Annotated in this window: 50 protein-coding genes (1 of these 50 running past the window's edge); 22 read left to right on the forward strand and 28 right to left on the reverse strand. The window is 37.3% G+C overall.

Annotated elements, in window-relative coordinates; all coding sequences use genetic code 11:
* From ccoN to DCS32_RS15795, 4 genes are all read right to left on the reverse strand, one after another.
* Positions 1-1,063, reverse strand: partial view of a cytochrome-c oxidase, cbb3-type subunit I gene (gene ccoN, locus DCS32_RS15780; protein ID WP_108879164.1) — the 5' end (the start) only. 1,142 nt of this gene lie to the left of the window's left edge; 1,063 of the gene's 2,205 nt are visible here — the first part of the coding sequence; the start codon lies at positions 1,061-1,063; the stop codon falls past the left edge of the window.
* 11 nt (positions 1,064-1,074) lie between these two features.
* On the reverse strand, positions 1,075-1,281 hold the full coding sequence (gene ccoS, locus DCS32_RS15785) for a cbb3-type cytochrome oxidase assembly protein CcoS (RefSeq protein ID WP_108879165.1): 207 nt from the start codon (positions 1,279-1,281) through the stop codon (positions 1,075-1,077).
* A 176-nt stretch (positions 1,282-1,457) separates the two neighbouring features.
* Positions 1,458-1,847: a hypothetical protein gene (locus tag DCS32_RS15790; protein ID WP_108879166.1), complete on the reverse strand. Its 390-nt coding sequence runs from the start codon at positions 1,845-1,847 to the stop codon at positions 1,458-1,460.
* A 1-nt stretch (position 1,848) separates the two neighbouring features.
* Positions 1,849-4,269 carry a heavy metal translocating P-type ATPase gene (locus tag DCS32_RS15795; protein WP_108879167.1) on the reverse strand — a complete coding sequence of 807 codons (2,421 nt, stop codon included), beginning with the start codon at positions 4,267-4,269 and terminating at the stop codon, positions 1,849-1,851.
* 230 nt (positions 4,270-4,499) lie between these two features.
* On the opposite strand from DCS32_RS15795, the gene DCS32_RS15800 reads away from it, so the two are divergent.
* Positions 4,500-4,919 (forward strand): CBS domain-containing protein, encoded by a 420-nt coding sequence (locus DCS32_RS15800; protein WP_108879168.1) that lies wholly within the window; start codon positions 4,500-4,502, stop codon positions 4,917-4,919.
* A gap of 113 nt (positions 4,920-5,032) precedes the next feature.
* Entirely contained in the window at positions 5,033-5,257 is a 225-nt protein-coding gene (locus DCS32_RS15805) for a hypothetical protein (RefSeq protein WP_204161790.1), read from the forward strand.
* Between the two features lie 82 nt (positions 5,258-5,339).
* On the opposite strand, the gene DCS32_RS15810 is transcribed toward DCS32_RS15805, so the two are convergent.
* From DCS32_RS15810 to DCS32_RS15865, 12 genes are all read right to left on the reverse strand, one after another.
* A complete protein-coding gene (locus DCS32_RS15810) occupies positions 5,340-5,990 on the reverse strand; it encodes a hypothetical protein (protein ID WP_108879169.1) in 651 nt (216 codons plus the stop codon).
* Positions 5,991-6,000: 10 nt separating this feature from the next.
* A complete protein-coding gene (locus tag DCS32_RS15815) occupies positions 6,001-6,450 on the reverse strand; it encodes a hypothetical protein (RefSeq protein WP_108879170.1) in 450 nt (149 codons plus the stop codon).
* A 132-nt stretch (positions 6,451-6,582) separates the two neighbouring features.
* Positions 6,583-6,993 carry a hypothetical protein gene (locus DCS32_RS15820; RefSeq protein WP_108879171.1) on the reverse strand — a complete coding sequence of 137 codons (411 nt, stop codon included), beginning with the start codon at positions 6,991-6,993 and terminating at the stop codon, positions 6,583-6,585.
* Positions 6,994-7,077: 84 nt separating this feature from the next.
* Entirely contained in the window at positions 7,078-7,917 is an 840-nt protein-coding gene (locus DCS32_RS15825) for a restriction endonuclease (protein WP_108879172.1), read from the reverse strand.
* 97 nt (positions 7,918-8,014) lie between these two features.
* A complete protein-coding gene (locus tag DCS32_RS15830) occupies positions 8,015-8,866 on the reverse strand; it encodes a universal stress protein (RefSeq protein WP_108879173.1) in 852 nt (283 codons plus the stop codon).
* A gap of 63 nt (positions 8,867-8,929) precedes the next feature.
* Positions 8,930-9,778 (reverse strand): universal stress protein, encoded by an 849-nt coding sequence (locus DCS32_RS15835; RefSeq protein ID WP_108879174.1) that lies wholly within the window; start codon positions 9,776-9,778, stop codon positions 8,930-8,932.
* Between the two features lie 58 nt (positions 9,779-9,836).
* Positions 9,837-10,682, reverse strand: a complete 846-nt coding sequence (locus DCS32_RS15840; RefSeq protein WP_108879175.1) for a universal stress protein — start codon at positions 10,680-10,682, stop codon at positions 9,837-9,839.
* Entirely contained in the window at positions 10,682-11,539 is an 858-nt protein-coding gene (locus tag DCS32_RS15845) for a universal stress protein (RefSeq protein WP_108879176.1), read from the reverse strand. The genes DCS32_RS15840 and DCS32_RS15845 overlap by 1 nt, the downstream gene beginning before the upstream one ends.
* A gap of 11 nt (positions 11,540-11,550) precedes the next feature.
* Positions 11,551-12,396: a universal stress protein gene (locus tag DCS32_RS15850; protein ID WP_108879177.1), complete on the reverse strand. Its 846-nt coding sequence runs from the start codon at positions 12,394-12,396 to the stop codon at positions 11,551-11,553.
* 75 nt (positions 12,397-12,471) lie between these two features.
* Positions 12,472-13,278: a universal stress protein gene (locus tag DCS32_RS15855; protein WP_108879178.1), complete on the reverse strand. Its 807-nt coding sequence runs from the start codon at positions 13,276-13,278 to the stop codon at positions 12,472-12,474.
* A 74-nt stretch (positions 13,279-13,352) separates the two neighbouring features.
* Positions 13,353-14,399, reverse strand: a complete 1,047-nt coding sequence (locus DCS32_RS15860) for a response regulator (RefSeq protein WP_108879179.1) — start codon at positions 14,397-14,399, stop codon at positions 13,353-13,355.
* A 3-nt stretch (positions 14,400-14,402) separates the two neighbouring features.
* Entirely contained in the window at positions 14,403-15,908 is a 1,506-nt protein-coding gene (locus DCS32_RS15865) for a PAS domain-containing sensor histidine kinase (RefSeq protein WP_108879320.1), read from the reverse strand.
* Between the two features lie 279 nt (positions 15,909-16,187).
* On the opposite strand from DCS32_RS15865, the gene DCS32_RS15870 reads away from it, so the two are divergent.
* A complete protein-coding gene (locus tag DCS32_RS15870; RefSeq protein ID WP_108879180.1) occupies positions 16,188-17,087 on the forward strand; it encodes an RsiV family protein in 900 nt (299 codons plus the stop codon).
* Between the two features lie 71 nt (positions 17,088-17,158).
* Here the strand turns inward: DCS32_RS15870 and DCS32_RS15875 are convergent, their stop codons facing one another.
* From DCS32_RS15875 to DCS32_RS15885, 3 genes are all read right to left on the reverse strand, one after another.
* Complete coding sequence (locus DCS32_RS15875; RefSeq protein ID WP_108879181.1) at positions 17,159-17,995, reverse strand: universal stress protein; 837 nt, start codon at positions 17,993-17,995, stop codon at positions 17,159-17,161.
* A 28-nt stretch (positions 17,996-18,023) separates the two neighbouring features.
* On the reverse strand, positions 18,024-18,305 hold the full coding sequence (locus DCS32_RS15880) for an HPF/RaiA family ribosome-associated protein (protein WP_108879182.1): 282 nt from the start codon (positions 18,303-18,305) through the stop codon (positions 18,024-18,026).
* 98 nt (positions 18,306-18,403) lie between these two features.
* Positions 18,404-18,973 carry a hypothetical protein gene (locus DCS32_RS15885; RefSeq protein WP_108879183.1) on the reverse strand — a complete coding sequence of 190 codons (570 nt, stop codon included), beginning with the start codon at positions 18,971-18,973 and terminating at the stop codon, positions 18,404-18,406.
* 158 nt (positions 18,974-19,131) lie between these two features.
* On the opposite strand from DCS32_RS15885, the gene DCS32_RS15890 reads away from it, so the two are divergent.
* Genes DCS32_RS15890 through DCS32_RS15900 form a run of 3 tightly spaced genes read left to right on the forward strand, consistent with a single transcriptional unit; the run spans position 19,132 to position 21,149 of the window.
* On the forward strand, positions 19,132-19,632 hold the full coding sequence (locus DCS32_RS15890) for a GTP-binding protein (protein WP_108879184.1): 501 nt from the start codon (positions 19,132-19,134) through the stop codon (positions 19,630-19,632).
* A 42-nt stretch (positions 19,633-19,674) separates the two neighbouring features.
* Positions 19,675-20,328 carry a uracil phosphoribosyltransferase gene (gene upp / locus DCS32_RS15895; protein ID WP_108879185.1) on the forward strand — a complete coding sequence of 218 codons (654 nt, stop codon included), beginning with the start codon at positions 19,675-19,677 and terminating at the stop codon, positions 20,326-20,328.
* 59 nt (positions 20,329-20,387) lie between these two features.
* Positions 20,388-21,149, forward strand: coding sequence for a patatin-like phospholipase family protein (locus tag DCS32_RS15900; protein WP_108879186.1), 762 nt, complete (start codon positions 20,388-20,390; stop codon positions 21,147-21,149).
* Between the two features lie 68 nt (positions 21,150-21,217).
* Here the strand turns inward: DCS32_RS15900 and DCS32_RS15905 are convergent, their stop codons facing one another.
* The 5 genes from DCS32_RS15905 to DCS32_RS15925 all read right to left on the reverse strand — a co-directional run bounded on the left by DCS32_RS15905 (position 21,218) and on the right by DCS32_RS15925 (position 25,219).
* Positions 21,218-21,742, reverse strand: coding sequence for a DUF421 domain-containing protein (locus DCS32_RS15905; RefSeq protein ID WP_108879187.1), 525 nt, complete (start codon positions 21,740-21,742; stop codon positions 21,218-21,220).
* A 65-nt stretch (positions 21,743-21,807) separates the two neighbouring features.
* Positions 21,808-22,206 (reverse strand): VOC family protein, encoded by a 399-nt coding sequence (locus DCS32_RS15910; protein WP_108879188.1) that lies wholly within the window; start codon positions 22,204-22,206, stop codon positions 21,808-21,810.
* Positions 22,207-22,379: 173 nt separating this feature from the next.
* Positions 22,380-22,748 carry a BLUF domain-containing protein gene (locus tag DCS32_RS15915; protein WP_162533680.1) on the reverse strand — a complete coding sequence of 123 codons (369 nt, stop codon included), beginning with the start codon at positions 22,746-22,748 and terminating at the stop codon, positions 22,380-22,382.
* A 151-nt stretch (positions 22,749-22,899) separates the two neighbouring features.
* The gene (locus tag DCS32_RS15920) at positions 22,900-23,376 is read right to left on the reverse strand and encodes a ferritin-like domain-containing protein (RefSeq protein ID WP_108879190.1); all 477 of its coding nucleotides are present in this window, start codon (positions 23,374-23,376) and stop codon (positions 22,900-22,902) included.
* A gap of 481 nt (positions 23,377-23,857) precedes the next feature.
* Positions 23,858-25,219 carry a GIY-YIG nuclease family protein gene (locus tag DCS32_RS15925; RefSeq protein WP_108879191.1) on the reverse strand — a complete coding sequence of 454 codons (1,362 nt, stop codon included), beginning with the start codon at positions 25,217-25,219 and terminating at the stop codon, positions 23,858-23,860.
* A gap of 78 nt (positions 25,220-25,297) precedes the next feature.
* On the opposite strand from DCS32_RS15925, the gene DCS32_RS15930 reads away from it, so the two are divergent.
* The 6 genes from DCS32_RS15930 (at position 25,298) to DCS32_RS15955 (ending at position 34,452) form a co-directional block, all read left to right on the forward strand.
* On the forward strand, positions 25,298-27,307 hold the full coding sequence (locus tag DCS32_RS15930) for an ATP-dependent helicase (protein WP_239057594.1): 2,010 nt from the start codon (positions 25,298-25,300) through the stop codon (positions 27,305-27,307).
* Between the two features lie 295 nt (positions 27,308-27,602).
* Positions 27,603-28,106, forward strand: a complete 504-nt coding sequence (locus DCS32_RS15935) for a GbsR/MarR family transcriptional regulator (RefSeq protein WP_108879193.1) — start codon at positions 27,603-27,605, stop codon at positions 28,104-28,106.
* 6 nt (positions 28,107-28,112) lie between these two features.
* On the forward strand, positions 28,113-29,249 hold the full coding sequence (locus DCS32_RS15940; protein ID WP_108879194.1) for an efflux RND transporter periplasmic adaptor subunit: 1,137 nt from the start codon (positions 28,113-28,115) through the stop codon (positions 29,247-29,249).
* A gap of 23 nt (positions 29,250-29,272) precedes the next feature.
* Positions 29,273-32,416 carry an efflux RND transporter permease subunit gene (locus tag DCS32_RS15945; protein ID WP_108879195.1) on the forward strand — a complete coding sequence of 1,048 codons (3,144 nt, stop codon included), beginning with the start codon at positions 29,273-29,275 and terminating at the stop codon, positions 32,414-32,416.
* Positions 32,416-33,837: an efflux transporter outer membrane subunit gene (locus DCS32_RS15950; protein WP_108879196.1), complete on the forward strand. Its 1,422-nt coding sequence runs from the start codon at positions 32,416-32,418 to the stop codon at positions 33,835-33,837. Before DCS32_RS15945 ends, DCS32_RS15950 begins: the two co-directional genes overlap by 1 nt.
* 9 nt (positions 33,838-33,846) lie before the next feature.
* A complete protein-coding gene (locus DCS32_RS15955; RefSeq protein ID WP_108876435.1) occupies positions 33,847-34,452 on the forward strand; it encodes a TetR/AcrR family transcriptional regulator in 606 nt (201 codons plus the stop codon).
* Positions 34,453-34,574: 122 nt separating this feature from the next.
* Here the strand turns inward: DCS32_RS15955 and DCS32_RS15960 are convergent, their stop codons facing one another.
* The 4 genes from DCS32_RS15960 to DCS32_RS15975 all read right to left on the reverse strand — a co-directional run bounded on the left by DCS32_RS15960 (position 34,575) and on the right by DCS32_RS15975 (position 38,339).
* The gene (locus DCS32_RS15960; protein WP_108879197.1) at positions 34,575-36,488 is read right to left on the reverse strand and encodes a monovalent cation:proton antiporter-2 (CPA2) family protein; all 1,914 of its coding nucleotides are present in this window, start codon (positions 36,486-36,488) and stop codon (positions 34,575-34,577) included.
* A 3-nt stretch (positions 36,489-36,491) separates the two neighbouring features.
* Positions 36,492-37,088 (reverse strand): NAD(P)H-dependent oxidoreductase, encoded by a 597-nt coding sequence (locus DCS32_RS15965; RefSeq protein WP_108876436.1) that lies wholly within the window; start codon positions 37,086-37,088, stop codon positions 36,492-36,494.
* A gap of 98 nt (positions 37,089-37,186) precedes the next feature.
* Positions 37,187-37,570 (reverse strand): DUF3037 domain-containing protein, encoded by a 384-nt coding sequence (locus DCS32_RS15970; protein WP_108879198.1) that lies wholly within the window; start codon positions 37,568-37,570, stop codon positions 37,187-37,189.
* Positions 37,560-38,339, reverse strand: coding sequence for a HipA family kinase (locus DCS32_RS15975; protein ID WP_108879199.1), 780 nt, complete (start codon positions 38,337-38,339; stop codon positions 37,560-37,562). The genes DCS32_RS15970 and DCS32_RS15975 overlap by 11 nt, the downstream gene beginning before the upstream one ends.
* Positions 38,340-38,912: 573 nt before the next feature.
* On the opposite strand from DCS32_RS15975, the gene DCS32_RS15980 reads away from it, so the two are divergent.
* The 10 genes from DCS32_RS15980 to DCS32_RS16010 all read left to right on the forward strand — a co-directional run bounded on the left by DCS32_RS15980 (position 38,913) and on the right by DCS32_RS16010 (position 50,557).
* Complete coding sequence (locus DCS32_RS15980) at positions 38,913-42,530, forward strand: Ig-like domain-containing protein (RefSeq protein WP_108879200.1); 3,618 nt, start codon at positions 38,913-38,915, stop codon at positions 42,528-42,530.
* Positions 42,531-42,556: 26 nt separating this feature from the next.
* The gene (locus DCS32_RS15985; protein ID WP_162533681.1) at positions 42,557-43,402 is read left to right on the forward strand and encodes an Ig-like domain-containing protein; all 846 of its coding nucleotides are present in this window, start codon (positions 42,557-42,559) and stop codon (positions 43,400-43,402) included.
* A gap of 240 nt (positions 43,403-43,642) precedes the next feature.
* Entirely contained in the window at positions 43,643-43,813 is a 171-nt protein-coding gene (locus DCS32_RS16375) for a hypothetical protein (RefSeq protein ID WP_410492549.1), read from the forward strand.
* Between the two features lie 112 nt (positions 43,814-43,925).
* Entirely contained in the window at positions 43,926-45,602 is a 1,677-nt protein-coding gene (locus tag DCS32_RS15990; protein WP_410492550.1) for an Ig-like domain-containing protein, read from the forward strand.
* A gap of 83 nt (positions 45,603-45,685) precedes the next feature.
* Positions 45,686-47,293 (forward strand): Ig-like domain-containing protein, encoded by a 1,608-nt coding sequence (locus tag DCS32_RS15995; protein WP_108879203.1) that lies wholly within the window; start codon positions 45,686-45,688, stop codon positions 47,291-47,293.
* Positions 47,294-47,346: 53 nt separating this feature from the next.
* Complete coding sequence (locus DCS32_RS16000; protein ID WP_108879204.1) at positions 47,347-47,682, forward strand: gliding motility-associated C-terminal domain-containing protein; 336 nt, start codon at positions 47,347-47,349, stop codon at positions 47,680-47,682.
* 61 nt (positions 47,683-47,743) lie between these two features.
* A complete protein-coding gene (locus DCS32_RS16235; protein ID WP_239057533.1) occupies positions 47,744-48,283 on the forward strand; it encodes a PorP/SprF family type IX secretion system membrane protein in 540 nt (179 codons plus the stop codon).
* Entirely contained in the window at positions 48,258-48,515 is a 258-nt protein-coding gene (locus DCS32_RS16240) for a type IX secretion system membrane protein PorP/SprF (protein WP_239057534.1), read from the forward strand. The genes DCS32_RS16235 and DCS32_RS16240 overlap by 26 nt, the downstream gene beginning before the upstream one ends.
* The gene (locus tag DCS32_RS16320; protein ID WP_262497448.1) at positions 48,463-48,624 is read left to right on the forward strand and encodes a type IX secretion system membrane protein PorP/SprF; all 162 of its coding nucleotides are present in this window, start codon (positions 48,463-48,465) and stop codon (positions 48,622-48,624) included. The genes DCS32_RS16240 and DCS32_RS16320 overlap by 53 nt, the downstream gene beginning before the upstream one ends.
* 37 nt (positions 48,625-48,661) lie before the next feature.
* Positions 48,662-50,557, forward strand: coding sequence for an OmpA family protein (locus DCS32_RS16010; protein ID WP_108879205.1), 1,896 nt, complete (start codon positions 48,662-48,664; stop codon positions 50,555-50,557).
* Positions 50,558-51,065 lie beyond the last annotated feature (508 nt).

Genomic DNA, 51,065 nt, shown 5'->3' on the forward strand with positions numbered 1-51,065 from the left:
AACCGTTCCAGGCAAGTGCTCCTACGTGTACGTGAGCAATAATCCAATCACTAAAGTGAGCGATTGCATTTACATTTTTAAGCGAGAGCATAGGCCCTTCAAAGGTTGCCATACCATAACCAGTAATCGCAACAACCATAAATTTAAGAACAGGATCTGTACGTACTTTATCCCACGCTCCACGGAGTGTAAGTAGTCCGTTTATCATTCCTCCCCATGAAGGTGCAAGAAGCATGATGGAGAATGCTACACCAAGATTCTGTGCCCAGTCTGGCAATGCAGAATATAATAAGTGGTGAGGCCCCGCCCAGATATAGATAAATATAAGTGACCAGAAGTGTACAATAGAAAGTCTGTAAGAATACACAGGTCTATTTGCCGCCTTAGGTACAAAGTAGTACATCAACCCTAAGAAAGGAGTGGTTAAGAAAAATGCAACCGCATTGTGACCGTACCACCATTGTACTAGCGCATCTTGCACTCCAGCATATATAGAGTAACTTTTAAGAGCACTCACTGGCAGCTCCATACTGTTTACAATATGCAATACCGCTACGGTTACAAAGGTTGCTAGATAAAACCAGATAGCAACATACAAGTGACGCTGTCTTCTTTTAAGGATTGTACCTATCAAGTTGGCTCCAAAAGCTACCCATATAAGAGCAATCGCAATATCAAATGGCCATTCTAGCTCTGCATATTCTTTTGATGTGGTAAACCCTAGCGGAAGTGTAATTGCAGCTCCCACAATGATAGCTTGCCATCCCCAGAAGTTTACATTACTCAGCCAGTCTTTCCACATACGAGCCTTAAGCAAACGCTGCGAAGAATAATATACCCCTGCAAAAATAGCATTACCTACAAAGGCAAAGATGACTGCATTAGTGTGTAACGGACGTAAACGCCCAAAACTCAACCACGAGATGCCGTCTGTTACATTAGGGAATAAAAACATAAAGGCTAGAAGTAGCCCTATACTCATTCCCACAATGCCCCAAAACATCGTAGCCACTATAAATTTTCGTACGATTTTATTATCGTAATAGAATTGTTGTACTTCCATAGTTTGATTAGTTACTCTTTTATTTGGATGGATTTTTCAATTGGCTCAGGAGTTGTTGGAGCACTTTTTTCTTTTACTAACTCATCGTCAAAAAGCATACGCACAGATGGCGTATAGGTGTCATCATATTGCCCTTTTCTTACAGACACAATAAATGCGGCAAAAAAGACGAGAGCAACAACAACGCTGATTGCGAGAAGCATATAAATAATACTCATACCTACCTGAATTATGATGTAAAATTAAGATTGAAGTTGTTTTTGAATTATGACAATTGTCAGTTTTAGATAAATTGTTTTGGATATGCTTACGCGAAAAACTGCTACTCTTCTACCGTATCCGTTTCTTTAAAAAGCAATTATTATATATCGACTTGTCATCATGAGCGCGGCACTTACACTTCCACATATAACAATGCCACCTGCGCACTTTGTGATATTTTTTTAAGCCTATTAAGTATAGGACTTGCACTAGTGGCGGCGCATGGACAACTCATCATGAACTGTTGTTCAAAACGAGTAATTACTCTTATATACATATGTAGCCTAGCAGCAATAGTCAGACTTACCGTACTACAAGCGGAAGATGCCCCTTTAGAGTCATTCTGTAAACTGTAGATTCGTTTTTCAGTATCTCGCACCCAAGTATCAAAAACCGTTTGGTCTGCCTTTTTATGTGCAGATTTATGAAACAGCCCCATAAGATCACGCTCGGTGTAAGATGGTTTTTCAAATGCTATTTGAGCTAGTTGATATGTATCCTGTATACTAATAACACTGTTCATATTAATGTTTTTTTGAAGTGAGATTTCCTCCCATAAAATGGGTGGCAATGGTTGTAAATAAGACAATACTGATAGAGCTAAGCGGCATCAAAATAGCTGCCACTACAGGAGCAAGATTACCTGTAACAGCAAATCCCAAGCCTATGAGATTATAAAATAATGAGAATATAAAAGCATACTTGATGATGCGCACTCCTTTGTGTGAGAGTCTTAAAAAAGTAGCTATATCTGTAAATCTTGAAGCGTCTAGAATCCCATCACAAGCTGGCGAAAAAACATTTACATTCTCTGAGATAGAAATCCCTACATGACTCTGCGCTAGCGCACCAGCGTCATTAAGTCCATCACCCACCATTAAGACATTCTTTCCTTGCTCTTGCAAGCCTTTTATAAAGTCTAATTTATCTCCAGGTTTCTGGTTGAAAAGTAGTGTCGCATTCTCTGGCAGTATCTGTGATAGAAAAATACGTTCTCCAGCATTATCTCCAGAAAGAATAATAATCTCGTAGTTACTTTTTAATTCACTAAAAAGTGACTGTACACCTTCCCTGTACTCATTATAAAAAAGGTAGCATCCTTTATACTCATTATCTGTACTTATGTGAACAGCAGTACGCCCTGCCCCTGCCGAAGAAAGAGATCCTTGTGTAGTTGCTACAAACCCGTAAGAACCTACTTTAATCGTATGATTATTATGCGTTCCTATAATGCCTTGTCCTATCTCTTCGGTAAAGGAGTCAAGTGTTTTTATATCATGAGATTCTAGTAAGTCATAAAGCGATCTACTCAAGGGATGGTTTGAAGCTCTCAGTGTGCTAGTTAATAGCGATTCTTCTTCTGGTGTAAGCGCTACACCTTCATAAGAGATTACACTTTTTGCACTCGTGGTAAGTGTTCCCGTTTTATCAAAGACTATCGTATCTATGTGAGCAAGCTGCTCAATAACACCGCTGTTTTTTAGATACAGTTTATGTCTCCCAAAAATGCGTAGTATATTTCCTAAGGTGAATGGTGCTGCTAGCGCGATAGCGCAAGGGCAAGCCACAATGAGAACTGCAGTAAATACTTGCAGCGCCTTTGATGCATCTATAAATAGCCAGTAAGCCGTTGCAATGGCAGCAATAATGAGCAAACTCACTGTAAAACGCCTACTTATACTATCTGTGAGGGTTTCAAAAACAGTCTGTCTTCCTTTTGAGAATATTTCGTTAGACCATAATTGTGTGAGGTAACTTTGCGCCACTGGCTTCAACACTTCTACTTCTATGGATCCTGCTTGTTGTCTCCCTCCAGCAAATAACTGATCACCAGATTTTTTGGCTACTGGTTCTGCTTCTCCTGTGACAAAGCTGTAATCTATAAGTGCATTTCCAGTAATTAAAACGCCATCTACGGGTAATAATTCGCTGTTCCGTATTAAAATTCGGTCACCTTTCTTGAGATCATATACTTGTGTTTGCTCTTCTTTTCTTGAAGGTTGCGCTTTCGCGAAAGCGTTATCATCCTTATATAATCGTGTTACAGCAATAGGAAAATACGACTTATAGTCGCGCTCAAAAGAGAGGTATGCATAGGTCTTTTGCTGAAAGTACTTGCCCAGCAATAAGAAGAATACAAGTCCCGCCATACTGTCAAAAAATCCCGAACCCCAATCCATCAAAACCTCTACGGTAGATCTTATAAATAGTACAGAAATACCAATGGCGATAGGCACATCGATATTAAGTATATTAGACCGCAAGCCTTTATATGCAGACACAAAATAGTCACGGCCAGAATAAAAGGCAACCGGAATGGCAAACAAGAGCATTAACCCTCTAAAAACATATTTATACTTATCTAGCCAAAACTCACTTACCTCAAAATACTCAGGAAATGATAAAAACATAATATTTCCAAAAGCAAACCCAGCCACGCCTAGCTTATACGTCAAGCTCCTATCTACCGTCTTTTTCTTCTTTGTGGTATCATCTAGTGAAATGTAAGGCTCGTAGCCTATCCTTGCCAGAAGGATCACCAGATTTTGTAGTGACAACTCCTGAGATGAGTATGTGATTCTTATGGTTTTCTTAGGGAAGTCTACTTGTGCGGTTTTGACCGCAGGATTCAATTTGTTTAGATTTTCTAGTACCCAAATGCAAGAGCTACAGTGTATGGTAGGAATTAATAAGGATACAACTTGTGTTCCTTGCTCATCAAACTCTAAAAGTTTGGCAACGACCTGTTCATTTTCTAAAAAGTCAAATTTACCTTCTTGAAGTAGCGGAGAGGTACCTGGCGTATTCTCAAGGTCGTAATAATACGACATATCGTTATCGCTCAAGATATCATACACCGTCTTGCAACCGTGACAACAAAAGGATTTTTCTTGATGGTGTATCACCGTTGTACAGGGATCACCACAATGGAAACAATTATCCATAATTTTAATTTGCTCAGACTTATAAAAAGTCCATTATACCTACAGCAAATTTGAGATTATGTTGGTTTTTAAATTATGATAAATATCAGCTTTAGGTAAATTTTTAAGTGAACGCTTGTGTTTGTATAAGCTTTGAAATTGATTCTTCCATTTATGTGCAAAGCTGATTTATATCATCTTTTACACATCAAGATTCGGTTATTTTTGAGCTATAATTAAACTAAACAACAATGAAAAAGCGCACTCCTATTTCTAGCATAATGACCACAAATCTGGTTACTTTAAAAACAACAGATTCCTTAGAGCATGCAGAGCAACTCTTTAAGGAACATCAAATAAGACACATTCCCGTAGTAGAAGGAAATCATATCATTGGGATGTTAAGCTATACAGATCTACTAAGAATAAGCTTTGCAGATGCAATAAATGAAGATGAGCAAGAGGTAGATACTGTAGTTTATAATATGTTTACCGTAGAGCAAGTAATGGCAAAAAAACTTGTAAGTGTTGCTCCAGAAACTACAATCAAAGAAGTAGCACAAATTCTAGCAAATAAAGAATTTCACGCGCTTCCTGTTCTTCAGGAAGGTACGCTAGTAGGTATCGTAACTACTACAGATTTAATTCAGTTTTTACTCGAGCAATTTTAGAACATAGCTCTATAAAATCAAAAAGAGGATATTGCTGTGTGCGATTATCCTCTTTTTCTGTGCTCACTTTTAAATAGTTACAAAAATTATTATCTTTAGTAGAAAAGATAATTATGAAAATTACAGCGATGCATTGGGTAGCGATCACTACCCTACTTTTGATTACAGTCACCATTTTTGCCACAATGAATCTAGCTTTTAACTGGGTGTTTTATATCACCATGCTAGGTCAAGCGTCTGTGGTTGTAATAGTTTACAAAGTTCTTAAAGACAATTATGTTACAGATAAAACCTTTGAGGATAGATATGAAGACTTCCCGCAACGAGGACGCTCTTAAAATTTAATAGTTTTATAAAAATTACGCTAGCATCTTGTGGTATTAAGATCACAGGTTGCTAGCGTTCTGTATTATACTCTTACTAATCTACAGGTCCTATTATTAATAATTCTTGCTCTTCAAGCGCCCATACTAACATGCTTATATAATCTTTGATTGCCTTGCGATCATTATCTGGCTCTGTAACATCTATAGATCCTTTCCAGATTACCTCTCGTTCTTTTGTAGGACAAATACAATATAGTGCGCTCTCAGCGTGATATACAGTATATTTTTGCATTTCCTCATCCTCTACATATAGCTCTTGACTTGCGTAATAATCATCTTCAAAACCATTGAAACTCTTATCCCAACTACGATACGACTGTACTAGTGTTACTTTATCCTCTGCCCCTAACACTTTTGAAATTAAAATGGCGTCAAATCCTTCTGAGAGCATTGCTCTTTCTAGATCTCCTAGCTCTTCTTCTGTGCGTGGACGGGATGTAAATTCTGGATTAAAAAAAGTTTCACTATTTACAGCATTAACTCCTTTTTCTTGAAGCTGGTCTACGAGTCTTTTTTCAAAAAGCTTTCGGTTTTTTATATCGCTGGTCATTGCGAGCACAAGCACTTTTTCTGCTTGAAAAACATCGATTTCAGGATTTTTCCAGTTTTCAATAAGTTCAGAACTATTACAACTTTGTAATAAGCTTATTAGACAAATACTTACACATAGTACTAGGGTTCTCATAATCTTTATTTTAGTTGATTTGTTGGTGTTTACTCTTTGCAAAAACAGTTTTCATTGTCGTAAACACTTCTTCCTTGAGAAGATTATATTTATCTACATAGCTCTCAATTTTCATTTCAAGTAATAGGTGTGCATCTTGAAATGTACGCTCTGCTTGAAAATCATCTTTCCCATCAGTAAGTACTTTGATCTCGTTGAGATGTGTGGAAATTCGATCTTGTAGTTTAACTATTTCTTTTTCTAAGTTATCAAGTGCTACAGCAAGGTGCTTTGCATGTTCATACCCAGTTTCGGCAAGTAAAGTGAGTGTATGTTCTGTAAGTAATTCTCCAAGGAATGCTTGTTCAACATGTATGAATTCGATTTGTGATTTCCACTGTAAAGTTACCTCGTGAATCACTTGAGCATCATTCCACTCAAGATATTTGAACTTATATTGGTTAAAGAATGAATGTTTCATAATAGGCTGGGATTTTAGTAAAAGAGAAAATACGCTTTCGCGAAAGCGTAAAAAAACCACTCCTGATTCCCCTCTAACCAGGAGATGGCTCTTCAAAACAATCCTCATTCATAATGAGGATTTATTTTATTGTTACGTTATTTCTTTTTTTGTCTTAAGAATATTACCGCAATAGTTAAAAATCTCACTCTTAGTTTTATTATAAGAATCAATAAATTGTCTGTATTGTTCTTTGATTGTCAAGTGCTTTTCTTGAAAAAAAACATCACAAGAAACGGTATCGCACTCTAGCATCCCGCTTAACTCTGCATCATGTTTTACAAGTAGAACATCAATACTCTTGAGTAATACTTTAATCTTAGAAACCTCTGTTTTATAATGCTCTAAACGCTCAAAGAGATTAGGTGTACTAGGCTCAAAAATGTAAGAATGTGTTAGATTTTCTATAAATTGAATTTCGTCGCTTGCAAGTGCAACATTAGATTTCCAGACTTTTACATCTTGATGAAACTGGTCTATTGTGAGTGGCAGTGTCGTTTCCATACTTAAAGAGTTTTACGTGTTAACTAGTTTAAAAGTAGCGCACTACAGCTACTTAAACTATGACATTTATCAGCTATAAAGCTGTTACTCATTTACATTACACAGAAACTGTATGTCTTTCAATATTTTTGACTTTCTAGTTTCTGAAATGCCTAAATGGTCGAGGTAAAAACTATCTCCTAGTAATTGTTTACAGAGCACAATATCTCTACCAAGTAAAAAGTTTTTTTCTCGCTTTGTAAGAAGTGTAGAAACGGTGATAGGATATAACCCTAAAGTGTCTATGCGATCCTTAAGCCCGTTATTTTTAGGGTAATCCCAGCTCAATAAAGTAAGACCTGCGCAGGTTCCATAATCTATAGCATCTTTTGTAAACCTGGTATTTGTCACTACCCATCCTTCGGTACTTATGCTTGTACTATTTTTTAATGTGTCTATAATATCATTATATCTAGCATGTATGTACAGTAGGATTTTTACATTGCAATTATTTCCTTCTTCACCGTGAAATTTACACTCTACGTAAAGCGTTCGGTTGTCTTTACTCGCCACAACATCCACTTCATGCTGTACACATTTTCCATCCACAAGAACTCCTACTTCGGTATCATAGCCGCTATGCTTTAACACCTGCCCTATAAATTTTTCAAATGGAAAGCCTGTAGGTCCAAATTCATAAATGGCTTTCTTTAATTTATATTTTGAGGCAAAAACAGATTTCTTCTTTTTGAGCAATGCAAAGGCTTTATTGTAAATTTCTTTAGTAGATATGCCTTGATAAAGCTCATCGCGAACTATATTAAGAATGTGACTTACGTCATTTTCTCCAGCACCGCTGCGATGTAATGAAGCTTTTAGTTTATCTAGTGAAAAATCTACTTTTTCACCAGAGGACTTCTTAACTTGGATAGACTTTTTAATCACGAGTAAAGCTGGGTTTATGTTATCAATTTATTTTGCAGCGACTTAGATTTTTTAAATAGTGCAATTACGCTTTCGCGAAAGCGTAACAATCACATCATTAATTGCGTAAATCATGCATCACTAATAATGGCACTTTGCTGAACATACCGAGCTCCTTGATCATGGGTGTGGTAAACACACTTCCAAAGAAAGCGTGCTTTCTATTAATAATTGCAACCATATCACTGTCACGGCTTTCTACAAAGTTTCTCACACCAATAGTAGCATCTACTCCACTCAGATGATGAAAACTAAACGATGCATCCTCAAGACACTCTGCAAGCAACTCTTTATTTGCTTCTTGCTGTTTACTCAGATTTTCATCTGGATTTACATAAAGTACACAGATATTTGCCTCTTGCAGATTTGCAATAGCAGTGAGATTACTAAGCTCTTTACGCTTATAATGAGTTTTATATCCTGTAGGCATTACAATCTCTTTGAGACTGGCTACTCGTACATCTAGAGGTACTCCCATCACAGGGCAATTGCGTAGTTTTTCCATCGCGAGAATGGTACTTGTACCAAAAAGAGCTCCCCTACTATTACTTGCTCCTTTAGTACCCATCACCACTAACTCTATGTCTCGTTGCTCAATTATAGCTTCCATCACCTCCATAAGACCACCAAACTTTGTGATGATTTCATACTCATGCTTAGGGTTAGTATCCCTAAATTCTATCATACTCACCAGCTTATCCATGTGCTTCTCTGATGATGTTTTTGCACTCTCATAAGACGGTGTTCCAGGTTCTGGAACCATCAAATCACCTAAGTTGTAACCCTTAGTTCTATAAGTATTGAGAACAATGAAAGAACACTCTTCATGCTTAAAAAGATCTGCTGCATAGGTGAGCGCGTTCCAAGCATTTTTTGAGAAATCTGTAGGTATTAGAATCTTCTTTTTCATCTTGTAAGTGTTTGATTATTAATTAAAAATACAGGAGTACAACTTTAAAAACTATGATATATATCAGAATGATTCTGGTAATATAAGTAAGGGTATTTCTGAGTGAAAACTAACCTTATCTACAAATGATTTATTAAAGAGTTTCTTTAAAAACCCGCTTTTATGATACATCAATACTAGTAAATTGATATCATGTTCCTTAATAAAAACGCCTAGTGCATCTTCCATCTTAGTCGTACTAGACAACCAGTGCGTAGTGTAAGAAACGTCTTCTAGTTTGTGCTTAAGTTTTCTATAGTTAGTCTCTACAGTCTCTCCAGGACTCATTTGATTATAAATATGAGTGATGTAAAGATTGGATTTATGAAGTCTTACTAATTCCTTAATGATTTCTAGTGGATACTGAGCATAGTCAATTTTGAGATCTGTAGCATAAGCTATATCTGTAGGCGTAGCGTAAGTTGCATATTGTGGCACAACCACTACTGGAATAGGTTTTACCTTATTTATAAGCTTTACAGTTTGTGTACCCAAGAAAACTTCTTTTACTCCAGAAGTACCTTTTGTACCCATTACAACTACATTTATAGTATCATTTATGATACATTTATTTACCATTTTGTATAATGGTTGTGCTCCAGTCATCAGGTTTACAACGAGCGATATACCATCGCTATCTAAGATGATTTTATTTTTTAAAGTGTCAAGCTTCTTTAGACTATCGGCTTCTAGTTCGTTGTATAATTGCTCATTTCTACCTATATCTATACGACTCGTATTTGTAGAAAATAGGTGTTCAAATGAGTGTAAGAGTGTTATTATGCATTCCTCATTAGGATACAATCTAGTTGCATAAAATAATGCGTTGTAAGCGTTTTCAGAAAAATCTGTTGGTACGAGTATATGTGCCATAGTATTAGTTTTATAGGTCTAAACTAATACCGAAATTGCTCTTATTCTATGATAAAAATCAGTTTTGGGCTGGCAATATTAAAAACGGTAAAGTGGTATGAAAAGACATTTTCTTTATTATGGGCTCACGCATCAAACTATCAAAAAATGTTTTAGGATAATCAATCATCACCAGTAAATCAATGTCTAATTCGTTATCAAATACATTAATGCAGTTTTCAAGTGATGAGAATTCTGGGACTACGTGAAATCTATAATCTACCTCAGCTAGTAAATCTTCTAGATCTTGTAAATGTTCTTTTTTATTAGCAGACAGTACATCTTTTTTATACACCTCCACCATTCGTATGGTAGCCTTCCATAGCTTAGTTAATGTTATAAGTGGCTGTAACTCTTCTTTACTATAGCCTCTCTTAAAATCTGTAGCAAACCCAATACTTCCTGGATTTACAAAAGCAGCTTGCTCTGGAATTATGAGTAAAGGTATTCTTTGTCTCATGGAAACAATATCATACGTAGTACTTCCCATAAAAATCTCCTTGAAACCGGTAGCTCCTTTTGTACCCATCACTATAAAATCATAAGCTTGACTATCAAGAGATGCAATACCTTCCTTAAGGTGCCCCGAGTAGCTTATGGTTTTATAATAGAACGTTGTACTCTTATCTCTACTTAAAATCTCTGACCGAAATACCGATAATCGCCCTTCAGAGTCGTCTTTTAAATCCCTGTAAATTTTAGAAAGTGCCAGCGGACTTTTATTACCTAACAATTGTAAAGCAGAAGGCTCGTAGCTATTAAATAATGTAAACGTTGTTTCTTCTCCCTTAAATAAATACTGTGCGTACGTAAGAGCATTAAGTGCGTTATCTGAAAAATCTGTAGGTATTAAGATATGTCGCATTATAGTGTAGTTTTAAAAGGAGGTAAAATCATAAAAGGCACAGAGGCATGGTGCACAATATTGCGCACGACTGGTGTAAACAAGAGATTTTCAAAAAAGCTATGCTTATTGTGCACCAGCACTAGTAAATCTATGTTGTGTTTAGACTGAAAGTCTGCTACAGCTTCCAGTACATCCATTCCATCTGCAACTTCGTTAAGGTGTGCATCTCTCTCAAAGTACTCATCGAGCAACGCTTTATTTTCTAGTTGCTCATGATCTAATTCAATTCCGTAGTAGGCATTTAAAAAGATGAGTCTAGATATATGCTTTCTACACAATCCTTCTAGTAGTGAGAGTCCTACTTGATTAGTTCCCGTGCGATAGTCTGTTGTAAATAAAACATCTTTAAGAGCCCTAAATCTATAGGTATCTGGTACTCCTATCACGGGTACTTTTGCATCCTTGACAACCTGCATAGTTTGAGATCCTACAAAAACTTCTTTGAGACCAGACGCTCCGCTAGTTCCCATAATAATAGCATCTATCTCTGAGGTGGCAACTATCTCATTTAATTCTAATGTGAGTACGTTATAACTTGAAATGGCCGTAAATGTGTGCTTACTATTAGGGTATGCATCTGTTACTCTTAAAATAATCTTATTAAGATTCTCAAGAGATGCTTTTTTATAAATCTCTCCTAAATCCATATTAAGAACTGTATGACTATCATAAATGGTAGTCGTATATAATGCTACAGGCGTATACGTGTTTAACACATAAAAAGTACAAGGTTCATTTATAAATAACTGCACCGCATACTCAAGTGCATTATAGGATGCTTCAGAGAAATCTGTTGGTATAAGGATACGTTTCATAAGTCGAAAGTTTAGCGTGATAAATTCTGTAAGATTAAAAATGGAATTTTAGTATTAAGACCTACTTTATTAATAGTAGATGTATGTAATAATGTTTCCATATAAGTATGCTTTGAGTTTACTAGCACCACCATGTCAATCTTGTTGCTACTTATGTGCTCATTTATAATTTGAGCTATATCTCCTTCGTCATGGCGTGTGTAGGTTTGTTCGCTTTCGCGAAAGCGGTATTCCCAACCACTCTTTACATCTTCTTGTCTAAGGGATAATCTATCAAAGTTTGATATGTATAGTAAGTGCAACTCAGAACGAAAACTCTTTGCCATACAGCTTACGAGCTTTAACTCTCTATTTTTATAAGGAATCAATAATTCTGAAGGAAACAAAATACGCTCTGGTCGCTCATAATTGTACCCTAACGGAATCCCTAGCACGGGGCATTTGACATATTTTACTACTTGAAGGGTGTTACTGCCGTACGTGATATTACGATTTGCCGTCTTGCCTTGAGAACCCATTATGACTAGATCTGCATTTTCACTATTTACAAGACTATTGACCTCATCTACTAAGGTTCCAAATATCGCAAGTGATTCCACCTCATGTCTAGGATTAGGCTCTAAAGCCATAGCTTGTTCTAAAACTAAGGCAAGAGATACTTCTGTCTCCTTATGTTTAACTGCCTTATATTCTTCTAGAATATCTCTTGAGAGAACCTCTTTATTCTCATAAACTTCATCTGCATACGTATGAACTAAAATGAATTTACTTTTTTCATATTTAAAATACTGTTGCGCACAACAAAGTGCATTAAAAGCATTTTTTGAAAAATCTGTAGGTACGATAATAACTCTCATAGTAGTAAGTGTTTATTGATACTCAAAACTAGAAACTTAACACTCCGTAAACTATGACTTTTATCAGCTCACTAGTTACTCGTGTACTATTAGAAACGGAATATTTTTGTGATAATCTTTCTCTTCTGAAAGGGCTGGAGAAAAAAGTACATTCTCAGAAAGATTTATATTTTTTGCAAATAAAACCACTAAGTCTACCTGCTGTACATCTACAAAAAATTGCAAAGCTTCATCCATTGTTCTTTCCATTATAAAATGAAAACTATGTGGTATGTTGTGAAAAGAAGTCTGTAGGAAGGTTTTATTAGTTTGCTGTGTTTCACTAAGCGCATTACCTGTTTTCGATAATTGTAGAATATTGAGGTGTGCACTTGTGCGCTTTATAAAATTATTAATCACAGAAGTGGGCTCTGCCCTATGATTAAAGTTATAATCTGTAATTAAAACTACCTGCTCTGGACTTTTACAATGAAACTCTCTGGGAACAATAAGTACAGGGCATTTTAAACGCGTGATTACTTCTCGCACATGACTTCCTTTGAGTACATCGCAAAATATATTTGGGTAGCTAGTACTCATCACAATGAGATCTATGTGATTATCTGCAACTGCTTTACGCATACCACCTATAAAATCACTTTTCCATCTGAGCGGTTCAATAGTTTGTCCTCCAGCTATTACTTTGTCTAATTTCTTTATCCAAGAAGTAAGTTGCTGTGTGGGAGGTTCGCAAATAGTTGCCTCTCTATCTGTGCTGTAATCAAGCTCTTCAGAAAAGAAAAGATAAAAGCGAACCCTCGGACTTTTATATAAGTTTATTGCACATAAGGCTGTGTTCCATGACTGGCTTGAAAAATCTACAGGTATAAGAATATGCTTCATGAGTACTATATATAATAGCACAAATGTATTTTACTCTTGAGCCATAAAATATGACAAAAGTCAGTTTACACGATTTAGTCTATCATCTCAAGTCCTTCTACATCAATCAACCTGATGTTGCGACCTTCTATTTCAATAAGACCTTCTTTTTTAAAACCAGATAGTGTTCTTATTAAACTCTCTGTAGCGATACCAGCAACACTAGCAAGATCATTGCGAGCTATTCTTATTCCTTCTTCTGGTTTTTTATTAAGAATGGCAGCAAATTGCAAGATAGTTTGTGCTGTCTTTTTACGCACAGAGCTGTATGCCATTTGTAATAATTGCCCCTTTATCTCTGCAAGGTTGTCTGTAAGAAGTTCCATTAACTCTAAGGATACATTCTTACTTTTCTCAAGTACTTCTTTTAGTTCGTTTTTACTCACTCCCACAACAATGGTATCGTCTATAGCCGTAGCAGACTCGAGGTAAGCTATATTTTCAATAAATGAGGTAAAACCAAGAAAATCATCTGCTTTTAAAAGACCGGTGATAAGCTCCTTTCCACTTTCATCCATCTTATGAGTTTTTACCACACCTTTGAGGATGAGGTAAATCATGTTAGAATGTTCTCCTTCCTTATAGATTAATGCACCTTTATTAAAGCTTAACTCTCCACCCTCGTCATCAAAAAAGTTTTTAAGCTCATTGAGACTCCGCAGTGAGTCTTCCTCCTTTACTGTTGGTTCTTCTTTTAATATGTTATTAAGTATGGTTGCCTTTGCGATTCTACTTTCTATGGCACTTATAAGTTCTTCTTCTTCAAAAGGTTTTGTGAGATAATCATCTGCTCCCATATCCATTCCTTTTCTAATTTCCTTATGCTCTGTCTTAGCAGAAAGAAAAATAAATGGAATATGGCTCGTGCTTGAGTTACTAGATAGTGCTTCTAGTACTCCATAACCGTCTACCTCAGGCATCATGATATCACAAACTACTATTTGTGGTGGATTTGCTATAGCCAGATCAATACCTATACGACCATTAGGAGCCGTCGTAACTTCATAGTTAGAAAGCTCTAAGAGTTCTGCAGTATTCTCACGCAGCGCCATATCATCCTCTATTAAAAGTACTTTTTTCATAATTTATGAGATTGGTATTAGTACTGTAAATGTAGAACCTTTATCTAACTCGCTTATAAAACTAATGGAAGCTCCTAGATTTTCTAAGTGAGTTTTTACAATATTAAGTCCTATACCTGTACCTGCATTTAAGAGCGCATTTTCTGCTCTAAAATATCGATTAAAGATAAATTTTTGCTCGTGTTCTGGTATCCCTATTCCTTGATCAATGATCTTAATCTCGAGACCGCTAGATTGCTTTGTGAGTTGTATATCTACAATAGTTCCTTCAGATGAGTATTTGATGGCGTTATATAATAAATTACTAAGCACAAGTTCCATGATTTTTTCATCAAAATTTATGATGTACTCATCTGCATCTGTTGGGTACTTAATATGCTGTCCATCCTTGAGATGCATATTTGCATCATAAATCACCTCATTAAGCACTTTACTCAGAGGGAAAGTTGTGTATGAATAATTAGTCTTTCCAGTCTCAAGTCTTTCTATAGAAAGAAAATCATCTATAATCGTATTTAAGTATTTTACTTTGTTCTGTATGGTCGTTAAGTGTTTTACTCTTTTCTCTTGTTGATCTTCCTTAGTATATTTTCCAGCTAGCGTTGCAGATGTTAAGATACCACTCAATGGTGTTTTAAACTCATGAGAGACAAGAGACAAAAACTTTGTTTTGAGTTCGTTGAGTTCTTTTTCTGTTTGTAAAGCTTCCTCAAGCTGGTGTGTACGTTCTATTACAGTTCTTTCTAGCTTGTCGGTATAATTTACGCGTTCTGTTATGTCAAGAATAATAGCGACAAGTGTATTTGTATCATCAGCATTAGATGGTTGCAAGTGTATTTCTACTGGATAATGACTACCATCCTTGCGTTCATGTTTTGTTTTAAATATCAACTTCTTTTCATCTCCCTTAAGTAGTGGAGCGATATACTCACGAAACTGTGTTTCTGTAAATTCTGGTTTAATATCTACTGGAGTCATTGATGTGAGCTCATCGAGTGTATATCCTATATTTTCTTGAGCTCCTACATTTGCATTGATAAAGCGCAGGCTAGTTGCATCAAATATAAAAATCTCATTAAGTGACTCGTTAAAAATATTTGCCCACTGTCTAAGTTCTTTTTCAGCATTTTTACGCACAGTAATATCTGTTACAAGTGCCATTACATAGTGCTTATTATGTAATACAAAAGGATTAAGACCCGCTTCTACAGGGACCTGCCTTCCATCTTTGCACTGGCCATATAAATCACGCCCCATTCCCATCTCACGCTTGTCACTATGATTCATAAATTTATCAAAGTGCCCTTCATGCTTTTTATGAAAACGCATAGGTATTAAGGTATCTAAAGGCTTGCCTTCTAATTCCTTTTTATCGTACCCAAAAATGTCCCGTGCAGACTGATTTGTAGCCACAATCATTTGTGCTGCGTTTACCACTACGATACCTTCCGACGCTCCTTCAAAGAGAATCATAAAAGCTTCTTCAATACTTTCTTCAAAAAATTCCATACCCATAAAAGTACAAGAATAATGAAGTATGAAGTAATGAAACTAAAAATTAATAAGTACCAATTAAAAAGTTTGATTTACGGACTATTAAGAAACTTGCACACGCCCTTTTAAAAGCACTTTCGTTGATTACTCAAAGAGCTCCTTTATGATTTTTACGCTTTCGCGAAAGCGTACCAGAAATATTTCCAGATATACTATTCTTTCAAATTAGAAAACTGATGAATATCATAGTAAACCAAGGATGCCAAAACTACATTTACTTCATAAAAAAAACATATGAAAATATACCTCGTTGTCATAACACTCTTATTTATTTCGGGTTGCAAAGAACCTACAGATAAACTGAAGAAAACACCATTAAATACCGAATCTCAAAAGGAAGCCGGATTACTCGATCCAGACTCTGCAGATTCTCTCTATCTCACAGATAAAGACATTATGGAAATACAGGCTAAAAGTCAGCTTTCAAAAAAAGAAGCGTTGATTAAAATACCAGATGATCGCACGATTTTAAAAGCCGTTGTAGAGTCAAAAAAACTATATAAAGAGGCAGACGATTATCTTCTAGATTACACCTATCCTTATCTTAACGAGACTGTAAACCCTAAATACAAGGCGTTTAATGAGTATATGGCAGAGAGCTACTCAAATGTAGAGCGCACTGTAAATGAGATTCTTGAAGACAAAGAACTACTATGCGACACTTTAAGTATTAAACGTTTTAGAGATAAGCGCATTATAGATTTTAAGCTACATGCAAATGAGAGAAATCTTGTAAGCATACTGCTCTATAAAGAAAATTATTACTCAGGAATGTTGCACTCTACTTACATGTTTGATTGTCTTAATTACAATGTAGATAAAGAGGAATTCATTTATTTTGACGACTTTTTTATCGCTGGAGCAGAGAAGAAAGTATTTGATTTAATTAATCAAACCATTTACGATCAAATTCACTCTGGCGAAATGTTTTATGACTGCTGGGAAATATCTGATACCGATTTTAAGGCTTATAAAAATAACTTTGTAATTAACGATAACGCTATTGAGTTTTACTTTGATGACTGCATCATTTGCCCTTCATACACCGGCCAGTATAGCGTTGTAATACCGCTTATAGAAATTATGCATCTTATAGAACGCTATCAACAACCTTTGTTGCTAGCTTCAAGATAATCCATCTTAAAGCCAAGCATAAAAAAGGGTGAGTTTCTCAAGAAACTCACCCTTTTTTATTGGAAGTTGTGTTACATTTTGAAAGTAAACACTGGTAGTGTTGAGTGATTTGCTATATTCTCTGCGACGCTCCCAGCAAAGAAATGTGCTAGACCTTTACGACCATGCGTAGGCATTGCAAGTGCATCTGCTCTTACTTTTTCCGCATATTCATAAAGTCCGCTTTCTATGGTATAACCGTTTACAATCACAAGATCTTCTTGATGTAATTCTGTCCCAAACTCTGCAGCACGCATAAAGGCTGCCATAGTTTCTTCTATCTCCTTTGAGCTTTTAAAACGATCTGTAGGGAGATTCACATATACAAGATGGATACGAGCCTCCATTTCTTCAAATAGCGGAATAGCATCTCTATATGCCTTGATATTTTCTAATTTAAAGTCACAAGCAATAACAACATTCTTAGGTATAAAAGAGGTCATTTTTTCTTTAACTACTAGCACGGGAATTGTAGAACTACGTACCACTTTCTCAGTATTTGACCCTACAAACTCTTCGCGCATTCCTTTTACTCCGTGAGATCCCATAATTATAAGGTCTACTTCCTGCTTAGATGCCAGCTCGTTAATATCCTGAAAAATGGTATGATTTTGCACTTCTTCAGTGACTGTGATTCCTTTCATATAAGGTTTGTCTCTAAACTCTTTAAACTGCTTTTCGGCAAGTTTCATATGGAAGACAGCTTGGTTTACTCCTTCGCTTTCATCCCTAGGAAGAAGACTATCTGATAAGCCTAACATATGGAGCAATATAATCTCTGCGTTGTGCGCTTTCGCGAAAGCGGAAGCCGTCTCAAGTGCATATTCTGAATGTGTCGAAAAGTCTACAGGTACTAATATCTTTTTCATAACAATTGGTTTAGTGTGTGTTTAATATTCATTTGCGCTTACTGAGTTGTTTATCTAGGTCTGAGATGGTTTCTTTCATGGCCGTTTCAAAATGTACTGCTGTTGTAGTGGCAAATAATCTAGGCCCAGGAGCACTTATTTCTATCTCACATATTTGATGCGCAGCTGCAGAAGTATTCTCCACTTTAAAGTATACCTGAGCTTTTATAAGTTGTGGATACTTTTTATTGAGTTTATTGAGATGCTCTACCGTAGCAGCACTTAATGTATCACTCTCTTGAATTTTTATGTATTGAAATGTAATTGTCATAATATGTAGTGTTTACAGTAAATCTAGAAAGAAAGAGCAATGCATACTATGATAATTATCAGCTACTGTATACTTACTTTTTATCATCATTAATCCTATTAAAAACTTCTTCTCAATGCTGCTGTAATTGAGATATTACCAAAGGATACATATCGATATTCTCCTGCTTCTTGAAATCTATGTGAAGAGTTTCCATAGCGCACCTCTGGAAGCACATGCCAGTTCCCTAAACTTATAATTTTCATCCCTAGACCTAGATGAGTACCAATTGCGGGATCTGTTTTAATAATAAAATTTCCTTCTGTACGCTCTGTATCTACCGTCATAAGCGTTAACCCTGCTCGTACATAAAAAGGATTTCTCTGTGTTTCTATAATTGAAAATGACACCATTCCTCCAAAGAGGAAGCCTTTTTGTATAAATTCTATATCAGATTCTTCAAAACCTTCATCCGTGTCAAAACGATTCCAGATAAGACCGCCGTATACATCTGTACGCTTACCTATAGATAATACTCCTGTTACTTCTAGTCCATTCCCTATACGTAACGGTTGATTCAATACTTCCCGAGTAGGAATATGTAAAGTAGGGCGTAGCTCTACACTCCATACTTGAGCATAACTAGAGACTGTAATCAATAATAAAATGAGTAGTATTATATTTTTCATATCTCTTAGTTATTTGATAGTTATCACTACTCAAAGCTATTGTGTATGAATATTGCAAACTATGACAATAATCATATTACACAGCTTGCGACAGCATTATATTTATCATGTACTAACCTAGTAGGTGCGCAATCATCACTTCTATAAAAACTGTGCCTATGGAACTTCCTAATGATATTGTTTTAAGACCACGTTTTACGCTTGAGTATGATGTGCTTCCAGAAACGATGCTATGTGCTTATGAAGATGTAGGGGCAATCTCAAAAGACTTTGTAGTATATCGAGCAGATGATCATATTTTTATAAGTATCCAAAAAAAAAAACAGCATTTCTGGTCTCCACAACTACATCTTGAAATCTATAAAATAGAGTCGCAACCTACCGTAATTAAAGGGGTTTATGGACCTAGCCCTACGGTATGGACGCTATTTATGTTTTTTCATTTTCTAGTTTTCATTTTATTTATGGCAAGTGGAGTATGGTTGTACACAAACGTCACTCTGCAATTATCTTATGCATTTCCATTATTAGGTATGATACTTCTTTTTCTTGCTTGGATTGGTCTTTATATTGCAGGTCGAATAGGAAGAAAAAAAGGGAAAAGAGAAATGTATCGTTTACAATCATTCATGTATGCAACACTGAATAATACGTTGTGACATTACTATTCTTTATCTTTATATCTCATAAAAAATCTCAACATGCATATACACGATTACTCTAAAGATCATTCTATCCTTAACCAGTTTATTTATGAGTTGAGAGACCATGATATTCAAAAAGATGCAATGCGTTTTAGAAAAAACATTGAACGTGTAGGAGAAATTCTAGCTTATGAAATGAGTAAATCATTAACGTTTGAAACTAAGAAAGTTCAAACTCCTTTAGGTGAAAAGGAAATGGGTTTACCACAACAAGACATTGTGTTGTGCTCTATATTACGAGCGGGATTACCATTACATCAAGGTCTACTCAATTATTTTGACGGAGCAGAAAATGCATTTATATCTGCCTATAGAAATCACCCTAATGATGATGACGAATTTGAGGTTATTGTAAAATATCTAGCGGCTCCATCACTTGAGGGTAAGACGTTAATCCTTACAGACCCTATGCTTGCAACGGGTAAGACGCTCAAAAATGTGCTAGATGCATTAAAACCTCATGGCACACCAGCACAAATACACATTATCTCTGTAATAGGATCTCAACAAGGAGTAGATTATGTTGAAAAGGAATTTCCAGAGAGTACCCATTTGTGGATTTCGGCTATTGATGATGAGCTTAGTTCTAAGGGATATATCATACCAGGTCTAGGAGATGCTGGAGATTTAAGTTATGGTGTGAAGTTGTAAGTAAATCTTAAGATATCCCATTACACGGTTTGCTATCTTAGCATTATAATAAATCAATCATGAATATAGGTCTTTCCTTTTCTGGAGGCGGTATCAAAGGTGTGGCTCATCTGGGCGTACTCAAAGCATTATCAGAACATAATATTAAACCTACACATATTTCTGGCACTAGTGCGGGAGCGATTGTGGGCGCATTATATGCTGCTGGTCACGACTGGGAAGTGATCTATGATTTTTTTAAAATAACACCTGTTTTCTCCATAAAAAGATTTGCTAGAAGGAAACCTGGCTTTTTAGATTCCTTGTTATTTCACAAAGATCTATCGGCATATTTCTCAGAAGATAGTTTTGAGTCGCTACAACTTCCTTTATCCATTACAGCCACTACGGTGATTACTGGCCAACTGCGCACCTTTGAATCTGGTCCTTTAATTAATCCAGTTATCGCATCTGCTTCTTTTCCAGGGATTTTTACTCCCATAGAGATTGACGGTGTTCATTACTTTGACGGCGGTGTGATAGATGACTTTCCTATAGAACCACTTGTACCCAAATGTGACCTTATTATCGGAAGTTATGTAAATCCGTTGAGTGCTATTGAAATAGGAGATTTAAAATACTCATATCAAGTACTTAACAGAGCTTATGAAATCAACTTACATCAAAAAGGGCTTAACAAGTTTAAAGACTGTGATTTATTAATATGCCCAGAAAAGTTAGCCAAATTTGGCACTTTCAGCATGCGCAGTATTCCAGCTATTTTTGAGATTGGTTATGAAGAGGCTTGTAAGCAACTGGAAAATTCTGATCTTTTTAAATAGATTTTCAAGATTTTTTATAGTTTTTATAACGCTTTCGCGAAAGCGATACATCAACACCCATTACTTTTTTAAGAAATCCTCACTCCTTCTAACAGTTGGTCATTTAGTTTGTTATCTCCGTCGTCATGAAGTACAGACATGTCTCCAGTACTTTCTAGTACAACGGCTCGTACCTCATTGTAATCAAGTACATTTGCCTCCCTTAGTTTTGCAATGAGATCTCCTTCACCTACGTTTGATTTTTCTAAGTTTTTATAAAGAATCTTTCCGTCCTTCATTAACAACAGCGGATCATTAGTAGCAAGGTTTTTAAAGAATACACTCTTCCTTACTAATAATGCAAATAAGGTTTGAAAAGCAATAATACCTCCTAGTGCGATTCCTCCTTTAAGAAGTGACTGATCTGGGTTGAGAATAATGGATGCAAGCACAGAACCTACGGCAATGGTTGATGCAAAGTCAAAGCTTGACATCTTTGCAAATGTGCGTAAACCAGAAATTCTCGTGATAATAATCATCACTGTAAATATGGCTATAATTGATATTAATACTTTACCTAAAATGGGCATTGATGCGGTGATCCAGTTTTCCATTAATTTATATTTTTAAGATTAAAAAAGCCCTCTTGTGAGGGCATAATTTAGTGTTTACTGTGGTTTTACTTTGCGTTTACCATCCACTCTACTCCAAACTGATCTGTACAACGACCATAATGAGCATTCCAGCTAGTTTCTTGAAATGGTGAATTTACTTTTCCTTGCGCGCTTAATGCCTCAAATGCAGATTGAGCCTCTGCGGTATCGCTATAATCTAGACTCATACACACCTTATTACCTGAAGTAAGTGGTGTATCTGGTGCTGCATCATATGCCATAAAGTGAAATCCTTTTCCTTTAAGTTCGGCATGTTGTAACTTGTTGCGATAATGCTCTGGGATATCTGTTTGTTTTCCTTCCCAAGTCTCGCGGTTTACAACCTCTCCTCCTAGAATTCCTTTATAAAAATTTAATGCCTCTTGGCAATTTCCGTCAAATGATAAATATGCTTGTGCTTTCATAATAATTGGTTTTATATAAATTTAAAAACATAAAACCGTGTCTCAATACACATTATAAAAACCTAAAGAATATTTTAACGGGAAGCGTGAGAATTGTTAAGGGTGGCCGCAGTAATTAACGTTAGATTAAAGGTAATATCTGTTTTAAATTATAATCCCAGCAACACATACTTTCATGCTAGCCTTGCAGACAGCGCCATAGAATTGAGAATACCTACAACATTTGCTTCAAAAGGATGGTTTGCTGTAATTGAGAGATATTTATTTATCTCGTTAATCTCATCACTCCCTAAGCCTACTCTAAAAGAACTATTGTACGATGAGAAAAATGGACGATCAATCGTGGTATTAAACAGCTTTATAATATTTGTATGGCGGTCATCTGCTTGTATTCTTTCAAACAGCTCATTGATTTCATTTTCCTCTCCTTCTAGTATTTGAAAAAATCGATTTGATGCACTTATTAGAACACCATTTACACTGTGGTTAATATTGTAATTTTGAGATTTTTTTAGAAGTATACTTAATTTCGGATGAGTCAAATTTGATGTATGCTCACTGATATAACAAACCGTTTTAAACCTCTTTGGGCTGCGTCTAATCCATTTAAAAAGTTCGCCTAGTATCATATTGCTACCCAAGGTAGCAAAAAAAAAGCCACCCGAGGGTGGCTTTTTTCTTGCTTGATAAGGTCTAGAATAAATCTTCTATCTTCTTAATATCATTTACAGATTTTTTTACCTGTAGTAATTGATTTGTGAGCACGCTTGTAATTTCAACTGGAAACGCTTGGTTTTCCATCACTTCGTTGTACTCATCTATACTCGCTTTATCTCCACGTATGCACTCTTCAAGGATTCCCTCGTCTGAGTTTGAGCTAAAGGCATCTTTAATACTCATCCATGTTCTATGGATACTTCCTTTAGTGCTTCCAGATGCTTTTGGAGTTTCATTGAGCTTTAAAATAATGTCACTTATCTCCGTGGCAAATGTTGCTCTTGTTGCTGCCTTGTTCTTGAGGTAGTCTTTTAAGTAACTATTTTCTGCCTTGAGCATTGCTTCTTTATATCCTTCCTCTGCATCGTAATTCTTTTCTAGAATTCCTTGTAAGTTATTTACGATATCTATGTGAGATTGTTCTCTTGCTGCTTCTGCTGTTGTCTGTTTCATAATTCTTAGTTTTAAAAGTGTCTCTTAGTAGAAACACATGATTAGTTAAAATATGTACGTTATCGGTACATCGTAGCAATATTATAAATGCTACTATTCTTCGTTTTGATTAAGATCTCTGGATGATGGTTTATCTCTTCCACCATAACCTAATCCGTTAGGACGCTCGTTTGTATCCTTTATATCTGTCTTCGTTATTTTATCCTTTTCCATCTTTTTTTTTATAAAATTACGAGTGATTCTTAATTTTAAAATGACTTTTAATCTTATTTAACTCCATGTGTTAGAGCACTCTTAAAATGACAGAAGCTGAAATAGGCAATAATCTGCCACGTAAAAATGGTATAAATATCTCAAAGAAAATCCAACCGTAAATAGCTCGCACCTTCTATATACAAGAAGATACATGAGATAATAAAAAATGTCATTTAGCAAAGCTAAAAACAGTAAAAAGGCAGTAAAAGTTGGAAATTGAAGCGTGTTATCTTAAGAAATTTTTAATAACTCCGCGTTTTTTAAGGTGTGTGAGGATACTTCTGCTGGTGTAATAGGTGTGTTCTTGAGGAATAAGATACGCCTCAAGGTCTTCTATGGAATTTACCGTCTCTTGATTTGTAATATATCCATATCCCATATAAATCCCATCAACCACAAGCACAAATGAGCGCTCATTACTAGTTCTCCCTATGAGATCTAGGTAATACGTTTCTTCTTTACTATTTAAGGTTTCTAAAGCCTTGTATACTCTTGCGTTGTATATTTCTTTTGGCTCTTCTCCCCTACATACACCCTTACAAGCTTTACTAGAGCATGAACCAGCAGTGCGCTCTACACCCATAAATCTTGGACATAGCGCGTGCATTATTTGTAATAGTTTGAGTTGCTGGATTACAGAATCTCTATTGAATGAAACCGTGTGGCAGGAGTCTGTATAGCTCTTTTCTGTAGGTACAATTCTCAATATTCCTTTGGCATCTATTTTAGATTCCACAATCCATGGGTTGTTGGTCTCTATTTGTTGCGAATTATAAATCGGTGCAAGCTGTTTAATCTCTGCCGACTCTTTGAGTAAAGCGATTAACTCGTTTCCGGTTTCAACATATTCTACAGCGACGGTTTCTTTGCACAGGGTCTTTTCAAAAACTAACCTGCTCTTAAAATGTGAAATCACACGCTTTTTTAAGTCGACTGCTTTTCCTACGTAAATCACTTCGTCGGCGGCGTTTCTAAAGTAGTACACGCCGCTTGTTTTAGGTAAATGATCATATAGGTTTGTGGTAGCGATGGTGTTGTTTCCCGCTTTCGCGAAAGCGTAACTCTCAACATCATCAACACTAGCCTTAGTTTGAAACAATTGAGCAAGTCCCCGTGCATTCATCCCAGGTAACAAAGAATCATACTCCACCGAATGAACAGCTGCAGTTTCCTCAAAAGATAGTTGTGCAGCGCTGCTACTCTTTCTGGAGGAAGTAGCATTAAAAATAAGGGAAGACTTCCCTAGTGGATATCCAATCTCTCTAAAAGAACTGCGTAATAATTGTTGAGAGAAGTTGTCAAAATATGCAATCTCACAGTCTTCTAAATTATCGATGAGTAAACTCGCGATATCTATAAAAGTTGGCGCGTTTCTAAGTGCTTTATTTGTAATTCCATAAGTGAATTCTTGATCTGGAGATAGTACTTGAAGCGGTTTGATAAGACTTTCATGATAGTACAGCTCCTCTTCATCATCAAAAACGACCACAGAAAATGCAATAGCGCTCGCTATTTTTAAATTATTGCTGTTAGTTTGTACATCTAAGAAGGCTCTTCTCAATATATTGAAGTATAGGATAAAATCCAAAATTATGAATAATTTCCTATCTTTGAAAATAAAAAAACTGCTATTATAGATTCGTATAACACTAAGCAACGTGAGGCCATCACTTTTGATGGTAAACACTTACTACTACTTGCAGGAGCAGGTACTGGTAAAACCAAGACTATTGTAGGTAGAGCAGAGTATCTTATTCAATCTGGCGTACGTCCAGAGAAGATACAGATCCTCACATTTACAAAAAGAGCTGCAAGCGAGATTGTAGAGCGTGTAAAAGCAGGATTGCCTGCTGGTACAAGCGGCGCAATTAATGGTAGCACCTTCCATAGCTGGTGTAACCAGCTTATTGTTAAGTTTCCAAATCTCTTTGGTGCGGCAAGTTTTACGGTAATTGACCCAGATGATCAGTTAAGTTTGATGAAAATGGCTTGCGGAAATGCAAGTGAGGAATATGGGAAAGTAAGAATTAAACCGCAGCAGATTCTCGATATATTTTCCTTTGCGCGTAACACAAGAAGTAATCTCACAGATACTATACGTAAGTTGCTCTATAAGGGAAAAGATGACCCTCAAGTGACGGAAGATATTGCAACACTTCGACCACAATTAGAGCATCTTATAAAGGAATACCAACTACAGAAAAAGCGACAGCAGTACCTAGATTATGACGATTTACTGCTTGTTATAGCAAATAGACTGAATAAAGATGAAAAAGCAAGAGAGATTCTGGCTTCCTCCTACGAGCATATTTTAATAGATGAGATGCAGGATACAAATCCGCTGCAATGGTATTTATTGAAGCCTTTTGAGCATATCTGTCACCTATTTTGTGTGGGAGATGATGCACAATCTATTTACAGTTTCCGTGGCGCAGATTTTAAGAATGTTCACTTATTTAAGGAACGTGTAGCAGATGCTACGGTAAAAGTACTGGACAAGAATTACCGTTCTACACAGGAGATACTAGATATCTCAAACTGGTTACTAGAAAAATCACCTGTACAGTATAATAAAAAACTGATCTCAAGCAGAGGACCAGGAAAAGTGCCTGTGATTTTGAATGTGAATAACCAATTTGAAGAAGCAAATTATATCGCTAATAAAATTCTAGAAGCCTTTTCTAGTGGCGGAAGCTCCTTTTCTGATTTTCTAATCTTGAGCAGGTCGCAATACTATACAAGACCACTGCAAGCAGTATTTCTTCAAAAGAAGATTCCTTATCAAACCTTTGGCGGAAGAAAGTTTCTTGAAGCTGCTCACATAAAAGATTTAGTGGCGGTATTGAGAGTAATTAACAATCCGCTAGATGAGATTGCGTGGATTCGCTTTTTTACATTCATCCACGGTATTGGTGCTGTAAAGGCAACCTCTTATATGACTGAGGTGATGCAAATCGCACCAGAGGACATAAGACCAGACACCTTCACCTCTATCATCTCTGGTACCGAAGGAGAAAAAGTATCTAAGTTTTACAAAACTGTTTTTGATAATAAAGGCAACGTAAAGCTAGCCATTAAAGAATTGTACAGCGCAATGGAGTTTGATCTTGCTATGAAGTATAGCAAAGACTGGACAGAAAAACGCAAAGGCGATTTTCCTGTACTAGAAATGCTCTCTGAAAACTATGCGACGCTTGGCGCTTTTATCTCAGAAGGGATTCTAGATAATGCTGCACATGTTTCAGGTCAAAATACTTTAGAAGGCAGTAAATTAACTACCACAGATCATCAAGATCACGTCACCATCTCTACCGTACACTCGGCTAAGGGTCTTGAAGCAGACGTTTGTTTTGTGCTTAATGTATCCCCTAAGTCCTACCCTTCCTCCTACAGTCTAGGGAATCTAGATGAAGTAGAAGAAGATAGACGCGTGCTATATGTGGCACTCACCAGAGCAAAAAATGAACTCATTATCACTAGAGCGACAGATTCCATTAACGCCTTTCATCATAAAACGGATACGCAAGAAGAACTAGGAGAAAATAGCGCCTACTTTCTAGAAGAGCTTCCAGATCATCTTGCTAGTCAAACCTCTCCAAAAACTACATTTACTGCCTATAAAGATGCCGCCGTAAAGAATGATATTGATTTAGATTTGGGTATGGATTTTAGTTAATCTTATAAAATTCGCCATTCAGAATTAGGTTATTTGATCCTATTTCTAAGAAGAATTATCTTTCAATCAATTAGATTTTAAGATCAAATCTCTATGCAAGTAGCTTTCTTAAAATATCCTCTTTATAAAAAAGAGCGCTTATCCTTCTCGTAGTAGCGCTTTCGCGAAAGCAAAAATAATTAAGATTCTTTTAACTTCGATTGGTTCGGTTTGTTCCGAACTAACGGTTAATTTTGCCGCGTATTTGAATCTCGTCTGTTTCTTTGATGGAGCAATGGGAATAAATTAATAAATAATGGCAGATATAATTTGTAAAGAAAAAATGTCACTTGTTGAAAAACTAGGTGTACATATCGAAAAGCGAGAGCAACTTGCTCCGGTAGCGGCTCGCATACTATCATATACGATTCTTACAGGAAAGAAAGGATGCACTTTTGAAGATATGGTCAATATACTATGCGCTAGTAAGAGTACGATCTCAACTCACCTTAATCACCTTCAAGATCTTAACAAGATAGAGTATTTCACAAAAACGGGTGATCGTAAGAAATACTTTATCATCAATAAGGATATGGTGGTACATCATGTAGATAACCTTATGAATGAGTGGAAAGAAGTACGAGAATTACATCAAGAAATCAGGACCTACAAGGAAACCGTAAACAGTCAGAATACTGGAGACGATTCAGAAAAATTTGACTTGAATTTTCATAATGATTACATCAAATTTTTAGATGAAGCTACTGCTTCTATAGAGATACTAAGAACAAAATTAACAGACGACAAATTTGAAATATAAAGTACCATGAAAAGATATACATCATTCACCCTGCTTGCACTTGTTGTGCTATTTATCACAATAAGTTGTGGAGGTAATCAAGAAGATACCGCCGCCGCAGCGCAACAAGCTCCACCAGCGCCATTTCCTGTAATGAAGTTGCAACCTAAAACTGTAACAGCTTACCAAGAGTACCCTACAAGTCTTGAAGGAATTGTAAACAGTGCTGTAAGAGCAAAAATCTCTGGATATATACAGAAAGTACTAGTAGACGAAGGTCAAAAAGTACGTAAGGGTCAAGTGTTATTTAGACTAGAAACGCAATCACTTAATCAAGATGCTGGGGCAGCAAAAGCAAGAGTAAATGTAGCTCAGGTTGAAATTGATAAGTTAACGCCATTAGTAGAAAAGAATATCATAAGTGCTGTACAATTAGAAACTGCAAAAGCTAATCTTGCGCAAGCAAAAGCTAATTATAGTAGCATCTCTGCAAACATAGGCTATGCGACTATTAAAAGTCCTGTAGACGGTTTTGTGGGTGCCATTACTTATAGAGAAGGTTCGCTGGTAAGCCCAGCAGATCCACAACCACTTACCACCGTAAGCGATATAAGTAAAGTATATGCTTTCTTTAGTCTTAATGAGAAGCAATACTTAGATTTCTTACAGCAAGCTGAAGGAAAAGATCTTGCCGAAAAGCTAGCTAACTTTTCTAACGTGAGTTTAATCCTTGCAAATGGCACCACCTATTCTGAAAAAGGTACTATTCAAACAAGTACAGGGCAAATTGACCAACGCACTGGTACTGTAAGCTTAAGAGCAGTTTTTGACAATCCTAACCAATTACTAACAAACGGTAATAGTGGAAAGATTCAAATACCAACGATATACGAGGATGCAATTGTTATCCCTCAAGAAGCTACCTATGAACAACAAGGAAATATCATGTTCTTTAAAGTTGATAAGGAAAACAAAGTAGCTACTTCGATACTTAAAGTAAAAGCGATAGTAGATAACCTATATGTTGTGGAATCAGGTATCGAGCTCACAGATACTATCATCGTTTCTGGTGTAGGAAAATTAAGAAGCGGCATGACTATCACACCTCAAGAAGTTCCATTTGAGGAAGCTACTAAGCCTATACAAACGCTATTTAAGAACTAGGTTACCCTAAAAAAATACAAGACATGTTAAAAACATTCATTGAAAGACCCGTGCTTTCAACGGTAATTTCTATTATCATAGTGGTACTTGGTGCTATAAGCATAACTAGCTTACCTATAGAAGAATACCCAGATATTGCGCCACCTACCATAAAAGTACTTGCTTCTTATCCAGGAGCAAATGCCGAAACGGTGCTGGAAAGTGTAATCATCCCTATTGAAGAGCAAATTAATGGTGTAGAAGGGATGACCTACATCACCTCTACTGCCTCAAATAATGGTACTGCTGAGATTACAGTATATTTTAATCAAGAGATTGACGCAGATATTGCAGCGGTAAACGTACAAAACCGTGTTTCTAGAGCTACACCGCTATTACCACAGGAGGTAGTACAAACAGGAGTTACGACGCAAAAGCAAGAAACAAGTGCTTTGATGTTTATCTCCATGTATTCTGAGAGTGAGGATTATGATGCTACGTTCATTCAGAACTATTTAAAAATAAACGTAATTCCAGCGATGCAGCGTATAAGCGGTGTAGGTGATGTAAGTTTATTTTCTCAGCAGGATTATGCAATGCGTATTTGGTTAAAACCTGAGAAGCTTGCTTCATATGGACTAATTCCATCAGATATCCAGGCGGTATTACAAGAGCAAAACTTAGAAGCTGCAGCAGGATCTCTAGGAGAAAATAATGGAGAGGCTTTTTCATACACACTAACCTATAGTGGCCGCTTTAAAGAGCAAAAGCAATATGGTGACATTATCATCAAGGCATTAGGAAACGGACAGTTTTTACGTCTAGATGATGTGGCAACTATTGAGCTAGATGCACAGTCATATGCTGCAAATGCAGAAAGTTTAGGGAATCCATCCGTTTTTATGGGGATTTTTCAAACTAAAGGATCTAACGCAAGAGAGATTATTGAAAACATTAAAATAACACTAGAATCTGTAAAAAATGATCTTCCAAAGGGTTTAGATGTTTTTGTTCCTTATGATACTAGTTTATTCCTAAACGCATCTATTGAGAAAGTGCTTACTACATTATTAGAAGCATTTATATTAGTATTCCTCGTAGTGTTTTTATTCCTACAAGATTTTAGATCCACACTTATTCCAGCGATAGCGGTACCTGTTTCTATTATTGGTACGTTTTTCTTTCTAAGTGTCTTTGGATATTCTATTAACTTACTTACACTGTTTGCACTAGTGCTCGCCATTGGTATTGTAGTAGATGATGCGATTGTTGTAGTAGAGGCTGTACATGCTAAAATGGACGAAGGGGAAAAAGATCCTAAAAAAGCGACACTTACTGCCATGAATGAAATCTCTGGGGCGATTATATCAATCACCTTAGTAATGGCAGCTGTATTTATCCCAGTTACTTTTGTTACGGGACCTACAGGAGTATTTTATGAGCAGTTTGGAGTTACGCTCATTATAGCGATCCTTATTTCGGCGGTAAATGCTTTGACGCTGAGTCCAGCGTTGTGTGCGTTACTTTTAAAGTCACACAAAGATGATGAGGAACTCAAAGGAAAAGGTCCTTTACAGCGATTTTATACCTTATTCAATAGAGGTTTTAACGCTACAGTAACTAGATACGGTCACTCGCTATCATTCTTATACAGACAAAAATGGATGCCTGTATTACTATTAGCACTTGCTATCGTAGGTATTGTTTGGGCATCAAACACAACTCCTACAGGTTTTGTACCTAATGAAGATAGAGGAATTATTTTTGCAAACATTGAGCTACCTGCAGGATCTTCACTTGATAGAACAAATGCTGTTACTACAGATTTATATAATCGTATAGATGGCCTAGAAGGAGTTGTAGCTGTTAACTTTATTAAAGGTAGAAGTTTATTAAATGGTGCAGGAAGTAATTATGGTTTTGGTATCATAAAACTAGCAAATTGGGATGAGCGTGAAGACCCTTCATTATCTGCCACTGCAATCACAGGTAAACTTTTCGGACTTGGTGCAAATATTCCTGAGGCTAAAATTATTTTCTTCTCTCCTCCTAGTATTCGAGGATTTGGTAACTCATCTGGTTTTGAAGTGAACTTATTAGACAAGTTTGGAGGTGAATTTAAAGACTTAGATGTTGCAAATAAAGAGTTTGCTGCGGCATTAATGTCGCACCCAGAAATTAAGTATGCTCAGTCTTCTTTTAATACAGAATATCCGCAGTATGAGATGGAGATAAATGTACCGCTTGCTAAAGAAAAAGGAGTAGCTATTAATAGCATATTCTCCACGTTACAAGGTTATATAGGAGGTATTTATGCATCAGATTTTTCAAAGTTTGGAAAGCAGTTTAGAGTATATATTCAGGCGTTACCTGATGATAGAGCTGGTGTAGAAGATTTAAATAGCATGTATGTAAGAACTGACTCTGGAGAAATGACTCCTATCACGCAGTTTGTAAATTTAGAGCGTGTATATGGACCACAATCTGTTACTAGATTTAACCTCTTTAATTCTACTTCTATTACTGGTGCTACTAATGATGGCTTTAGTACTGGAGACGCTATTAGAATAATAGATGAAGAGGCTGCAAAGCTACCTAACAATTATACTGTCGCATATTCTGGTCTTACTAGAGAAGAGGTAAACGCAGGAAATCAGACCGCATTCATATTTGGATTAAGTATTCTCTTTGTATACTTCTTACTAAGTGCTCAATATGAAAGCTACTTATTACCATTTGCCGTAATACTTTCTTTACCATTTGGAGTCTTTGGAGCATATATAAGTACTAAGCTGTTTGGTCTAGAGAATAATATCTACTTCCAGATTGCCTTAATCATGCTGATAGGGCTGCTCGCCAAGAATGCTATTCTTATTGTAGAATTTGCGCTTGCTAGGCGTAAAAATGGAGAAGACATCGTGAGTGCCGCCATAAACGGCGCAAAGTCAAGACTACGACCTATTCTAATGACCTCCTTTGCCTTTATTCTAGGATTAATGCCACTAGTACTTGCCAAAGGTGTAGGGTCTGAAGGTAACAACTCTATAGGTACAGGTGCCGTAGGCGGGATGCTTATAGGAACCATTCTAGGGGTATTTGTAATCCCAGTCTTATTTATATTATTTCAGTGGTTACAAGAACGCATTTCTAGTAAACCAGCAGTACAAACTATTGAAACACAAGAATAATGAAATCACCTATCACATATAAGAATATAAGCAAGCCTATACTTCTAGTTGTTGTGTCTTTCATGCTACAAAGTTGCTTTGTAGCACAAGACTATGTACAGCCAGATATTACTGCAGAGACAGAGGCATTGTATAGAACAGACAATTTGCCTACAGATAGTATTTCTGTAGCAAATGTCTCTTGGAGAACCTTATTTACAGATGATCAATTGCAGTCGTATATTCAAGAAGGGCTTGAAAATAACATGGATGTGCGTATCGCTATACAACAGATGATTGCTGCACAAGCTTACGCGAAACAAGGAAAGGCTGGTTATTTACCTACAGTGAATGTAGGCGCAAATTTCACACACCAAGTACTCTCTGAGAACACGCAGTTTGGTCAGTTTTTGACCAATAGAGCTACAGATCAATTTGATATCACAGCAAATCTATCTTGGGAAGCAGACATCTGGGGAAAAATAAGAAGTAACCAAAGAGCTACGCAAGCAGCATATTTGAAAAGTGTAGCGGGTCATCAAGCTGTAAAAACTCAGCTTGTTGCAAGTATCACAAACACCTATTATAACTTACTTGCTCTAGATGCTCAGATAGCCATCACAGAAGAAACGGTTGCAACTAGAGAACGTAGTGTAGAAACTATAAAAGCATTAAAAGATGCTGGACAGGTTACACAGGTGGCAGTAGATCAAAACATAGCGCAGTATAACAACGCAAAGGCACTACAAGTAGACCTTGAGACAGCACTTTTTAAAACAGAAAATGTACTCAGTATTTTATTAGGAAAACCTGGACAGCGTTTTGAAAGAAGCTCACTAGATAGCCAGGTGCTAGATGAAGAATTAAAACTAGGAGTACCAGCATCACTATTAACTAATAGACCTGATGTAATGGCAGCTGAGTTTGATCTGATTCAGTCTTTTGAGCTAACTAATGTTGCAAAGAGTAACTTATATCCTTCATTGCGATTAACCGCAGCAGGAGGTTTCCAGAGTCTTGAGATTGATAAGCTACTAAGTGCAAATTCATTATTTGCAACAGTCATAGGTGGATTAACACAACCACTCCTGAACCAGCGAAAGTTGAAAACACAGCGCGAAGTTGCAATTGCACAACAAGAACAGAGCTTACTAGCATTTAAAAAGACATTGCTTGTTGCGGGAACTGAAGTATCAAATGCCTTATTTGAATATGAAGCAGAAACAAAAAAGTTCCAATTTATAAATAAAGAAGTTACTGCACTACGCGCAGCAGAAGCCAACTCTGAGGAGCTCTTAAAAAACGGTTATGCAACATACCTAGATTTGCTTACAGCAAGACAAAGTGCTCTTAATGCAGAGCTTAATATCATCGAGAGTAAACTACAGCAGCTTGTATCTATAGTTGATTTATACGAAGCCTTAGGTGGCGGATGGAGATAAAAGTATAAGATGGCTACTAAGGAAATCTTGCTACAGCATGCTATTACTAAGTTTACACAGCTTGGCAGCAAACATGTGACGCTAGATGAGATAGCAGATGATCTCGGGATTTCTAAAAAAACGATTTATACGTTTTTTAAAACAAAAGGAGATTTAGTAACTGCAAGCGTGATGGCACTACTTGACGAATATCAAGAGAATATTAATGTTATCACTGATTGTAAAAGTACAGATGCGCTTTTAAAAGTAATTTTAATATACAAAAGAGGGTTTGAGTATATAGCATACTTTAAACCCTCTTTTCTTTCTGACCTATCGAGATATTATCCTAAGGCAAATAAGGCATATACTGTATTTGTAGAGAAATTATCTAAAGTAACTGTTTACAATCTTCTAGTACAAGCACAAGACACAGGTAACATAAGAAGTGATATTAATGTGTCGCTAGTAGTAGCCATCTATTTTACTAGAGTAGATCTCTTGGTGTTAGGTAACAATAATCTGATAGCAGTATATGGAAAAGAAGCAACCTTTTATCATCTTGTAATTTCAAATCTAAGAGGTATTATCTCACCCACGTATACAAATGAGTATTTTAAATCTTGTGGTAATTAACTTTTAATGCCGCAATCACAAAGCTTCGGCGATATAGCGCTAGTTGAAAGACAAACTTACTATAAGTCATTAAACAGCATAAATATCATCTGCTCACATGTTCCCGAAAGGGAAAAACTCATCTATTTTGTGCTATCTTCTTCACTATTATCTTGCTGTCCTTCTAGTGTTTTTCTAATGTGCTCGCTGTCCCAGTGATTATCATAAGCTACAATCCCTCTATTAAAGTCTTCGTTGAGGTAACGTTCTTGCTTTTCTAACTCTTGACGAGCGACAAAAATATAGCTATCTGTACCTTTCTTTGGTTCCTTGGCAAGTCGTCTCAAAATAGCTTCATCGTATTTTATAAAGTTCTGGACCTGTCTATTTAACGTATACTTTCTAAACCCTAATTTATGCAATGCATCACTAGCAAGGCTGAGTGAAGTATCTAGGGATTCTCTGTAAATATTTTCTATACCTAAGTTGAGTAAATCATAGGCGTCATCCCTATTCCTTGCTCTAATCATAAGTTCTACATGGGGATACTTTTCTTTAACAAGCTTTGTGACTTGCTTTGTTACCGTAGGATTATCTATAGCACAAATTAGAATTTTTGCCTGTGCAATTCCAGCAGATTCCAATAAATCTAAGCGCGTGGCATCACCGTAATACACCTCAAAGCCCATCTTGCGAAGAAAATCTACACGGTTTGAGTCTTGATCAAGAATGGTTGCCTCTACGCCATGAGACCTCAAAAAACGGCCAATTGTACTCCCAAAATGCCCAAAACCAACAAGAATCACATTCTGCGACTTTGCGATGTGATCCATAGGTCGTTTTATAGACTCTTTGGTTCCTATTCTAGGTAATATAAAACGCTCGTTTATCATCCCTGTGATGGGCGTAAGTGACATGGTAAGCGCTGTGATTACTAGCATCATATCCATTTGATCTTGCTCTAGCAATTGCAAGCTGAATGCGAAAGAAAGCAAGACAAATGCAAATTCTCCTATCTGCGATAAGCTAAAGGTGAGCAGCAGTTTCTGATCTAATTTTAGTTTAAAGATCCATCCTGTGATAAATAATACGATCGCTTTTAAAACTACAATCGCGATCAAAATCCCGCCTATGGTGAGCGGATTTTTGGCAATCACAATAAAGTTAATGGAAGCTCCTACGGCCATAAAAAACAGGCCGAGCAGTAAGTTTTTAAAAGGCTCAAGGGTACTTTCTAGCTCATGTTTGAATTCGCTATTAGACAGTACTACTCCGCCCAAAAACGCACCTAGCGCAGGACTGAGACCTACATATTCCATTAAAAAAGAAATAGAAAATACAATCAATAATGCAGAGGCTATAAGTAGTTCTCTTACTCCTGTATTTGCGACTTTACGCAGCATAGGTACAATTAAAAATTTACCGGCAACTATGATAATAACTACAGAAAGAATAATTGCAAGCGTTTGAAAACCGATAGGCAAACCATCTAATAAATTCTCAGACGCTCCATGACCTTCACCACCAGCCACCGTTGTGGCAGTAGAGAGCAGTGGCAATGCACCTAGCATGAAAATTACAATGATATCTTGAAAAAGTAAAATAGAAAATGAGGATGCTCCATAAGTGGTATCCATCATCCCTTTCTCCTTTATGGTTTGCAAAGCAATTGCTGTAGATGACAGTGCTACGGCCATGGAGATTACAAGAGAGACTTTCCAGTCGTAGCCTAGAGAGGTGAACAAGAAATAAGTTAGTAGCATGGTCCCTCCTACCTGCAATCCTCCCATACCTAGGATGGTCTTGCGCATGTTCCAGAAATTCTTAGGCTCAATTTCTAAACCTATTAAGAATAACATAACCACCACACCAAACTCTGCAAAGTGTAATATATCTTCTCCCTCTTGACCTATAAATCCTAATACGTAAGGGCCTATGAGTACGCCTGCTAGTAAATAACCTATTACCGAACTTAATCCTAATCGCTTTGCGATATACACACAAATGATGGCTCCCGTAAGAAAGACTATGGCTTCAAAAAGAATACTTCCTGTCATAACTTATTGGATATTTAACTGTGGGAGGTCATTTAAGAAAACACAATTTGCTACTTCTGGTACCATTACCTCCTGTTGAAGTAACTGTAATAATGACTTATAGCTGATTGCGTGACTATCTAATTGTGTGTTACTCAATTGGTGTGTTCCCATGACGGTAAATGGAGGATAATACTGCATCCCACACAAGGTTGCTGTCTGCTCAAAAGGTCTCAAAAATTCATTAATGGTAAAGCTATTACTTCCTTGTGCACAATACACTTCTTTTGAGCCACCAGTAGTAATCACATTGAGACAGGTTTTTCCTTTGAGTGCAATACCATCAGGTCCATATGCCCAGCCAAACTCTAATACCATATCTATCCACTGCTTCATTAAAGGCGGACAACTATACCAATATAATGGATGGTGCCAGATAACAATATCGTGAGCAATAAGTAAATCCTTTTCGGCTTCTACATCAATATGAAAATCTGGGTATTGTTCATAAAGATCATGAAAAGTAACACCCTCCATATCTTGAATGTAAGATACTAGTGACGTATTTGCCCTAGATTTTTCAAATTTAGGATGTGAGAATAAAACAAGTATCTTCTTCATGTATGTGTACCGTTAATGTTGGCGAAAGCCAACTAGTAAGAATTATAGTAATCCTTAAAATGCGTAATGTGAATATTGAAAAAACTAACGCTTTAAGCTTATAGCACGTTTTTATTAAATATATCTTCTAGCACACTCGCTGGATCTTCACATAAACCAGGATGCGTTTTTGAGCTTTGTATGATGGTGCTTCTACAAGCAGTAAGCCATCTAAATCTATCTGAAAGTTCCATCGCGCCTATGCGACCTCCGGCAGGTGTACCTTTGCAAACAAGTTCCCAGGCTTCTAGATATGCTTGATATTTTTTAATGTCTACATCTGTACAGAAGGCTTTCCACTTATCTGGACATATATGATACTTTATTCCCAGATACTTTTTCTTTTTTGAAAACACAATGACACCTACATTAAAGAACTCTTCACGTTCTACTTTAGGTACAATTCTAATAGTGGCATACTCAAAGGTATATTTATCTTGCATCCTCTCCTTCTTTTACTAAGATATCAATTTTTGATAATCTAGAATTAATAAACTCAAGGTAAGCTGCTCTCATATCACTAGGAGTCATGGTATCAAACTCAGATATTAACCAGTCTTCTGGTATATTTGAGATGATATCTTCTAGTTTTTCTTGCGTTAATAGCTCCTTTATTGCGATTGCCGCTTCTGGTAAGCGCGTTGCTTTCTCAAGCAATACATGATCTTTTACTAGCGGGAAAGTACGCTCTAGGTGATTTTTCCAATTTTTCCAATCATGGTGAAAATAAAAACTTGCACCGTTATCAATCACCCATATCTCATTATGCCACTGCAAGAGATTTGTATTTTTTGCTGTTCTATCTATATTACTTATAATACAGTCTAGTAACACTATTTTTGAAGCAGTAAGCGCATCTACCGTACTAACCAGCGGATCATAAGTAATCGCTTCTGATAAGAAATGAAGCCCAAAGTTTAAACCAACGCTAAACTTCAATAAATCCTGAATCTCCTCATCTGGCTCTGTTTTACTAAAAGAGTCATCTAGATTCATAAACACAAGCTCTGGAACATGGAGTACTATCGCTCTTGCTATTTCTCCTCCTAGAAGCTCAGCTATAAGTGCTTTCTTACCTTGGCCCGCTCCTCTAAACTTGAGCACATATAAATAATCATCATCTGCCTTTACTAAAGCTGGAAGTGATCCTCCTTCTCGTAAAGGTTGCAAGTATTGCACAACATTTACGGTTCTTAATTGTAGCATATCCATATACAGTATTCTCTTTTCTGAGGTTGTCCCCCTTACTGCAAATTTAAGTGATTACTTATTGGTCTTCCCTACTAATATTGTGGAGCATTTTTAACACACATGTGAACATATCAACTTTTTTACAAGTATAATTTATTCAACAAACCACGTAATTTTAACAGTTTTGTTTAATTACGCTTTCGCGAAAATGTAAATCTATAATTCAAGGTTAATTAAATATGATTTGTTTTGCTGTTTATTACTTGTAAAATTCTATCAAATGCTAATTTATAACGTTTAAGTGTTAATTAATTCATATTAGCTGTATTTAGTCTTGCAAATACAAAAACAATTTAATAATTTTCCTACACATTAAACTTGTATAAATCAACATTCTACAACCAGTTTTGTACAAGTAAAAGTTCTTAATTACACAAATACCTAACGCTAGTCTTAAACAAACTGGTGGCAAGTATTACTTTGATTAAACGGACTCTTATACGATTAATCAAATTTGAATTTTATTGTTTTTAATGATGTGTACTCGACATTCATTAGTTAGATGTTTTATTAAAATAATTTAAAACGACTACCATGAAGAGAAAAACTACCTATCCATTGCCCTTGAACAGCTTCATAGTAATTTTATTACTTGCTTGCTTCTCAATGAATGCACAAGAGCAATCATTTGCAACCACTATTCTCAACCAAGAAAATGTTGACAATGCAAATCTATCTGTAAATGAAGACTTAACAGACTTTGCCGAGGTTAGAGCAAACTCTGGAACACTTTTTTTTGGTGCATATGATGGTGTACTTGAGTTAGCATACGGAGAACTACTGCCAGCAAATACCACATCATATATTAAAATAGAAACAGAAGATGACTTATTACCTTCTTTACTAGGTGGTAGTCTCGGTAATTTACTTGCAGATGTGTTGGGGATTGTATTAATAGGTAATCAAGAATTTACCGTAAAGGCATTAAATGGTAATACTACCGTGCTAAGTGCAGTATCATCAGACCCTAATACATTTAGCGGTGCTAGAACACAAATAGTGACCGATGCACAGGGAGATTATTATATAGCACTCACACCAGACCAACCATATAGCAGTATAGAAATTACAAATAGTATAGGTTCCTTAATTGGACTAAATCAAGAACGTTCTTTGAAAGTTTATGGAGCTTTCTACGGCGCAGATGCACCTATTTGTAACACTCCTTCATTTACCTCATTTGACGGGACTGGGCTTAATCTAGATTTAATAAATCTAGGAGGCGCTGGGGTCACAAATATTGAAAATGCAATTGATGGAGATCCTACAACATTCTCAGAGTTAAGTTTGGGAGTATTATCAATTGCTGCAACGATAGAACAAGAAATTTATTTTCAAAATACAACACAACCCACAGAAGATTTTAAAATTCGCCTTGCTGTCGATCCAAGTTTATTAGCACTAGGAGTGGCAAATAATATCCAATTTGAGGCCTACAACGGAACAAATCTAGTTGCAACAAGAGACTTAGGTTCGTTATTAAATCTTGAGCTTATCAATTTATTACAAAGTAATAATCCGGTAGATATAGGTTTTGATGTTTCGGCTCCTGTAGATAGGATTGTAGTTAGTTATTCTTCATTATTAAATACCTCATTGAGTCAGCGACTTGATTTATATGATGTTTCGGTGACTCCTGCTATTCCGGAAATTGCTGCAGCATCTAAAAATATTACCTTATGTGAAAATAGCACTGCAGATCTTACTGCTACTACTGATGCTACAAACTCACAAATAAATTGGTATGATGCAGAGCAAGGTGGGACTTTACTTGCAACAGTAGATAGTGGTGAAGCTTTTACGACCCCATCATTAACAGAAAGTACTACTTTCTATGCTGCTGCTACCGCAAATGGATGTACTGTAGCGTCTGTGAGAACTGCTGTTTTAGTGACCATTAACCCTACTCCAAGAGCTTCAGATATTCTAGTAGCAGGTTTTGACTCTGCTATATGTTTACCAGAGGTATTAGAGATTGTACCGTCAAGTACCATCTCAAATAACTTCAAATATTATTTTGATCCTAATAAAAATGTAGAGATTACTAATGGGCTTACTGCAGATGGAATCATCTATGCAATTAATGACAGTAAGCTTGAGATCACAGGATTAAATGAAGCAAATAATCCTGATAATATATTTATTTCAACCATTGAGCCTGCTACTGGTTGTGAGAATAGTCCTGGTGATTTGAGACAAGTGTCTATAATTCTTGCAAATACCCCAAATATCTCCATAAATCTCACGGAGAATATTACCGCAGATGATGTCATTAATAGTATTGAGCAAAATAATGATATTACCATTTCTGGTGTAGTTACAGGAGATGCACAAGAAAACGATGAAGTAACTATTACGGTAAATAATACAAATTACACAGCATTATTGGATGCAACCTTAAGCTTCGCTACAGACATTCTAGGCGCAGAATTAGTACTTGACGCAGATTCAACTATTGATGCATCGATAACGGTTGTTGGTACTTTATGTACTGCCACAGCTATTGATAGCGAGGCTTACACAGTAGATATTAACAGTCCAACTACTCCAACGGTTAATCCGCAAGTTACCAATGACACCACACCGCTCATTACTGGTACAGGAGATTCTGATGATGAGCTGACTGTAATTGTAAATGGTGTTACCTATACCGAAGGTGATGGAAACCTTACCGATAATGGTGATGATACGTGGAGCCTGCAAATTCCTGATGGAAGTGAACTACCAGATGGAACGTATGATGTAGATGCTTCTGTGGAAGATACTGTTGGGAATATTGCTTCAGATATAACAACTGATGAATTAGTAATTGACGCTACTGCGCCTACAACTCCAACGGTTGCAGCACAAACTACGAATGACACCACACCATTGATTACAGGTACAGCAGATTCTGATGATGGGCTGACTGTAATTGTAAACGGAGTGACCTACACCGAAGGTGATGGAAACCTTACCGATAATGGCGATGATACATGGTCTCTACAAATACCAGATGGAAATGTACTACCAGATGGAACCTATGATGTAGATGCTTCTGTGGAAGATGCGGTTGGGAATACTGCTTCAGATACAACTATTGATGAATTAGTGATTGACGCTGCTGCGCCAACTACACCAACGGTAACAGCACAAACTACGAATGACACCACGCCGCTGATTACAGGTACAGCAGATTCGGATGATGAGCTAACTGTAATTGTAAATGGAGTAACCTACACAGAAGGTGATGGAAACCTAACCGATAATGGTGATGATACGTGGAGCCTGGAGATTCCTGATGGAAACGAAATTCCAGATGGTACCTATGATGTAGATGCTTCTGTGGAAGATACGGTTGGAAATACTGCTTCAGATGCTACAACGGCTGAGCTAGTAATTGATGCTACTGCGCCTACTACTCCAACTATTACAGAACAAACTACCAATGACACCACGCCATTAATTACTGGTACAGCAGATTCGGATGATGAGCTAACTGTAATTGTAAACGGAGTGACCTACACCGAAAGTGATGGAAACCTAACTGATAATGGTGATGACACTTGGTCTTTACAGATTCCTGATGGAAGTGAAATCTCTGATGGAACCTATGATGTAGATGCTTCTTTGGAAGATACCGTTGGAAATATTGCTTCGGATACAACAACAGATGAATTAGTAATTGACGCTACTGCGCCAACAACGCCAACGGTTGATCCGCAAACTACGAATGACACCACGCCGCTAATCACAGGTACTGCAGATTCTGATGATGAGCTGACTGTAATTGCAAATGGAGTTACTTACACCGAAGGTGATAGTAACCTCATCGATAATGGTGATGATACGTGGAGCCTGCAGATTCCTGATGGAAGCGAACTACCAGATGGAACTTATGATGTGGATGCTTCGGTGGAAGATGCAGTTGGAAATACTGCTTCGGATACAACAATTGATGAATTAGTAATTGACTCTGCTTCCCCAACGACGCCAACGGTTGTTCCGCAAACCACAAATGACACCACTCCACTAATTACAGGAACAGCAGATTCTGATGATGAGCTAACAGTAATTGTAAATGGAGTTACCTACACCGAAGGTGATGGTAACCTCATCGATAATGGTGATGACACTTTTAGCTTGCAGATTCCTGATGGAAGTGAATATTAGATGGAACGTATAATGTAGATGTTACTGTGGAAGATGCAGTTGGTAATACTGCTTCGGATACAACAACTGATGAATTAGTAATTGACGCTACTGCGCCAACAACGCCAACGGTTGCAGCACAAACTACGAATGACACCACACCATTAATTACAGGTACAGCAGATTCTGAAGATGGGCTGACTGTAATTGTAAATGGAATTACTTATACTGAAGGCGATGGAAATCTTACCGATAATGGTGATGATACGTGGAGCTTGCAGATTCCTGATGGAAACGAACTAACAGACGGAACTTATGATGTAGATGCTTCTGTGGAAGATACGGTTGGAAATACAGCTTCGGATACAACAACAAACGAGCTGGTAATTGACTCTACTGCACCAACTACGCCAACGGTTAATTCTCAAACTACTAATGACTCCACGCCATTGATTACTGGTACAGCAGATTCTGATGATGAGCTGACTGTAATTGTAAACGGAGTTACTTATACTGAAGGTGATGGAAACCTTACCGATAATGGTGATGATACGTGGAGCTTGCAAATTCCTGATGGAAGCGAACTACCAGACGGAACGTATGATGTAGATGTTTCTGTGGAAGATGCGGTTGGGAATACAGCTTCGGATACAACAACAGATGAATTAGTAATTGACGCTACTGCGCCTACAACTCCAACGGTTGTTCCGCAAACCACAAATGACACCACTCCACTAATTACAGGAACAGGAGATTCTGATGATGAGCTGACTGTAATTGTAAATGGTGTTACCTATACCGAAGGTGATGGAAACCTTACCGATAATGGTATGATACGTGGAGCTTGCAGATTCCTGATGGAAGCGAAATTCCTGATGGAACCTATGATGTAGATGCTTCTGTGGAAGATACGTTGGGAATACTGCTTCTGATATTACTACTGATGAATTAACCATTGACTCTGCTTCCCCAACGACGCCAACGATTACTGCTCAAACCACAAATGATACCACTCCACTGATTAATGGTACAGCAGATTCTGATGATGAGCTGACAGTAATTGTAAATGGAGTAACCTACACCGAAGGTGATGGAAATCTACCGATAATGGTGATGATACGTGGAGCCTGCAGATTCCTGATGGAAGTGAACTACCAGATGGAACGTATGATGTAGATGCTTCTGTTGAAGATGCTGTTGGAAATACTGCTTCAGATACAACAACAGATGAATTAACCATTGACTCTGCTTCCCAACGACGCCAACGGTTACTGCTCAAACTACGAATGACACCACGCCATTAATTACTGGTACAGCAGATTCTGATGATGAGCTTACAATAATCGTAAATGGAGTAACCTACACTGAAGGTGATGGAAACCTTACCGATAATGGGATGATACGTGGTCTCTACAAATACCTGATGGAAACGAACTACCAGATGGAACTTATGATGTAGATGTTTCTGTTGAAGATGCTGTTGGTAATACGGCTTCGGATACAACAACAAATGAATTAGTAATCGACGCTGCTGCGCCTACTACTCCAACAGTAACAGGACAAACCACAAATGACAACACGCCACTGATTACAGGTACAGCAGATTCTGATGATGAGTTGACTGTAATTGTAAATGGAGTTACGTATACCGAAGGTGATGGAAACCTAACCGATAATGGTGATGATACGTGGAGCTTGCAGATTCCTGATGGAAACGAACTACTAGATGGCACCTATGATGTAGATGCTTCTGTGGAAGATACAGTTGGAAATACCGCTTCGGATATAACAACTGATGAATTAACCATTGACTCTGCTTCCCCAACGACGCCAACGGTTATTGCGCAAACTACCAATGACACTACACCGCTGATTACAGGTACAGCAGATTCTGATGATGAGCTAACAGTAATCGTAAACGGAGTGACCTACACCGAAGGTGATGGAAACCTTACCGATAATGGAGATGATACGTGGAGCTTGCAAATACCTAACGGAAACGAAATACCAGATGGCACCTATGATGTAGATGTTTCGGTGGAAGATACTGTTGGGAATACAGCTTCGGATATAACAACTGATGAATTAACCATTGACTCTGCTTCCCCAACGACGCCAACGGTTATTGCGCAAACTACCAATGACACTACACCGCTGATTACAGGTACAGCAGATTCTGATGATGAGCTGACTGTAATTGTAAATGGAATTACTTATACTGAAGGTGATGGAAATCTTACCGATAATGGTGATGATACGTGGAGCTTGCAGATTCCTGATGGAAACGAACTACTAGATGGAACTTATGATGTAGATGTTTCTGTTGAAGATACTGTTGGAAATACTGCTTCGGATATAACAACTGATGAATTAGTAATTGACGCTACTGCACCAACGACTCCAACGGTTACTGCTCAAACTACCAATGACACTTCTCCGCTGATTACTGGTACAGCAGATTCTGATGATGATTTGACTGTAATTGTAAGTGGAGTGACCTACACGGAAGGTGATGGAAACCTTACCGATAACGGAGATGATACTTGGAGCCTGCAGATTCCTGACGGAAACGAACTACTAGATGGAACGTATGATGTAGATGCTTCTGTGGAAGATATTGTTGGGGATACGGCTTCGGATACAACAACTGATGAATTAGTAATTGACGCTACTGCGCCTACTACTCCAACGGTAACAGCACAAACCACAAATGACACCACACCGCTGATTACTGGTACAGCAGATTCTGATGATGAGCTGACTGTAATTGTAAACGGAGTGACCTACACCGAAGGTAATGGAAACCTTACCGATAATGGTGATGATACGTGGTCTCTACAAATACCTGATGAAAGCGAACTCCTAGATGGAACTTATGATGTAGATGCTTCGGTGGAAGATGCTGTTGGAAATACGGCTTCGGATATTACTATTGACGAATTAACCATTGACGCTGCTTCCCCAACGACTCCAACGGTTCATTCACAAACTACGAATGACAACACGCCATTGATTACTGGTACAGCAGATTCTGTTGATGAGCTTACAGTAATCGTAAATGGAGTTACTATACCGAAGGTGATGGTAACCTAACCGATAATGGTGATGATACCTGGTCTTTACAGATTCCAGATGGAAGCGAACTACCAGATGGAACGTATGATGTAGATGCTTCGGTGGAAGATACGGTTGGCAATATTGCTTCAGATACCACAACAGACGAGTTGATAATCGATACGAATGCTCCTAGTATTCCAACGGTAATCTCTCAAGTAACCACAGACACCACCCCAATAATTGAGGGAACAGCAGATTCTAGTGATGCATTGACAGTGACCGTTGACAACACAACCTACGTTGAAAATGACGGACATCTTACAGATAATGGTGATAATACATGGAGCTTGCAAATTCCAGGAGCTAATGATATTGCAGATGGTGTTTATGATGTGCAAGCCACCACTGAAGACATGACTGGAAATTCGGCGTCAGATGTAACTACTAACGAGTTGACAATTGACACGACTGCTCCTATTCCGCCTACGGTGACTCCTCAAGAAACAAGTGACACCACGCCAATGATTACAGGTACAGCAGACTCTGATGATATGCTTTCAATCATTGTGGATGGTAATTCATATATGGAGAGTGATGGGAACCTAACAGACAATGGTGATGATACATGGTCTTTACAAATACCAGATGAAAATGAACTTGGAGATGGCACGTATGATGTGCAAGCCACTGCAGAAGATTTGGTAGGTAATACAGCTTCAGACACTACTGTAGATGAGCTTACCATACAATCAGGTATCGTAACGACAGAAAATGACCAGCAACTTTTTTGCGAAAGCGAAAATCCAATAATTGCAGATATTCAGGTTAATGAGACTACTGTAAATTGGTACCTCAGTGCTTCTGGTGGGACAGTTTTAGCTACCGATACTGCATTGATGAACAACACGATTTATTATGCGGCACTTGTTACAAACGGAATCGAGAGTGCAAACAGGCTGGCTATTACAGTTACTATTATCAGTACTCCTACGCCTACTACCACCGCAAGTATACAGTCATTTTGTATAGATGCTATGGCTACCGTAAGTGATATTTACGTAAATGAACCTGATGTAATATGGTATGCTCAAGCAACAGGAGGCACTCCAGCTGCAGATACACTTTTAGTTTCTGGTAATTATTATGGAGCTTTAGTAAATAATGGCTGTGAGAGTAGCACTCGTCTAGAGGTGAATATTACGATAGATGAGACTGCTACAGCAAGCATTACGAGCAGTACTGAAATGACTTGTGTGGGTAATGAAATCACTTACCAGACAGAAACTGACATGAGCGGTTATTTATGGACCATTTCTTCTGGAGGAACAATCATCACTGGTGGTGATCTCACAGATGATTTTGTTACGGTGATATGGAACGAACTTGGCGAGCAATCTGTTGCAGTAAATTATGAATCTTTAAATAGCTGTATGCCTCTAGCAGAGGCTACTCTAGACGTGGAAGTTGCCACTTGTTCTGATCTTACGATTCTTAAAACGGTAAATAATGCCCTGCCACAACTTAATACGGAGGTTGTGTATACCATCACTGTGACTAATGTAGGCGACACAGATTTTACAGATGTTGAGGTTCAAGATATATTACCATCCGGACTGCAATTTATATCTGCGGCGACAGATAGTGGAACTTTTGATAATGCAGTGGGTACTTGGATAATTCCTGAGGTGATGGCCAGTGCTACTGTAGTGTTAGAAAAACGGCTGTAGTACTCGAGGACGGAGATTATCTAAATATCGCGACCATCACGCAGTCTAGCCCTATGGATAGTGACTTTACTAACAATGTATCTCAAGTTGATATCACGCCTAGTTGCATTAAAGTGTTTAATGAATTCTCACCTAATGGTGACGGCTTTAATGACACCTTTACCATACGCTGCATCGAATCTTACCCAGAAAACAACTTGAAAATTTATAATCGAGCTGGAAACATGGTGTATGAGATGGATGGATATGCAAATGTGTGGAGAGGTACTTCTACTTCTAATGGTACTGTTAATAAAAATGACGGCCTTCCATCATCTACTTACTATTACATTCTAGACTTAAAAGATGGTAATGAGCCGCTTACTGGCTGGGTATACATTGCACTTTAATAACCTAACTTAAAAACAACGAATATGTTTAAAAATATATAAGATTTACTTAGTACTTATTATGTGTTGTGTAAGCATACATAGCAATGCACAACAAGCGCCTAACTATACACAATACATGTATAATACCATGGCTATAAATCCAGCATATGCAGGATCTTCAGAAGGGTTAAATGTGGTGGGAATATATCGATCGCAGTGGGCTGGTTTTGATGGGGCGCCAGAGACGTATAACCTCAGTGTTGAAACGCCGCTTACTGATCGCGTTGGTATAGGTGTAAATGTCACAAAAGATGTAAACGGTCCTGCAGAGAGATTCAACTTTGATGGTAATTTCTCTTATAATATTCAGTTGGATAGGGATCTTAATTTGGCATTTGGGATAAAAGGAGGTGCTCAGTTACTCAATGTTGACTTCTCAAAAGGGGAGTTTGTAAACCAAGGCGATCCCCTACTCACAAATAACATTGATAATAGACTACTCACTACGCTGGGCGCGGGTGCATTCTTATACAAATACAACTGGTACCTGGGTGTCTCTGTGCCAGATTTCTTTAACGATGAGTATTATGATAATGTGGAGGAATGTCGTGGCAGATGAGTTGCAAACGTACCTAACTGCAGGTTATGTTTTTGGCATAAGCGATAACATCCGTTTTAAACCCGCTGTGCTTGTAAACTATGTAAATGGTAGTCCGCTGCGATATAACCTTTCGGCAAATTTCCTCTTTTATGACAAGCTCACCGTAGGTGCTAGTTATCAAGTGGATGCTGCGGTAAGTGCGCTGGCTGGTTTTCAAATTTCTGACAATTTTTTTAGGCTATTCCTTTGATTATGCTACTACAGAGTTCACAAATTATAATGATGGAACCCATGAAGTTATTTTAAAGTTCTCTTTATTCAAGAAAAAGGGAATGTCATTCTCACCTAGATTCTTTTAATATCAAACTACTATGAAGAAATCACTATATATTTTTCATGATGTGCGTATGTTCTAGTTATGCACAGAATGATTTAAAAAAAGCAGATGAGCTTTATGAAAGACATATGTATGCAGATGCTGCAGTGCTTTATGATCAGCATCTTAATGACTCAAAAAAGGTAGCGCCTGCAACCTGGCAGCATATAGCTGATACGCATTACAATCTCAAAAATTATGAACGTGCAGAGATTGCATACACAAAAACCTTTGATGCGTTAGGATACACGATGGAACCTGCACACATTTGGCAATATTTTGATGTGCTACGCTTCTTAAAAAAGTATGATACGGCAGATGATTTTTATGTAGGCTATTTAAAGCTTTCCAAAAAAGACAAAGAGCTCAACAGATACTATGAAGAAAAGTCTCGGTTTAATGACATTATAGCAAATGACACGCTCTACCAGATTAGAAACCTCGAGATTAACTCTAGCTATGCAGATTTTGGTGGTTCCTTGTATAAAAATAAGCTGGTATTCTCAACAGCTCGCAATGATGAAGAAAATAAACTCTATAAAAGAGATAACACCCCTTACCTATCGCTATATGAGGCCACGATAGATAGTACTGGTTCATATTCTAATATTAAACTTTTTAGTGAGGATCTAGAGACGCAGTACCACGATGCAACTGCAACCTTTTACAATAATGACCAGACCCTCGTATATGCATCAAGTGCACAATCTGGCTCACGTAAAATTTATACAAAGAACAAGAGAAACTTCTTTAAGCTCTACCGTGTGCAGATTAATGATGAAAAGTTTGATAAAGAGGAACTCCCTATTAACGGGAACGGCTATTCCATAGGGCAGCCTTTTGTGACTATAGATGGTAGTCAGCTGTATTTTGTGTCAGACATGCCAGGTGGTTATGGCCGTGCAGATATTTATGTATGTGATATACGTGAGGATGGCTCGCTCTCTACCCCTCGCAATCTGGGCGATGCGATTAATACTCCTTATGATGACTTTTTCCCTTTTATAAAAAATAAAGAACTCTATTTTGCTTCTAAAGGTCACGTAGGTTTTGGCGGGCTTGATATTTATAAAGCACAGCTTAGAGATGGTGTGTATAGCAATGCACGTAATCTAGGCCTTGGTATTAATAGCAATGCAGACGACTTTGCTTATGTGGCTAGTAATACAAAGAATGAAGGATATTTTAGCTCAAACAGGGAAGGCGGCAAAGGCGATGATGATATTTACTCCTTTGTATATGATCAAGGAGAGTGCTTCCAGACCATAGAAGGAACCGTTACAGACGCACAATCTGGAGCACCGCTTCCAGAAGTAACCATCATTGCTTATGACACTAACAATAACCAAGTAGCCGAAACACTTACAGACGCTGCAGGAACCTACACCTTGCAGATGGGTTGTAACATTAGATACAACTTTAAGGCGTCAAAAATAGGCTACTCAAAAGATGAGCTAGACTTAAACACAGGTACTGAGCCTAATGGGCTTATTAACTTTGTAGATTTTAAGTTGGCTAATCTTTCAGACATATTCATTACAGATGGTGAGGTAGAAAAAATTAAAATCAATCCTATTAATTTTGAGTCTAACCGTTTTGCGATTAACATATTTGCCGCACAGCAGCTCAAGCGTATTATTGATATTATGAACGAGTATCCAGACCTCGTTATTAAGATAGAATCCCACACAGATCAACGTGGTGGAGCGTCGTATAACCAGACCTTATCAGAAAACAGAGCGACTTCTACACGTGACTATTTGATTAAAAATGGTATCACGAGTTCGCGCATTGAGAGTGCAAGAGGTTTTGGTGAATCTAGGCCTATACACATTTGTGACGAGGCAGACGATAGCTGTACAGAAGTGCAGTATTTAGAAAATAGACGATCAGATTTTATTGTGGTTAGAAGATAATACCACAGGCACATGTACCCCGCTTAAACCTCTCATAAGCCTTTCTAGTACTCAACGCTAGTGAAGGCTTATGTATGTATATACCCTCATGATCTGTAGATAAACGTAGTGCGCAGTTATTACGCTTTCGCGAAAGCAAACCTGTCTCAATCCATTACGCTTTCACTACGTAGGTGTATAGGCTTCCTCTCTATATGGTCATCCTAAAAAGTGCGCCAAATGTATCTTGAGACTCCTTTAATGTAGAGTTAGTACGCTTTCGCGAAAGCGTATCATAAACACCTCTTATATCGTACGTCATTTGCAAGCTAGGGCGCTATAAAAGATGCTATATTTAGGGCAGCATTCATCTATTCACGCGCTATGAAATATACCCTATTCCTCCTCACCCTACTCTGCATACTCACGGGATGCACACAGCAAGAAGCGACCTCCAAAGAAACCGTTACTGCCTACTACAAGGCCGTTGCCGAAGGAAATTATAAGGAAATGAGCCGATTGATAAGCG

This window comes from Dokdonia sp. Dokd-P16 (genome assembly GCF_003095655.1).
GTDB lineage: Bacteria > Bacteroidota > Bacteroidia > Flavobacteriales > Flavobacteriaceae > Dokdonia.

Excerpts from the sequence above, each read along its gene's own strand:
- ccoS (WP_108879165.1), bottom strand. The coding sequence starts at position 1,281 with ATGAGTATTATTTATATGCTTCTCGCAATCAGCGTTGTTGTTGCTCTC.
- DCS32_RS15790 (WP_108879166.1), bottom strand. The coding sequence starts at position 1,847 with ATGAACAGTGTTATTAGTATACAGGATACATATCAACTAGCTCAAATA.
- DCS32_RS15795 (WP_108879167.1), bottom strand. The coding sequence starts at position 4,269 with ATGGATAATTGTTTCCATTGTGGTGATCCCTGTACAACGGTGATACAC.
- DCS32_RS15800 (WP_108879168.1), top strand. The coding sequence starts at position 4,500 with ATGAAAAAGCGCACTCCTATTTCTAGCATAATGACCACAAATCTGGTT.
- DCS32_RS15805 (WP_204161790.1), top strand. The coding sequence starts at position 5,033 with ATGAAAATTACAGCGATGCATTGGGTAGCGATCACTACCCTACTTTTG.
- DCS32_RS15810 (WP_108879169.1), bottom strand. The coding sequence starts at position 5,990 with ATGAGAACCCTAGTACTATGTGTAAGTATTTGTCTAATAAGCTTATTA.
- DCS32_RS15815 (WP_108879170.1), bottom strand. The coding sequence starts at position 6,450 with ATGAAACATTCATTCTTTAACCAATATAAGTTCAAATATCTTGAGTGG.
- DCS32_RS15820 (WP_108879171.1), bottom strand. The coding sequence starts at position 6,993 with ATGGAAACGACACTGCCACTCACAATAGACCAGTTTCATCAAGATGTA.
- DCS32_RS15830 (WP_108879173.1), bottom strand. The coding sequence starts at position 8,866 with ATGAAAAAGAAGATTCTAATACCTACAGATTTCTCAAAAAATGCTTGG.
- DCS32_RS15835 (WP_108879174.1), bottom strand. The coding sequence starts at position 9,778 with ATGGCACATATACTCGTACCAACAGATTTTTCTGAAAACGCTTACAAC.
- DCS32_RS15840 (WP_108879175.1), bottom strand. The coding sequence starts at position 10,682 with ATGCGACATATCTTAATACCTACAGATTTTTCAGATAACGCACTTAAT.
- DCS32_RS15845 (WP_108879176.1), bottom strand. The coding sequence starts at position 11,539 with ATGAAACGTATCCTTATACCAACAGATTTCTCTGAAGCATCCTATAAT.
- DCS32_RS15850 (WP_108879177.1), bottom strand. The coding sequence starts at position 12,396 with ATGAGAGTTATTATCGTACCTACAGATTTTTCAAAAAATGCTTTTAAT.
- DCS32_RS15855 (WP_108879178.1), bottom strand. The coding sequence starts at position 13,278 with ATGAAGCATATTCTTATACCTGTAGATTTTTCAAGCCAGTCATGGAAC.
- DCS32_RS15860 (WP_108879179.1), bottom strand. The coding sequence starts at position 14,399 with ATGAAAAAAGTACTTTTAATAGAGGATGATATGGCGCTGCGTGAGAAT.
- DCS32_RS15865 (WP_108879320.1), bottom strand. The coding sequence starts at position 15,908 with ATGGAATTTTTTGAAGAAAGTATTGAAGAAGCTTTTATGATTCTCTTT.
- DCS32_RS15870 (WP_108879180.1), top strand. The coding sequence starts at position 16,188 with ATGAAAATATACCTCGTTGTCATAACACTCTTATTTATTTCGGGTTGC.
- DCS32_RS15875 (WP_108879181.1), bottom strand. The coding sequence starts at position 17,995 with ATGAAAAAGATATTAGTACCTGTAGACTTTTCGACACATTCAGAATAT.
- DCS32_RS15880 (WP_108879182.1), bottom strand. The coding sequence starts at position 18,305 with ATGACAATTACATTTCAATACATAAAAATTCAAGAGAGTGATACATTA.
- DCS32_RS15885 (WP_108879183.1), bottom strand. The coding sequence starts at position 18,973 with ATGAAAAATATAATACTACTCATTTTATTATTGATTACAGTCTCTAGT.
- DCS32_RS15890 (WP_108879184.1), top strand. The coding sequence starts at position 19,132 with ATGGAACTTCCTAATGATATTGTTTTAAGACCACGTTTTACGCTTGAG.
- upp (WP_108879185.1), top strand. The coding sequence starts at position 19,675 with ATGCATATACACGATTACTCTAAAGATCATTCTATCCTTAACCAGTTT.
- DCS32_RS15900 (WP_108879186.1), top strand. The coding sequence starts at position 20,388 with ATGAATATAGGTCTTTCCTTTTCTGGAGGCGGTATCAAAGGTGTGGCT.
- DCS32_RS15905 (WP_108879187.1), bottom strand. The coding sequence starts at position 21,742 with ATGGAAAACTGGATCACCGCATCAATGCCCATTTTAGGTAAAGTATTA.
- DCS32_RS15910 (WP_108879188.1), bottom strand. The coding sequence starts at position 22,206 with ATGAAAGCACAAGCATATTTATCATTTGACGGAAATTGCCAAGAGGCA.
- DCS32_RS15920 (WP_108879190.1), bottom strand. The coding sequence starts at position 23,376 with ATGAAACAGACAACAGCAGAAGCAGCAAGAGAACAATCTCACATAGAT.
- DCS32_RS15935 (WP_108879193.1), top strand. The coding sequence starts at position 27,603 with ATGGCAGATATAATTTGTAAAGAAAAAATGTCACTTGTTGAAAAACTA.
- DCS32_RS15940 (WP_108879194.1), top strand. The coding sequence starts at position 28,113 with ATGAAAAGATATACATCATTCACCCTGCTTGCACTTGTTGTGCTATTT.
- DCS32_RS15945 (WP_108879195.1), top strand. The coding sequence starts at position 29,273 with ATGTTAAAAACATTCATTGAAAGACCCGTGCTTTCAACGGTAATTTCT.
- DCS32_RS15950 (WP_108879196.1), top strand. The coding sequence starts at position 32,416 with ATGAAATCACCTATCACATATAAGAATATAAGCAAGCCTATACTTCTA.
- DCS32_RS15955 (WP_108876435.1), top strand. The coding sequence starts at position 33,847 with ATGGCTACTAAGGAAATCTTGCTACAGCATGCTATTACTAAGTTTACA.
- DCS32_RS15960 (WP_108879197.1), bottom strand. The coding sequence starts at position 36,488 with ATGACAGGAAGTATTCTTTTTGAAGCCATAGTCTTTCTTACGGGAGCC.
- DCS32_RS15965 (WP_108876436.1), bottom strand. The coding sequence starts at position 37,088 with ATGAAGAAGATACTTGTTTTATTCTCACATCCTAAATTTGAAAAATCT.
- DCS32_RS15970 (WP_108879198.1), bottom strand. The coding sequence starts at position 37,570 with ATGCAAGATAAATATACCTTTGAGTATGCCACTATTAGAATTGTACCT.
- DCS32_RS15975 (WP_108879199.1), bottom strand. The coding sequence starts at position 38,339 with ATGGATATGCTACAATTAAGAACCGTAAATGTTGTGCAATACTTGCAA.
- DCS32_RS15980 (WP_108879200.1), top strand. The coding sequence starts at position 38,913 with ATGAAGAGAAAAACTACCTATCCATTGCCCTTGAACAGCTTCATAGTA.
- DCS32_RS16000 (WP_108879204.1), top strand. The coding sequence starts at position 47,347 with ATGGATAGTGACTTTACTAACAATGTATCTCAAGTTGATATCACGCCT.
- DCS32_RS16235 (WP_239057533.1), top strand. The coding sequence starts at position 47,744 with ATGTGTTGTGTAAGCATACATAGCAATGCACAACAAGCGCCTAACTAT.
- DCS32_RS16240 (WP_239057534.1), top strand. The coding sequence starts at position 48,258 with ATGTGGAGGAATGTCGTGGCAGATGAGTTGCAAACGTACCTAACTGCA.
- DCS32_RS16010 (WP_108879205.1), top strand. The coding sequence starts at position 48,662 with ATGATGTGCGTATGTTCTAGTTATGCACAGAATGATTTAAAAAAAGCA.